Genomic DNA, 57,671 nt, shown 5'->3' with positions numbered 1-57,671 from the left:
GAATGCGCGACGTAATCCCCCCCACCGATCAACCCCGGCAGCCGCGGATGCCGCGCCACCCCGGTGTCGACCACCGCCACCAATTGCCCGCCACCTCGCGAGAACTGCCAGGCCCGGTCGAGATTCAGCGCCCGCTGCGCCGTCGGAACCGCGGGCCCGTCCCCGCCGGGCACGGTGCTCACACAGGGTGCGTTGGCAGGCTGCTCGGTATCCTCCGGCGGCCCGACCGGCGGCCCCGGCGGCAACAGCCCCGGAACAACCGGTGGCGGACGGTCCGCCAGCGCCCCACCGCCACCCACCGAAACACCGCCGATCAGCACCAGCGCCGCGAGGATCACCCGCAACCCCGTGCGCCCGCGAGAAAATGTCGTGCGTCCATGCGCACGATCGATGTGCGCGTTCGGAAAGGCTGTGCGGCCGGGCGGAACATCCCTGCATCCGCGCTGCAAGGCCGCGCTCCCGTGCTCCCGGCCCATGTTCCTACGCCGAAAACCCCTGCGCCGGTACCGTTCCCGATCGGCGTACCCGCCATGAGCCGAACCGTTCACAGCGAACGGACCAGCGAGTACAACTCGACCACCCAGAACACCAGCGGCAGCACCGCCGCCACGAACGCGTACTCGAGCAGCTCCACCGCTCGCCGCAACGGCGGCGTCGCGGTCTGATGCGGCACCGCGGTCCCCAGGATCAACGCCCCGATCAGCATCGCCATCGCCGCGCCGAACACCGCCAGCGGCTGGCGCAGCGTGAACGCCGCCACCCCCGCCATGATCAGCAGTACCGCCGAGCCGCCGGTCAGCAGCACCACCGCCTGCTCGGCCCCGGCATAGGTGCGGCTGCGGAACAACAGCACCGCCGCGCACACCAGCGCCAGCGCGATGCCCGGCCAGTACGGGCTCGATGCCTGCGGATCGGCGGCCGCGAGCGCGCCGGTCACCGTCACCAGCGTGGTCGCGGCCACCAGCCCCGCCAGATACATCCGGGCCCGTTCGGATTTCCCGCGCAGCACATCCATGGTCGGCAGCGCGCGATGGTCGTCCGGATCGTCCTCGGTCGGGTCGATCGGGGTGCCGGGGGAGGGCACCGGCGGCAGCGGCAGCTTCGCCAGCAGCATCGACACCCGCGGCGCCAGCGACAGCGCGCCGAGCGCGAGCGCCGCCGCCCCCGCGCCGATCGCGCGGCCGGGCTGGGTGGTCAGCAGCCCGACCAGCGCGGCCGGGACGGTGAACACCGCCAGCGTGGTGGTGCCGATGAACAGCGCCGACCCGGCCCCGCCGACCCGCCAGGCCAGCACCGCGACCGCACCGGTCAGCACCGCGCCGAGCAGGATGTTGGCCCAGCTGTAGTGCCCGTGTTGCAGCGGCACGATGAGCATGCCCGCACTGAACGCGCTCGGCAGCGCACAGCCGCCGAGCACGGTCGCCGTGCCCGGATCGGCGTACATGCGCGCGAAGATGATCCCGGCGACGACCAGCAGCAGTGCCACCAGCGCGGCCACCGAACCGGTGATCCAGCCCGGCATCGCCGTCGGCGCGGCCAGCAGGCCCGCGGAACCGACCAGCATCGCCAGCACCGCCACGATCGCACCGGTGATCTGCGCGACCCGCGGCGACCAGGCGCGGAAGTGATCGGCGTCGGCGATGGCGACGTTGTACATGATGTCGTCGAACAGCGGTGGCGGCGCGACATGGTCGGCGCTCTGCAACATCAGCAGTTCACCGTCGCGCACCCCGTGCTCGCCGAGGCTCAGCGAACTGGAGAACGGCGGCCGACCGATCTGCGCGAGCACCCATTCCGCGGGCTCGAACTGCTCTCCGGTGTGGTCGAAGTCGTTGCTGCGGCTGTGTTGCGCGACCATGTCCACGACACTGGGGATGACCAGGGCCACCGGCACATCGACCGGAATCGCCATGTCCACCTGGGTGTGTTTGGCCAGGATCGTCACCCGGGCCAGATCCGGTGCGCGGACGATGCCGCGGGTGGAATCCCCTTCCACATGGTCCAGTCGTGCTTGGGTCACGCCTTCCCCCAACCTTCTCGTCTACCTCGGGTTTCCGCCGACGTCATGTGCTGTGGCCGACCGGGGTTCACGTGCTGGATGCTGTCCGAACTGTACGTCATCGTGGCAGCTGCCACTACACTGAGCTCGCGGCACAGCGGTGGAAAAGGGGTAGTGGTGAAAAGGGGAAGTAGTTAACCCGGGGCAGCGGTGAACGTACAAGGGGCAGTAGTGAACCAGGGGAAGAAATGACAGGGGGACGTCTCGTCCGATGAGCACAGTTCGGTTCCAGCGCCGGCAGCGACGGGAGGTTCCGCGCATTCCGGGCGGCGAGGTGACTCTGCAACCGCCTCCGGAGATTCCGCGCGCGATTCCCAGCAGCCTGCTGTCGAAGCTGATGCCGTTCGTGATGGTCGTCGGCATGATCGGCATGATGGCGATCATGTTCACCCGCGGGGGCGGCATCGCCTCCAACCCGATGAGCATGATGTTCCCGATGATGATGGTCTTCTCGATGGTCGGCATGTTCGCCGGGCAGGGCGGCCGGGGACAGAAGGCCGCGGAGGCCAACGAGGACCGCAAGGACTATCTGCGCTACCTCGATCAGGTCCGCAAGGATGTGGAGGACACCGCCACACAGCAGCGCGCCGCGGTCGAGTGGAGTCATCCCGAGCCCGGTCTGGTCTGGATGCTGGCCGGTACCAGCCGGATGTGGGAGCGGCGGCCGGGCGACAAGGACTTCTGTCATGCGCGGATCGGCCTGGGCGGCCAGCGACTGGCCACCCGGCTGGTCTCGCCGGAGACCGGGCCGGTGGAGGAGCTGGAGCCGATCGCGGCGGTCTCGTTGCGCCGCTTCGTCCGCACCCATTCCACGGTGCCGGATCTGCCCACCGCCATCGCGGTGAAGGGTTTCGCCGCCATCCAGCTCAACGGCGACCGCGCCGAGGCCCGCGACATGACCCGGGCGATGTTGTTGCAGCTGTGCATGTTCCAGGCCCCGGACCAGGTGCTGGTGGCGGTGGTTTGCGGCGCCGACACCGCGCGCGAATGGGAATGGACCAAATGGCTGCCGCACACCCAGCATCCGGAGACCCAGGACGGGATCGGCACCGAGCGCATGGTGTACGGATCGGTCCGGGAGATGAGCGCCGGGCTGTCGCCGTTGCTGCACAACCGGGCCCGGTACTCGCGTAATCAGCCCGCCAACCAGAACCTGGTGCACGTGGTGATCGTGGTCGACGGCGGACTGCTGGAGGCGGAGGAGGATCCGCTGCGCGAGTCCGGGTTCGAGGGCGTCACCATCGTCGACCTCTGTCATTACGCGCCGCGCCTGGCGGTGTCGCGCGGCATCCAGATGGTCATCGAGAACGGTGACTGCGTCGGCCGCGGCGCCACCGGCAACATGGAACGCTTCGCGATCATCGACCGGATCAGCGTGCGGCAGGCCGAGCAGACGGCGCGGCGGCTGGCCCCCTACCGGGCCCCGTTGATACGCGGCGGCGGTGAGGCGGCGATCGAGGAGAGCGGCGGGGAGGTGATCTCCTCCTGGGCGCAGCTGATGGGCCTCGGCGACATCGGTGTGTTCAACCCGGAATCCGCCTGGCGGCCGCGCTACGGCCGCGACCGGCTGCGGGTGCCGTTCGGGGTGGGCGCCGACGGGCTGCCGGTGTTCATCGACATCAAGGAGGCCGCCGAGAACGGCATGGGCCCGCACGGCCTGTGCATCGGCGCCACCGGCTCGGGCAAGTCGGAATTCCTGCGCACGCTGGTGCTGTCGCTGCTGGCCACGCATTCGCCGGATCAGCTGAATCTGGTGCTGGTCGACTTCAAGGGTGGCGCCACCTTCCTCGGGCTGGAGGGGGTGCCGCACGTCGCGGCCATCATCACCAACCTGGAGGAGGAGGCCGATCTCGTCGAGCGCATGCGCGACGCGCTGGCCGGCGAGATGAACCGCCGCCAGGAATTGCTGCGCGCCTCCGGCAATTTCGCGAACGTCAGCGAATACGAGAAGGCCCGCGCCGCGGGCGCCGAACTCGATCCGCTGCCCGCGCTGTTCGTGGTGCTCGACGAATTCTCCGAACTGCTGTCCCAGCACCCGGATTTCGCGGAGTTGTTCCTGCAGATCGGCCGGTTGGGCCGGTCGCTGCACGTGCATCTGCTGCTGGCCTCGCAGCGGCTGGAGGAAGGCAGGCTCAAGGGCCTGGAATCACACCTGTCCTATCGGATCGGCCTGAAGACGTTCTCCGCCAACGAATCCCGGCAGGTGCTCGGCGTGCCCGACGCCTACAACCTGCCTGCCAATCCCGGCGGCGGGTATCTGAAGGCGGATTCCGGGGAGATCCAGCGGTTCCAGGCGGCGTACGTCTCCGGCCCGTACCTGGGCGCCGGTGCGCAGCGCGAGGTGACGACCGCGGATGTCATCGGCGGCGAGATCGATGTCACCGCACGGCCGTTCACGGCCGGGGTGGTGGCCTTCCGGGACAGCGACCGGCTGCCGGTGCCCTCGACGCCGGCGATCGTCGAGGACGCGCAGGAGGAGAGCGAGAAGATCGCCAACCTGCCGATGATGGTGTCGCGCATCCGCGGCCACGGCCGGCCCGCGCACGCCATCTGGCTGCCGCCGCTGGGCGCCGCGCCGACGCTGGACGCGCTGGTGCCGCGCGGCCTGCTGACCGGCGATTACAATCCGCCCACGACGCTGCGGGCCGTCATCGGCATCGTCGACCGGCCCTACGATCAGCGCCGCGACCCGTTGCTGGTGGATCTGTCCACCAACGCGGGCAACGTCGCGGTGGTCGGCGGTCCGCAGTCGGGCAAGTCGACGGTGCTGCGCACCCTGATCCTGTCGATGGCGCTGACGCACACCTCGGAACAAGTGCAGTTCTACTGCCTCGATTTCGGTGGCGGCACGCTCACCGCGCTGGAGGGCCTGCCGCACGTCGGCTCGGTGGCGAGCCGGCAGGACGTCGACAAGGTGCGCCGGACCGTGGCGGAGATGACGACCATCGTCCGGCAGCGCGAAATGCGGTTCCGGGCACTGGGTATCGACCTGTCGGAGTTCCGGCGGCTGCGGGCCACCGACCCGGCGAGCAGTCCGGCGGCCGCGGGCGTGCACGAGGATCCGTTCGGTGACGTCTTCCTGGTGATCGACGGATTCGGTTCGATCCGTGAGGATTTCGAGGGCCTCGAGAGTTCGATCATGAATCTGGCGATGCAGGGCCTGTCCTACGGCGTGCACGTCGTGATCGCGCTCAACCGCTGGGCCCAGGCGCGCCCGGCGCTGAAGGATCAGATCATGACCCGGGTCGAATTGCGGCTCGGCGATCCGATGGATTCGGATCTGGGCCGCAAGATCGCCTCGCTGGTCCCGATCGGCCGGCCGGGGCGCGGCATCACCCGCGACGGCCTGCACATGTTGACCGCGCTGCCGCGCATCGACGGCAGTTCCGATCCGGCGAGCCTCGGCACCGCGGTGGTGGCGGCGGTGCGGACGGTGTCGGCCGCGAACCGCGCCCGGCCGGCGCCGGCGGTGCGGATGCTGCCGGAACTCATGGCGCGCACCGCGTTGCTGGACCTGGTGAAGTCCGGTCCGGTCGACAGCCGGCCCCGGAACTCGCTGGTTCCCATCGGTATCAACGAGTCCGAACTCGCGCCGGTATTCCTGGACTTCGTGGAGAGCCCGCATTTCCTGGTGTTCGGCGACACCCGGTGCGGCAAGTCCACGTTGCTGCGCACCATCGTCTCCGGTATCTGCGCGGTGAACACCCCGGATCAGGCGCGGATCATCCTGTCCGACTATCGGCGCAGTCTGATCGATCTCGCGGGAATACCGAACGAGGCCGCCTACGCCTCGTCGGCGCAGATGCTGACCACCAACGTCACCGATCTGGTCGGTGTGCTGCAACGCCGGATGCCGGATGCGAACGTCACCCCGCAACAGTTGCGGGACCGGTCCTGGTGGACCGGTCCGGAGGTGTTCGTGGTGGTCGACGATTACGACCTGGTGGCCACCTCCACCGGTAATCCGTTGTCGGTCCTGGTCGAATTCCTGCCGCTGGCCCGGGATCTCGGCCTGCATCTGATCGTCGCGCGGCGTTCGGGCGGGGCGGCCCGCGCGATGTACGACCCGGTGATATCTCGATTGAAGGACTTGGCCAGCGCCGGTCTCGTGATGAGCGGCAGCCGAGAGGAGGGAAATCTGATCGGAGGTGTCAGGCCCAGTGCCATGCCCGACGGCCGCGGCACTTTGGTGACTCGAAATGGAATTGATCTCATTCAGACGGCGTGGACACCGGCATGATGTGCGTATCCTGTGATACGAACGGCGCCGGAACCGTCCGGGCGCTTCGTGCGTCGAAGCATCTATACGACAGATTCGGGTGACATGGACGATCTGTTCCGAAAGGATCGGATGTAGCCCGTTCATTACCGTTAGGAGTAGCAAATGGCCGGTATGAAGCAGACGGAACAGGTTGTCGGTCTGTCGACCTATATGGCCGACAAGCGTGCGGAGATCGACGGCCTGCTGGCGGCGCTCGAGGTCCAGAAGGAAAATCTGGTCGCGAATTGGCGGTCCCCCGAGGCCCGGATGATCTTCGACCGGGTCATCCAGGACTACCGAGACGAGGCGTCGGCCATGGTGAACGCGTTGCAGCAGCACGCGGACAACGTGAAGGACGCCTCCGTCAAGGTGACGAACGCGGACAGTTTGCTGTCGGATTCGCTGAACAGCGCCGCGGCCTCCCTCAAGGGCCTCTGAATCTCACCGACAGACTTTTTTCCATTCTCCGAAAGGTGCTGAAAATGGCTGGGGAAACAACCGGCGAGATCTTCCACAATTTCTCCGCGGTGGACTCGCATTCGATCGATATCCAGGTCACGGCCGGGAAGATCCTGTCCGCGATCGAGGAATTGAAGGACAAGGTCGCCTCGGTCGCCGGAACTGATTGGGACGGCGCCGCGAACGATTCGTTCAACGCGATGCACGCGAAGTGGCAGGACCGCTCGAACCAACTGCAGGAAACGCTGCGCAAACTCGGTGCCACCGTGCAGGAGGGCAATGCGCACATGCAGTCGACGGACAACGGGAACGCTCAGATCTTCATGGGTGCCTGACACGTCGGCGAAGGGGCCGCGCGCATCGGATTCACCGGTGCCGCGGCCCCTTCGTCGTATCCGGCAGGCTATTTCACCGATTTGGCGATGGTGGGGACCATCTTGTCCACGAGGGTGTCGGTCGACTGGTCGGTCCAGACCTGGAAGGCCTGGATGGTGGCGGGATCGTCGACGACCACGATCGTCGCGGAGCTGGTGAGCAGGCTGGAGGGCACGCCCCGCAAACCGCCGTTGCCGGCCTGACTGTCGGTGCGCAGGATCATGATCACATCGCTGTGGCTCACATCGACCAGGCCCGAATACGACAGCTGCCGTGGCGATTTCTCGTCACCGACCGCCTTGTAGGTGTCGTTGTAGCGGAAGCCGAGGCTTTGGAGGAACTTCGACTGGTCGCTGGGCGTGAGATCGACCGACAGCAGGGAATCGCCCAGATTGAACGCCGTGACGGTCTTCCCGTCGAATTGCGGATATTTGCTGCGGACCTGGCTCAGCTGATCACCGCCGTTGCCGCCCGAGGAGTCTCCGCCGCCCTGGACGGCGAAGAAGATGCCCGCGGCCGCGACGATCGCGACCACCGCGGCGGCGGCGATCATCCACGGCCGCCGGGACCGGGTGGTTCGCTCGGGCGAGGCCCCGGGGACGGTGCCGGCCACCCGGGCCGCGGTCTCGTCGGAACGCTGCCGGAAACCGTTGATGCTGACCCGCGGATCGGTGGCGTAACCCTGCGACTGCGGCTGATAGCCGCGCGGCATCCCGTACATCGCCGCTTCGGCGTCCTGGACGAATTCCCGGCAGCTGCCGTAGCGGTCGGCCGGATGCTTCGCCATCACTCGCGCGATGACGTGATCCAGCGCGGGCGGCAGATCGCCACGGATCGCACTGACCCGCGGCGGCGGGTCGTTGAGGTGGCCCATCATGACCAGGGCCGGTGCGGTGGCCGGATACGGATTCTGGCCGGTGAGCAGCCGATAGAAGGAACAACCGAGGCTGTAGATGTCGGAGCGGTGATCGAGGACGTCGCCGGTGAGCTGCTCCGGCGACGCGTAGGCGACGGTGGCCATGAACTGCCCGGTGGAGGTCAGATCCTGACCGTCCTCGGCGGATTTCGCGACGCCGAAATCGGTGAGGAAGACCCGTTCCTCCTCCTCGCCGGCACTGTGCGACAGCAGGAAATTCGCCGGTTTCACATCCCGGTGCAGCAGGCCGCGGCGGTGCGCGTAGTCGAGTCCCTTCCCGACCTCCGACACGATGCGCAGGGCCCGCTGCGCGGTCATGACCGCGGGGCCTTTCCGGGCCTCCTCGGCGGCGTCGATGCCCTCCACGAATTGCATCGCAATCCAGAGCTGGCCGTTCTCCTCGCCGCGGTTGTACACGGCGACAATGTTCGGATGATCCAGTCCCGCAGCGAGATTCGCCTCCCGTTCGAAACGGGCCCGGAACTCGGGGTCGTGCGAGAGTTCGGCGCTCAGAACTTTCAGGGCGTCGCGGCGCGGTAGCGTGGGATTACGGGCCAGATACACCGTGCCCATTCCGCCGCTGCCCAGGATTCCGAGCACCTGATAGCCACCCACGATCGCGCCGGGCTGCAACGGCATTCGATCCTCCTCGTATTCACGCTCGACGCATGGAATCTAGCAAGCTGACCGGTTCGGCACGAGTGTGGCGTTCATTTGCCGCCGTGCCCGTAGGCGAGCAACTTGTACTGTGCCGCGGTGCGTTGGTAGAGCTCCTGGATGTTGAGGGAGTCGACCGCGGCGACGTAGCGATCGTAGATCGCGAAACAGGTGGGCGGGGCGTTCCAATCGGTGTCCTTGCTGTCCGGCTGCTTGAAACAGTGCACGCCGGGCATGTTCGGCGGGCCGTCCATGGGAACCCAGACATCGTCGTGCTCCTTCGCCAGGGCGGCGGCCAGCCGGGTTGCCGCGGCGGCGTCGCGGGTCCGGTAGATCTGTGTCGCCGCGGCGGACATCTCGTCGACGCCGGCATCGTCGAAGGCGGCCTTCACCAGATCCGGGCGATTGGCGGAATGCAGTGCCGCCTGCCGCGGGTACACCCCCTCCGGGTCCATTCCCCCCGGCGGTGCGTCCTTGTCGAACGGCAATGTGCGGCTGAGCATTCCGTCGACATCGAGGGGTAGTGCGGCGAACTTGTCCGCCGGCGTCTCGGAATAGCCCGCTATCGCCGAATTCCATTTGTCCAGAGCATTTTTCGCGATATCGGCCAGCGGCGCCACATCGAAGGGGATGCTGACCGGATCGACCAATTGCAGGATCAACAGCAGATCGTTGCGCAGGCACCACACCGTGAGGATGTTGTAGCCGACGCTGTTCTGGGTGACGATCGCGGTGGCGGCCGGGTAGCCGGTGAGGGTGACCGGTCGGCTCGGCACCTGACTCGACATGTTCTTGACGGCCGCGGCCGCGTGGTCGGCGTCGGTGAAGCGCAGTGTGTCCATGTTCAGCACCCGGCCCATGCTCGAATCCAGGCGGCGCTGCCCGGTGGTGGTCCAGCCCACCACCAATCCCGGTGCGACGGCGTTGAAATTGTCGTCGACTCCGATGCCGAAGTACACGGGATGGTTCTTCGCGGCGAGATTCCGGGCATAGGAGGGGTGCGGCTCGTAGATGAATCTGCTGTCCACGTCCATGGCCAGCGGCACGACGCCGCCGATCCGGATCGCCTCGCGGACATAGCCCGAATCGTCGGTCCGGGTCTTCTCGATGTCGACCGGCGTGCCCGGATAGTTCCCGGAATCGATCTTCGAGACATCGATGATCGGCGGCCCGGCGGCTGTGTTCTCGTGGCCGCCGCATGCGGCGCCGGTGATCAGGACGGCTACGGCGGTGGCGCAGGCGAGGACGGTACGGGTGCGGTGTCCGGCAGGTTGCATGGGTTTCACTCGCTCCTCGCGAGGATCGCGTACTGGGCGGCGGCGCGTTCGTACAGCCCGGTGGGACTGGGCCGGGCCATCGGGAACCGATCGAACACGGCGGCGACGTATCGGTCGTACACGACCACACAGAAGGCGTCGTACATCCGGTTCGAATCCCTCGCATCCAGTCGCACACAGGTGGCGTCCGGCAGGCCGGGCGGCGGATCCAGCAGGTCGTCGTTCTTACCGGTTTCGGTCAGCGTCTGCTGCAAGCGGAACGAGGCGGCCAGATCACGGGTCCGGTAGAGCACTCCGGCGCGCCGCGCGACGGCGTCGACACCGTCGTCGCGGAAGGCGTTGCGGACATCGATCGGATTGCGCTCGTAGTGCAATTCGGCGGCCGGATCGTAGATGCCGAAATCGAAAGTGTCCGTGAACGGATCGCTGTAGTCCTTCGCGCGCGGCGCGGCCCGGCGCATCAGGCCGCTCGGGTCGGCATCCAGGTCCAGCAGATCGTCCAGCGGGGTCGGCTGCAACTTCTCCATCTTGGCGAACTGGAGGTCGATGGTCCTGCCGGTCAGTACGGCCAGGGCATGCTGATCCGGAGTGGGAATCCGGGTACTCGCGATGAACACGTACGGTCCGTGTGCGATGAATGCCGTCGCGGCGGCGTCCTCGGGTGAACTCGCATGCGCGTCCGGATGATTGTCGATGGTGAGCGGGTGCCGGCCCGGATTGGAATCGTTCTCGATCCGGCCGAACTGATCGGCGGCCTGGCGGGCCGCGTCCTCGGTGGGGAAACGCAGCAGCCCGGAGATCACCTTCTTCCGGCTCCGGAGATTGCCGTTGGTCCGGGACACGTAGGCCCCGGCCAGCACCTGGTAGGTCTCACCGATCGGGGCGAAGACCTTGGGGATGCCGTCGTCGGCGGTCATGTCGGTGCTGGAGGAGATGAGTTTCACCGTCGAGGGCGCCGTGTCGTCCGGGTCGACGTCGAACGGGTGGACCAGATAGCCGAGCATGCGCCGCGATTCGATCATCCGGAAATCGCCCGAATCGTCGTTGTATCTCGGCTTGTAGGCGGTCGGCTGGGTGGCGAACGATCCGGTGCGCAGCTTGGTGATGTCGACGGTGGTCAGACCGGGCCGGGCATGTCCGGTCACGCCGGGCGAACAGCCCTGCACGGTCACGGTGGTGATCAGGACGATCAGTGCCAATGCCGAGATCGCCCCGAGGAATCGCTTGGTACGGGGTTCGAGAGTATCCATCATCCGGCCTCTTTCACGCGGCCGTCAGGAGAATGTACTGAGCGGCGGTCTTCTGATAGAGGTCCTGCACATTCTTCGCCGCGGTCTGCACCAGGTAGCGGTCCACCTGCATCACACAGAGATTCATGATCGTGGCACCCTGCTCGGTGAGGTCGGAGTAGCACTCGATCCTGGCGTTCAGGCCTTTGGGGGGATCGTCCATCCGCTGGGTCGATGTGAGATGGGTGGAGGGCTGATCGTCCTGCCACAACGCCAGCGCGCCCTTTGCGGTGCGGCTGCGGAATACGCCGCCGTCGCCGAAGGCGATGAGGTCCAGATCCCCGGTCTTCAGGAAATCCAGGTCACCGGACTGCATTCCACTGGTCGCGCCGCGACCGGTGTACACACCGTCGGGGTCGGCGCGCAGGGGAAAGTCGGGATTCGTCGGCAGGGTCCGGCCCAGCAACCCATCCGGATCCATGTCGATGTTCATGATCTGGTCGGACGGAGTGGGTGTGAACTTGTCGAGCAGCGGGAGTTCGGTGTCGATCATATGCTCGGTCTGGGACACCAGAGCGGGCAGATCCGGCGCGGTGGTGTCGTCGACGAGCTTGATGAAGACCACATACCGGTCGTGCACCGTCCAGGAACCGATCGAGGAGATGGCCGGACGCCAATGTGCCTTGCCGTCCGGGTGATTCGGCAGTCCGACCGCGACGTTGTCGACGTTGTACGTGAAATCGTCGTGTTCCAGGGTCGGCCCGACATCGGCGGCGATCGCCGCGCTGGGGAATTCCAGCACCGCCATATGCAACTGCTTGGTCTGACCGTTGGGGTCGGACTTCGTCGCCATGGCGGTCTGCCAGCCCGCGACCAGATCCTTGGCGACGTCGTCGAAGGTGTCGTTGATGACGAGTTTGCCCATGCCCTTCTGGTTGAGCACGAGGTGCTGCGACAGCCCGATATCGTCGTCGGTGTAGGCCGGATCGGCCTCCGAGGGCAGCGCCACGAAATCGGCCAGCCGCTGTGCCTCGCGAGTTCGGGCCTGCTTCAAGGTTTTCGCATGCGGGACGACCCGCGGCTTGATCGGATAGTTCCCCACGTCCAAGGCGGAGGCATCGGATGCCTGCCGCACGGGGTGCCCGGAGACATCGGCGCCGCAGGCGGTCGCGGCCGACAGGATCGCTCCCGCGGCGAGCAGTGCACCGGCCGCCCTGGCGATCCGGGACTCGGCAATGAGTGTCATGTCCTCCCCCTCCGCTAGGTCTCGCGGCATCCTACGACAGTCGCGACCGATGAAACCGACCTAGCGGTTGATTCGGATGGCCCGGATCGCGAGCCGAGTCGCTCATCCCGGAAGTTTTGCTCTGTCGGCCTCATCCGGCGCGCGGCGCACGCCGGTGACCCTTGTGTAGTCACCACATCCCTCCCCGTGTCCCGGCCGTGGGAGCCGATCCACCGGGCCCGAGCGTATCGAACCGGCCGCCGCGGCGCTCGTGGATATGGCCGGTGGTGGGGTGTGGACGACGGTGGACGAATTCGGCGGCGGCGACCGCCCGGTCCGGGCTGCTACTGTCGGAATTCCCCCCTCGACGAGGATGACCTGGTGAATTTCGTCCCCCGCGTGCTGCTGTTCGTCTTGATTCCGGCGGTATTGTTCGCCGTCCCCTGGTGGGTGCTGGTCGGCTCGGCCGCCGCCGGCCCGCTGTTCTGGATCGGTTCGGCGCTGTTCCTGCTCGCCTGTGCCGCGCTGCCGGCGGGCATGCTGCTCGGGCACGGGCCGGCGGAGTCGGACGCCGCCTCGCTCGTCGGCGACACGTTGCTCGGTGTCGGGTGGGTGCTGTTCACCTGGTCGGTGCTCGGCGTGGTGCTGCGCGCCGTGCTGGCGGTGGCCGGGGTGCACGGCGCCGCGGGGCCCGTCGCCTGGGGTGTGCTCGCCGTGTCCGTGGCACTGGTGGGGTACGGGATCTTCGAGGCGCGGCGGGTGCCGCGGGTGCGGACGGTCGAGGTGCCGATCGCCGGGCTCGGGCGCGGGCTGGACGGGCTGCGGGTGGCGCTGCTCACCGACACCCACTACGCGGCGACGAACCGGCTGCGCTGGTCGGAGCGCGTGGTCGAGGTGGTGAATGCGCAGCACCCCGACATCGCTTGTCACACCGGCGATCTCGCGGACGGTTCGGTGGCGAAGCGCAGCCGTCAGGTGGATCCGCTGGGCAAGGTGTCCGCCGAATTCGGCCGGTTCTACATCACCGGCAACCACGAGTATTTCGGGGATGCGCTCGGCTGGATCGAACACATGAGGTCACTGGGCTGGCAGCCGCTGCACAACCAGCACGAGGTGGTCGAGCGCGGCGGCGACCGGCTGGTGCTGGCGGGCATCGACGATCCGACCGGTACCGGACTGCCCGGCCACGGGCCGAATCTCGCTGCGGCGCTGGCCGATGCGCCGGCGGCGCCGGTGCTGCTGCTGGCCCATCAGCCCAAGCAGATCACCGCCGCCGTGGAAGCCGGTGTGGCATTGCAGATTTCGGGGCACACGCACGGCGGCCAGATCTGGCCGTTCCACTATCTGGTGCGCCTGGATCAGCCGGTCGTCGCGGGGCTGAGCCGGCACGGCGACACCCAGCTGTACACCAGTCGCGGCACCGGCTTCTGGGGACCGCAGTTGCGGGTGTTCGCGCCCAGTGAGATCACCGTCCTCGTGCTGCGCAGCGCGGAGCGCTGATTCCGCCCAGCGCGGACCGCTGATTCCCCGCGGTGGGAACCGCTACGGCCCGACGCGGACGCTGCGGACGAAACTCTCGCAGGCTTCCTCCGGTGGTGCCGATCCGGATTCGTACTGGCAGCCGACGCTGACCTGGACGCCGGAGTCGATGAGTACCTGCCAGCGCACGGTGGTGCCGTCGCCGGGGAACTCCTCGTAGGACAGGCCGCGATGGTCGCCGAAGGCGGTGTCGCGGTGCAGTTCCCCGACGGTTCCGGGTGGCCGCCGGGCGATCTGCCCGGCCAGGGTGTCGGCGACGTCGCCGGGGCTCGCGCCGACGGCCAGCGGTCGCTGGATCAGTGTGATGCGTTGTCGCACAGCGTTGTCCGGGACCAGATCGACGCGTGACCCGGTCTGCGCGTCCGCCTGGTGCCAGCCGGTCGGGACCTCGGCCCATACCCGGTCCGACAGCCACCGGCCCGGGGCGGCGGTGTTCGTGGCGGCCGGTTCCGGGGTAGCGGATGACGAGGCGGCCGCGGGCGCCGGTGCGGTGGCGGGTTGCGAGGCGGCGGCCGCGGGTACCGGTCGGGCGGCGGATCGATGGTGCGCGATCGCCGTCGCGGCGGCGGCGATCACGACGAGCGCGACGGCGGCCGCGGTTACCCGCCACCACCTGCGGCGGGTGGGCGGGCCGTGCAGCGCGGCGGCGTGGTCCCGCAGTGATCCGTTCCGCCACGGTGTCCGGCCGAGGCGGACCGGGCCGCGACCCTCGCCGCGGCCGCGCGGTGAGGAAAAGGCCCCTCCCGCACGATGTTCCGGGTGATCGCCGGGAAGCAACAGGTCCGCGCCGGATATCGTCCGGACGTCCACCGGGCAGCCGGGCACACCGGCGAGCGCCGTGCGGACAGCCGCTCGGATGCTCGCGGCCGTCGTGCCCACCAGCAGTACGTGATCCGCTCGGTCGAGTTCCGGAAGCCGGGCCAGCATCGCGGCGATCGGGGCGGCGTCGCGCGCCGCGGGCAGGTCGTCGGTCCCGAAGGCGGGTTCGTGCTCACAGGCTTCGATCCAGGTCCGGGTGCCGGACCGGCCGGCCAGGGTGGCGGTGGTGGTCAGCGGATCCAGCTCCAGCACCACCACACGCTGTGCCGGACCGGTGCTCGCACCGAGCGAGACCGCCCGCAGCGCAAGCGGTTCCACGACGACATCGGCGGTGAGGCGGCGGGCCGCGGCCTCGACGGCCCGGTGCCGGCGGGTGCCCCAGTGCGTCGGTGTCACCACTGACAGCCGCCGGCACGGCGGCGGCAGGCGCAGGTTCGCCGGCAGCGCCGCCAGCACCTCCGAGACGGCCTCCGTCCAGCTGGGGATCGGTGAATTATCCTGTGCGCGAATGGGATCGAAGGCAATCCGGGCGGCTTCGGCCATCCGGACCACCGACACCGCCGGGGAGGGCGGCCGCAAGGGCGCCCCCACCACGAAATTCGTGCCGTCACTCGCGGGCATGATCGACGGTGGCCCGTCCCAGTCCGTGATCCGCGCGTGCGCGGATCGGCCCTCCCCGTGCGGTCGGCCGATCATGGTGTGCCGCTGCGACTTCGGTAGGTCGCGCAGGGTTTCGGCCGGGCTCGGCGGGTCGTCCGGCGACGCCGAGAAACCCCGGGCCCACAGCCGGGAATCGGTGAGGACGACATCGACGATCGACACGCTCGGCCCCCTGTCCGATCGATGCAACGGTCCAGGCAGCATAACCGGTCACCGGACGGGTCCGGCCGGGTTCACATGCTGTTGGCCAGCAGGGCGTACTGGGCGGCCGTCTTCTGCCGGATATCGGTGTCGTCGTCGCTGGACACCTCGGCGACATAGCGCCGATAGGCCAGGTAGCAGACATATTTCGGGCCCGGTCCGGTGGTGACGCCACGGCTGCCGCGTTGCAGGCAGCTGACACCGGGGACGGGGCTGCCCAGCGGTCCGGCGGTGACGTATCCGGCGGTGCGGGCGCCGACCAGGCCCCCGACCAGCCGGGTCGCGGCCGCCGGGTCGCGGGCACGGATCACCCGGCCGTCGTCGACCAGCGCGACTGCGTCGACACCGGCGTCGCCGACCGCGGTCTGCACGGTGGGTTCGTCGTCGGCGCCGGACACCAGCGCCACGGGACCGTAGACGGCGAAATTGATCGGATCGGGTGTCCGATTGTCCCGGTTGGTGACCAGCACCCGGGCGAGCAGGCCGTCCGGGTCGACCTGGAGCGTGCTCACCTGGGGTGTCGGCGTCGGCTGGAAGGTGTCCAGCACCGGGATCTCGGCATCGAAGGTCTGCTGCACCAGATTCAGCAGGACCGCCGGATCGGCCACCGGGGCCTGGATGTACGGCGCGAGCACGAACTCGTCGTGCGCCAGGAAGGCGCCGACGGTGGGGACGCCCGGCCGGTAGTGGATGTCGGCGTTCGGATAGCGGGAGAGGTTCAGCGGCTGGTTCTGATCAGGGGCCACCAGGAAGTCGGCGGTCTCCAGCGCCGAGGCGGCCCGCTTCGCCGTGTTCGCGTCGGGGAACCGCAGCACCAGATTGCGCACGACGGTGGCGGCGGGGCCGGGGTCGGTGCCGCCGGGCGGGACGCCGCGATCGGCGCCGACGGTGGCGAATCCGCCGATCAGGTTGTACTGGTCGAGGACCGGTTTGTCCGCGTCGGCGAGGTAGTTGCCGGAGTCGTCCTCGGTGTCGGCGCCGGATTCCAGTCCGACGTCCAGCTTCGGATCGATGCGGACGCTCGGCACTACCGCGACCGACATGCGCATCGCCTCGAGCAGGCCGCCGTTGCTGCCGGCGTTCTGGTCGTAGTGGTGGCGGTCGACCGGATAGGTGCCGACATCCAGTGTGCGGACATCCATCTCGGCGGGCAGCGGGTGACCCGGATGGGTGCACGCGGTCAGTGCGGCGGCGCAGGCGCAGGCGATGACGAGGCGAAGAAGCGGCGAACAAACCATCTCGGACCCCGGATATCTCGGCGGCGGAACAGGACGGGTCAGAAGTTGTTGGCCAGCAGGGCATAGGCCGCTGCCACCCGATAACGCACGTCGGCCGCGTCGTCGGTGCTGATCACCTGCACGAAGCGATGGTAGGGAACGTAACAGCGGTAACGGTTCTCGTGTGTGGCGTCGCCACGGGCGTTGAGCTGCAAGCACTTCACGCCGGGGACGGTGTTCGGCGCCTCGGCGGCATCGTATTCCGGGCCCGCGGAGGCCGCGAGGCCGTCGACCAGCCGTCCGGCCGCGGCCGCGTCGCGCACCCGCAGCACCGAACTGCCGTCGGCGACGGCGAGCCCGTCGAGGCCGGTGTCGTCGACGAGTTGCTGCCGGGTGGTCTCGTCGCCGGAGATGTCGATCATGGCCGGGGCGCCGTAGTAGGCGAACCGATCCGGGTCCGGAGTGCGGTCGGAGCGGTCCTTCACCACCGTCCGGGCCAGCAGGCCCTCGGGATCCACCGGCAGCGCGCCGAGGCGATCCGGCGGGGTGGCCTCGAACCGGTCCAGCACGGGAACCTGCGCGTCCAGCGTCTTGCGCACCCAGCCGAGCAGGTCGGCCTCGTCGGCGGCGGGCCGCTGGATGAACAGCGAGATCACGAATTCCTTCTGCGCCATGAAGGTTCCGATGCTGGCGATGCCCGGTCGGTAGTGGATATAGGCGCTCGGGTACTGCGGCAGCGTGAGTTTGCGGTTGAGGTCCGGTGCGACGCCGAAATCGGAATCCTCGAGCTGGGTCGCGGCCTGCTTGGCGGCGGTGGCGTCCGGGAAGCGCAGCACCAGCGTGGTGACGGCGGTCGCGCCCGGCCCCGGGCCGTCGGCGCCCGGCGGGTCGGCCCGGTCGGCGCCGGCGGTGACATAGCCGGTCACCAGCTTGTTGCGGTCCAGTGCCGGACGGGAGACCCCGGCCAGCAGGTGCGCGGTGGCATCGCGGCTGTCCACGATGACCCGGCCGCCCTGGCCGACGTTCAGCGAGGCGTCGACGCGGATGGTCGGCACCACCGCGGCCGACATCCGCATGCCTTCCAGCAGTGCGCCTTTGGCGCCGCCGGCCTGGTCGTAGTGATGCCGGTCGACCGGGTACGGGCCGACGTCGAGGGTGCGGACGTCGATCTCGCTCGCGGTCGGAGTGCCCGTCACGCCGCAGCCGGACAAGAGTGCGACCACGGCGACACCGGCGAGGACGAGTGGTGTGCGAATGTTGCGGTGCAAGGCGACCGCCCCCGTTCCTGCTGCTTTCCTGCCTTAGAAATTTACCCGAGCGTGGGGGCCGAGGGCGACCACTCGAATTCCGGGGCCCCTGCCGGGATGCCCTAACCTGGTTCCTATGGTGAGGACGGCACGTGCCGGCAACGGGAGCTGATTCGATTGCTGGATCAGCAGGTCGAGATTGTCCCGGGCAGGCACGTCGTGGTGCGTGTCGCGGGGGCGATCGTGCTCGTCGCGCGGCCCGAAGCGGGCGCGGTGACAGCGGATTCGACCGAGATGCGGGTGGCCGAGGCCCTGGCCCAGCTGGTATCGGAGGCGGCCGAGCACGATCCGGCCGGGCCGGGCCGGTCGGTGGCCCGCGCGGCCACCCAGTGGCTGATGCGCGATGCGGAACAGCTGACCGGCGGGCAGCCGATCCAGCTGGGCATCCTGTCCCGGGCCGACGGTGACGGGCTGGCCATCTTCCTGCACGGCGCGGTGACCGCACTGCTGGCCGGCGAGCGGGGCACCGAGTATCTGCGCGGGGTGGACGCGGCCTTCACCGTCGATCGGGTGGTGGCGGCGCCGCAGCAGGCGGCGGTGCTGTTCGCCGACGATTCGCCGGGCCGGTTGCCCGACCTGCCGGTGCGGGGCATCGGCTCCCTGGTGGAGGGGGTGGCCCCGGCCGCGGCGGCGATCGTGTGGTTCGAACGGGAGCGCTCCCGCGCTCGGGACCGGGCCCGGCCGGAAACCGGTGTGCAGCCCGAGATCGCGGTCCAGCCCGATCTCGTCGCCCGGCCGGAGACCGGCGCCCGGCACCAGGTGGTGCAGCTCGCTCCGATCATCCTGCCCACGGCGACGAATCGTCCGAGCCTGACCGGCCAGCTCCCCCCGGTCGATCAGTACCCGCTGCCGGTCCAGCGGGCACCGGCCGACCAGCCGCCGGGGCAGCGTCAGCCGCTGGATCAGCTCCCACCGGCCGATCACCGATCGGTGGCGGACCCGCTGCCGCCGACCGGCCAGCGATCGCAGGCGGACCAGCTCCCGCCGGCCGATCAGTGGTCGCAGGCGGAGCAGGCGTCGGCCGACCAGTGGCAGCGGGCCGATCAGCCAGGGGCCGATCAGTGGCCACCGGCGGATCAGTTGCCGCCGACCGGCCAGCGGCCGTTGGTGGACCAGTTGCCGCCGACCGGCCAGCGGCCGTTGGTGGACCAGTTGCCGCCGACCGGCCAGCGGCCGTTGGTGGATCAGCTGCCGCCGACCGGGCAGCGGCCGCCGCAGGATCAGTTGCCGCCGACGGGCCAGCGGCCCCTGGTGGATTCCGGGCACCGGCCGGACCGGCAACCGTCGTTCGATCAGCTGCCACCGACCGATCAGCTGCCGCCGGTGGACCAGCCCGAGGGGGCGGCCTACGCCGGCGGCCCGGCCTTCGACCCGTTCCTGGAGCAGACCGAATTGTCGGCCCCGCGTCCGGTGGCGTCGCGTGCGGGCACCAACCCGTCGCCGCCGCCGGATCCGGATCTGGAACGCCGCATCGAGGAGACCACCAAGGCCACCAAACTGACCGCCAACGTGCTCGGATTCACCTGTGCGCGAGCGCATCCCACCGACCCGCGGGCGGCGTTCTGCACCGTCTGCGGTATGCCGGTGGACCAGACGCAGCAGCTGATCGAGGTGCTGCGGCCCCCGCTGGGCGTGCTGGTGCTCGACGACGGCACGGTCTTCCCGGTGGTCGCGGACGCGGTGCTCGGCCGCGACCCGGAGAACTCCGAGCCCGCGCGACAAGGGTTGCTGCCCTGGCGGATCGAGGACGCCTCCGGTGGCATGTCCCGCGCGCACGCCGAGATCCGGCTCACCAATTGGGATGTCATGATCGTCGACCGCGGCTCCACCAACGGCACCCGCGCCCGGCTGCCCGGCTATCGGGATTGGATTCGGCTGCAACCGAATCAGCCGCTGACGCTGGTGTTCGGTGCGGAGGTCATGCTCGGCAACCGGATGCTGCGCCTGGAGCCGGCCGCGCCGCCGCCGTTCGGCTGACGAAACGAGTTCACGCGTAGCGGGATTCGCAGGTCTGCCGACTGCCCAGCACCCCCGCGCGGAAGGCGTCGACCCGGGAGAATCCGCTCGGCACCGTGCGCCCGTCCACATCGCTGGCCGCCAGGCCGTCGCTGAGCAGGCCGGACACCGCCTTGTCCAGATCGCCGACCGACAGCGAGATCTCCCCGCTGCCGGCGGCCGATCGCGCCGGGTCGGCGAGCTTCGCGGTGATCACCCCGGACAGGCAGGCCGCCCGCAACGCGGGCTTGGGCCCGGCCAGCGCCTGATGGGCGCTCTCCTGCACCGCCAGCGCGTACCGCGACACCAGCACGATGTACGCGTTGTAGTCGCCGCCGATGCGCGTCGGGAACTCGTCCGAGCCGGCGTCACCGGGCGCGCCGCGGCGGGCCAGCGCGGGCAGATCGATGCCGATGGTGTTGGTGGCCGGGCAGTAGGTCACCGGCCGGGTGTCGGCGCCGTCGAGACAGTGCAGGGTGGCGCCGTGATAGTCGTAGGTCGGTTCCTTCGGGATCGGCAGCACCGCGGCCATCGCCTTGGTCAGCTCCACCAGATTGCTCTTGGAGACCTCGGTTTCGCCGTTGTCGTCGTCACCGAAGCTCTGCGGCAGATTCTTCCGGCGCCGGTTGATGTCGCGCATGTCGATCGCCTTGCACGCGGCGGGTCCGTCGGTGAAGCCCATCTGCACCGCGGTCACCCGCTCGAACGCCGAGCCGTGCACCGCCTCCGCGTCGCCGGGATCGGCGTCGCGGATCGCGACCGTGGCGGCCAGCACCTTGTTGAGCCCGTCGGAGGTGTTGATCGTGAAGTGCGGCGCCCCGCCCGCGGCCACGTGCCGGATGAACACCCCGGCGAAGCAGTCGGCCTGCTGCTCCTTGACCAGCACCGGATCGCCGCCGGCGACCAGATGCGCCATGTTCTGCACGGCGTGGCCGTATTCGTGGGCGAGCACCATCACCACGGCCATCGGGCCGAAATCGTCGTACATCATCGGCAGCAGTTCGCCGCGGTCCCAGCCGATGGTGTTGTCCAGGCGGCAGTACGCGGCGTTGATCAGTTGATCGGTGCTCTCCTGGCAGAACGGGCCGTCACCGGGTTGTGGCGTCCGGGCGTCCCAGGACCGGAAGGTGGTGACCGGCGTGAAGGCGCCGGTGCTGAAATCGCGGTGGAATTCGCCCTGCCAGAAGCTCTGGATGTCGTCCAGGGCATCGAGGGCGAGCCGGTCCATGTCGCCGTGGTCGGCGCCGACGGCGGTGAGGGTGGTGTCCGGGACGCCGGGCCGCGGGCCGCTGGGCCCGTTGGTGGTCGGCAGTCCGGCCACCTGGAACGGGTCGTCGTAGATCGATACCGCGTGACCGCCCACCGTCGCCGCGCAGCCGGACAGCGCCACGGCTGTCGTGAGCAGCCCGGCGAGCGCCGACATCACCTGGCGTTTCGCCACCTTCATGCACCCCCGGGGCCGAGCTTTCCGCAATTACCGCCCCGGGTAGGTGGAATCGGCGGAAACTTCAGGGCTCCACCTGTTCCGGGCCAGCGATTAGGGTAAGACACTATGTCATCACCGGGGGCGCCGAAGATCACTGTGCGCTATGAGGGAACCGACCGCACGTTCGACGGCGGTCAGCAGATCACGTTGGGCCGCGCACCGGAAGTGACGCTGTTCGTCGACAGTCCGCTGGTGTCCCGGGTGCACGCCACGCTCGTCTGGCAGGGCAGTGCCTGGGTACTCACGGACAACGGCAGTACCAACGGGGTATTCGTGGACGCGCAGCGGCTGACCCGGCCGGTGGCCGTCGATCGGCCGATGCTGGTGCGGCTGGGCGACGCGATCAACGGGCCGCTGCTGCACCTGGTTCCGCAGGCGCCCGCCCGGCCGCAGCCCCGGCCGGACCGGTCCGGACCGCCGTCGCAGCCGCAGCCGCACTACGCGCCGCCGCCGAATCGCGGCCCCGCGACCCCGGCGCGGCCGATGCCGCCGCAGTCCCGGCCGCAGTCGCGCCCGGACCACGAGCCGCGCTCCGATCGCACGCCGCGGCCGGACGACGGCCGGTACCCGAATCAGCCGCAGCGGCAGCCGGTTCCGACGGGGGCGCCGAGCGCCGACCTGGCCCCGCCGACCAATATGGCCCCCAACGTCAACATGGCTGTGAATGTCAATATGACGACGAAGGCCGACACCTCGGCACTACCGCCCGTGCGCGCCCGCGCCTCGACCGCACCCTTCGCGCGGGCCGACCGGATTCCCTCCGGCGGCTTGACCATCGGCCGGACCAGCGACAACCAGATCGTGGTCAACGATTCGCTGGCCTCGCGCCGGCACGCCCGCCTGATCCGCGGTGACCAGGGCATGGTGCTGGAGGATCTCGGCTCGGCCAACGGCACTTTCGTCAACGGCCGCCGGGAATCGCGTGCGGCGCTGCGGGAACGCGACATCGTCACGATCGGCAACATCGACTTCGTCGTCACCGACGGCGCGCTGAAGGTCCGCCAGAAGCCGGTCGCCGAACAGGGCCTGACCGTGCACGGCGTCGGATTCGTGGTGGAGGGCAACAAACATCTGCTCGTCGACGTCAACATGGGGGCCGGGCGCGGCACCCTCACCGCGCTGATCGGGCCCTCCGGCGCGGGCAAGTCCACGCTGTCGAAGCTGATCGCCGGATCCGTGCACCCGTCGGCCGGCGTGGTCACCTTCGAGGGCCGCGACCTGCACGCCGAATACGGCGCCATGCGCAGCCGGATCGGCATGGTGCCGCAGGACGACGTGCTGCACCGGCAACTCACCGTGCGGCAGGCGCTGGGCTTCGCCGCCGAGCTGCGACTACCTCCGGACACCAGCAAACAGGACCGCCGCCAGGTCATCGACGGGGTGCTGGAGGAACTGTCGCTGACCGAGCACGCCGACACCCGGGTGGACCGGCTGTCCGGCGGGCAGCGCAAGCGGGCGTCGGTGGCACTGGAACTGCTCACCGGTCCGTCGCTGCTGATCCTCGACGAACCCACCTCGGGCCTGGATCCGGCGCTGGACCGGCAGGTGATGATCATGCTGCGGGAGCTGGCCGACGCCGGGCGCACGGTGATCGTCGTCACCCACTCGGTGGCCTGCCTGGACATGTGCGATCAGGTGCTGCTGCTGGCCCCCGGCGGCAAGACGGCGTTCTGCGGACATCCCGGCGCGGTCGGCGACTTCCTCGGCACCAGCGACTGGGCGGAGATCTTCGCCCGGGTGGCCATGGACCCGGACCGGGCCTTCGCGAACTATCGCTCCCGGCAGGCCGCGGTGCCGCCGCCACCGGCCGCCGCACCTCGCGGCGAGACCGGCCGGCCGCCGAAATCCAGTGGCTGGAAACAGTTCTCGACGCTGTCCCGAAGACAGACCCGGCTGATCCTGGCCGACCGCGGCTATCTGGGGTTCCTGGTGGTACTGCCGTTCGTCCTCGGTGTGCTCTCGCTGGTGGTGCCGGGCAAGAACGGTTTCGCACCGGGTCCGCTGGCGCCGCTGCCGGACGGCAGCATGGTCCGCAGCGGCGGCGGCGAGACCCAGCAGTTGCTGGTGGTGCTGATCCTCGGCGCCTGTTTCATGGGGTCGACGCTGACCGTGCGCGATCTGGTCGGGGAGCGGCCGATCTTCTACCGGGAACGAGCGGTGGGCCTGCTGCCCTCGGCGTACCTGATGGCTAAGGTGGTGGTGTTCGGGCTGGCGGCGCTGTTGCAGGCGGCGGTGCTGGTGGCCATCGTGCTGTTCGGCAAGCAGCCGCCGGGCAAGGGCGCGCTGATCCCTTCGGGCAGTGCCGAGCTCTACATCGATCTGGCGTTCACGGCCGTGACCTGCGTGGTGATCGGCCTGCTGCTGTCGACGCTGGCGAAATCGAACGAGCAGGTGATGCCGCTGCTGGTCGTCGTGATCATGTGCCAGCTGGTGATGGCCGGCGGCATGATCCCGGTGACCAACCGGGTGGTGCTGGAGCAGCTGTCCTATCTGTTCCCGTCCCGCTGGGGATTCGCGGCGGGAGCGTCGACGGTGGACCTGCGGGGGCTGTTCGGCGGGGCCCAGCCCGACGCGCTGTGGCAGCACCAACCGGCGTTCTGGCTGCTCGATATCGGCCTGCTGCTGGTCATCACCGCGGTGCTGTCGCTGCTGACCTGGTCGCGTCTGCGACTGAAGAAGTCGGCGTCATGACGGTGGCGGTCGCATTGGGGACGGCCCCGAGCGCATCGGCGCGGCAGCAGGCACACTTATGGCTGTGACGGCTCGAGTTGGGGCGGTACATCTCGGTTGGGATGTGGTGTCCGTGGCCGCAGGCGGCGGTGGCATACCGATACGCCCGGTCCAGGTGGAAGGAACTTTTACGCCGCCGGCGTACCTGCTGGCGGATTCGACGGGGCGCCTGCACACGGCGAGCACCGAGATCCAGCGCCCCGATCTGGGCATCGCCGTCTCCGATGTCCGGGACATCCTCGGCCACTTGCAGATCCGGATCGCGGGGGCGACCTGGCCCGCGGAACTGGTGTTCCGCGCCCGCCTCTACAACCCGCTGGCGGCCGTGGGCAAACATCTGCGCGGTAAGCCGGACGTGGTGGCGCTGCCCTTCCCCGACGACTGGCCCGACGGCAAGGTGGAGGAGTACTGCCGCCTGGTCGAGCTGCTCGACGTGGTGACCGAGCCGTTGCCGGAGTCGGTGGCGCTGTCCGGGTACATGCGGGCGCTGGGGCTGGTGCAGGCGCCGCAGCCGGGGCGGTCCGGGGTGGGTGCGACCGGCGTCTACTCCGACGGCCGGAACTGCCTGGTGGTCGCGGTGCACGGCGACGACGAGCAGCCCACCGAATCGGCCGGGGTGCTGGTTCCGCCGGAGGCGACGCGGGAGGCGCACGCCGCCGACAACGTGGTGATCGAGGTCATGGCCGCGGCGCGCGCGATCGGCGCGGACACCTCCACGGTGCTGCTGTCCGGTAACGCGTGCTTCAACGACGCGCTGCGGCTGGCGTTCCAGAATCATCTCGGCCATCGGCTGCAACTGGCCGACCATCCCATGCACGCGCTGGTGCTGGGGGCGGCGCATCTGCTGGTCAGCGACAGTGAGCGGGCCGGTGAGTTCCCGCCGGCCGGTCCGTCCGGTGGCCCGGCGGGCACGCCCGGCTCGGGCGGATCCGGGCAGTCGTCGAATCAGCCTGCGCCACCGGCGGATCCGGGCCGTGGCCCGGGTGCGGCGGGGCAGCCGGCCGCACCCGGCGGCTACGGCCCGGCCGGGCCGACCGCCTCGGAGGCGGGGCGGCCGACGACGTCGGTCACGAGTCCGGGTGCGATGACCGCGATGCACGGCATGCCGATATCGGCGCACGGTCCGCACACCGGAACGGGGCACGGCTCGCGCGCCCAGCTGGTTCCGGCAGCGGCGGCGCGCGCGGTGCTGGGCGGGGTCGCCCATCCCGGGACGGTGGCCGATCCGACGGTGCTGATCGATCGCGGGGCGGGCCGGGCCGATCCGGCCGAGACGACCCGCCGGATCGGGCCGGGCCCCCGGCACGGCACCACCGGCGAGTCCCGCCCGATCGGGGTCATCCGGACCGGCGGTGGCGGGCGGCACGCGCTGCGCGATCCCGAGGACGAGCCGGAGACCGGCGAACAGGAGCCGATCGCGCCGGTCCGGGAACAGCCGAGCAGCCGGTTCACCCGGCCGCCGGCCGTCGTGCCCGAGGAGCCGGTGCCCGAGGCGGACCGGCCCGATCCGGAAGCCGGCCCGACGGCCCCGCCGCAGCCGGGGCCGGAGCAGCCCTGACCGGGCGATTGCCGATCGGAGCAGGGCGGCTGGTATCGTCACCTGCTGGTGTGCGGTACGTCGCGGTGTAGAACCGTGCTCGTCCCACGAGTCCCCGGGTCTCAACCGGCCGCCGGGGCCGCTCGACCGCCCTCCGGCCGGCAGTTATCCGACAGACAAGGGAAGTACTGTGCCTACGTACAGCCCCAAGGCAGGTGACGTCACCCGCACGTGGTACGTCATCGACGCCACCGATGTGGTGCTCGGCCGCCTTGCGGTGCAGGCTGCGAACATCCTGCGCGGCAAGAACAAGCCGACCTATGCCCCCAACGTCGACGGTGGCGATTTCGTCATCATCATCAACGCCGACAAGGTTGCCGTCTCCGGCAACAAGCGGCAGGACAAGCTCCTCTACACCCACTCGCAGTACCCGGGCGGTCTGAAGTCCCGTTCTGTCGGGCAGCTGCTGGAGACCCGACCGGAGCGTCTGGTGGAGCGTGCCGTCAAGGGCATGATCCCGAAGAACAAGCTGGGTAACCAGATCATCCGCAAGCTGAAGGTGTACGGCGGCCCGAACCACCCGCACACCGCGCAGCAGCCCGTTCCGTTCGAGATCAAGCAGGTGGCCCAGTGACCACTCCCGAGGAATTCAACGAGACCTTCGAGGGCGACGCCACCGCCGAGGTCGTCGACGAGGGCTACGCCTACGAGGCCGACACCGAGGCCGAGGGTGACGGCGAGGCCACCGCCTTCACTCCGGGCCCGATCGTGATCGACCGTCCGGTGCAGACCGTCGGCCGCCGCAAGGAGGCCGTCGTCCGCGTCCGCCTGGTTCCGGGCTCCGGCCAGTTCCAGCTGAACGGCCGCACCCTGGAGAACTACTTCCCGAACAAGGTGCACCAGCAGCTGGTCAAGTCCCCGCTGGTCACCGTCGAGCGGGTCGAGACCTTCGACGTGTTCGCCCGCCTGGTCGGCGGCGGCCCGTCCGGTCAGGCCGGCGCGCTGCGCCTGGCCATCGCTCGTGCGCTGATCGAGGTCACCCCCGAGGATCGCCCCGCCCTGAAGCGGGCCGGCTTCCTCACCCGTGACCCCCGCGCGACCGAGCGCAAGAAGTACGGCCTCAAGAAGGCCCGCAAGGCTCCGCAGTACTCGAAGCGCTGACCTTGCCGCGTGCGGCTGTCTCCATCCGGCGTCCATGTGGCATCGGGTGGAGTACGGTCGTCACGGCACCTGTACGAGAGCAGGCCCCAGCACCGATGGTTTTCGGTATCGCTGGGCGCCTGCTCTCGTGCTGTCACGACCTATAAGGCGAGGTAATGGGACGTTTGTTCGGGACCGACGGGGTCCGAGGACTGGCCAACGAGGGCCTGGGCCCGGAGCTGGCGCTGCACGTGGCGGCTGCGGCCGCGGAGGTGCTCGCGCGTGGTCGCCGGCGTGCCGTCGCGGTGGTCGGTCGTGACCCGCGCGCCAGCGGCGAGATGCTGGAGGCCGCGGTGACCGCCGGCCTGACCGCCGCGGGTGTGGACGTGCTGTCCGTCGGTGTGCTGCCGACGCCCGCCGTCGCCTATCTGACCGCCGTCTACGACGCCTGCCTCGGCGTCATGATCTCGGCGTCGCACAATCCGATGCCGGACAACGGGATCAAGATCTTCGCCGCGGGCGGGCACAAGCTGGACGACGCGGTGGAGGACCGCATCGAGGAGCTGGTGCGCCGCCGCGAGTTCACCCGGCCCACCGGCGCCGGGATCGGCCGGGTGCTGAGCCAGTCCGGCGCCGACGGCCGCGTCGACGACCACTACAGCCTGGCCGGGACGCACGAGCGGTATGTGGAGCACCTGATCGAGGCCACCGGCCGTGATCTGAGCGGGCTCACCGTGGTGGTGGACTGCGCGCACGGCGCCGCCTCCGACGTGGGCCCCGCCGCCTACCGCGAGGCGGGGGCACGGGTGGTCGCCATCCATGCCGAGCCGAACGGGCTCAACATCAACGATCGCTGCGGGTCGACGCACCTGGACCCGGTCCGGCGCGCGGTCCGCGAGCACGGCGCCGATCTGGGGCTGGCGCACGACGGCGACGCCGATCGTTGCCTGGCGGTGGACGCCACCGGGGCGGTGGTCGACGGTGACGCCATCATGGCGATCCTGGCGCTGGCCATGCACGAGGCCGGCGGACTGGCCCACGACACCCTGGTCGCGACCGTGATGAGCAATCTGGGCCTGCACATCGCGATGCGCGGCGCGGGAATCACGGTGCGCACCACCGCGGTCGGTGACCGCTATGTGCTGGAGGAGTTGCGCCGCGGTGGCTACACCCTCGGTGGTGAACAGTCCGGGCACGTGGTGTTCCCGGGCTTCGGCACCACCGGCGACGGTCTGCTCACCGGCCTGAAGCTGATGGCCCGGATGGCGCAGACCGGACACTCGCTCGCGGAGCTGGCGGGTGTCGTGCAGACCGTGCCGCAGGTGCTGGTGAACGTGCCGGTCACCGACAAGACCGTCGCCGGCGCGCCGGATCTACTGGAGGCGGTGGCCGAGGCCGAGCGCACGCTCGGCGACACCGGCCGAGTCCTGTTGCGCCCCAGCGGAACCGAGGAGCTCATCCGGGTCATGGTGGAGGCCACCGATCACGATCGGGCGCGGGCGCTGGCCGACGATCTGGCGAAGCGGGTCGCCGCGCTCTGAGCCGGGACGGACCCGTGCGGTAATTGTGAACGCCCCTTTTTCAACTGGCCGGCCGGGGTGTACCGGCTGGATCGGGGGCGGGTTCGCTGTTCGCGACGTATGGTGGACTCGAATTATCAAGCGACAGCGCCGGCCCCGGACGCGGAGCCGGATCTCGCAAACACGGTTTCCGTGAGGGGGAACTACAGTGGATTCGCTGAAGCTCGATCCGGCCGCGCTGGCCGCCTACACATCCATTGCGGATTCCGTTTCGCAACAGCTCGCCTCGGCCGCGGCGGTGGCCGCCGGGGCGGTGGACCCGCACCGGCTCGCCGCCGAATTGGGCGTCGTGGGTGGTGAATTCGCCACCCGGTTCGCCGCTGCGGTGGCCGAGCACGCCCAGGCGTTGTCGACGGCCGGGCAGCTGGTCGCCACCTACGGTCAGGTGCTGCGCGGGTACGACAGCGCTGTCGGGCAGCGCGACGAACAGACCGCGGCCGCGGCCGCCCGGGCAGGGGAGGTGCTCGCGTGACCAGCACGGTTTCCACGAGTCGAGCGGGCTACACCGATCTCGACTTCGATCCGCCGATCGTGGCGCGGCTGGTGCAACCGCTGCTGGCCTTGCGCGCCTCGCTCGGCAGCGGCGCCGGGGTGCCCGATCAGGCCACCGTCACGGCCCTGTCGCGGGCGACCACGCAGGCCGCCGATACGGAGGCCCCGCACCGCGACGGCATCCACGCGCTGGAGTCGTCGTGGCAGTCCAATGCTTCCGACGCAGCGGTTCCCGCGCTGCGGACCACTCAGACCCAGATCGGCGACATCACCGACCGCGGCCCGGCCTACCTGGCCGTGCTGACCGCCGCGCACACCACCAGTGCCCGCGCCGCGAGCCAGGTCGACCGGATCATCGCCGACTTCCGGCGCGACGCCAGGACCATCCTGGACAGCGCCCAGTCGGCCCCCGACACCGACGCGGTCATCACCCGCGCCACCCAGGCGCTGCGCGATGCCATCACCGCGGTCCAGTCCGCCCAGACCGAGATGGACGGGCACACCCGCGCCCTCGACGCCATGGGCCCGCTGACGGTGACGGACCCGATCACCACCGCGAGCTATTCGGATCCCGGGTACCAGTACGGCGGCCCGGACCCGAGCTCTCAGTACGGCGGCTCGAATCCCGGGTACCAGTACGGTGGTTCGAATCCGGGCTATCAGTACGGCGGGCCGGATTCCTCCCAGTACGGGCAGAATTCGGTGCTACCGGCGCAGTACTGGTCCGGTGGGCAGCCGATGGACCCGGCGCAGGCCGCCCAGATGCAGTTGCAGGGACAGCTGATCGCGGCGGGTGTGCAGGTGGGCACGGCGGCCATCAGCGCCGGCGTCGATATCGGCACCCATCTGATCGACAAGATCGCCGAGGTCGGTTCGCACGCCATGGACGTGGTCGCGGACGGGGCCGAGAAGGCGATTCCCGAACTGCTGCATCCCGGTAGCACCACCAACGGGACCGGCGCCGCCGGCACCGGCGGCGGGGCCAACGGCTCCAAGCCGATCATCGACTTCGGTGGCGGCAGTCCCTCGCCGGCGCCGGTCACGCCCCCCGCCACGCAGGGCCCGCAGGACACCGGTGGCGCCGCCCCCGACGATCCGCCGATGTCGAACGGTTCCGGATCGGATTCGACCGCGGCGCAACCGGATCCGAAACCGTCGAGCCCCGGCCCGGCCCGCATGGCCGCGCCCGACCCGGGCCCGTCCTCCTCCTCCGGCGCCACCGGCGGTGTCGCGATGCCGCCGCCCGGGGGCAGCGGCGACCAGGACCACAAATCGCGTGACGGCCAGCTCGGCGTGACGACCCCGGCCGAGGCGGTGATGGTTCCGGCCGCCGTCATCGGCGATTTCGGTGACGACGCGATCTGATGACACCTCCCGACGACGAGCCCGAGGGCGACGAATCCGCCGAGGAGGCGGCCAACCCGTTCGACCTCGGCCTGCCGATGGTGCGGATGCCGTCGCGACGCCCCCGGCGTCGCCGCGGCACCCGTAAGCTCGCACGCCGCAACCGAACTCCCGGCGTGGACACCGTCGACCCGGACCGGGTGACGCCCGCCGACATCCTCCGCACCCACGACGTGGACCACCGTCCCGGTTCGGTATCGATCCGGCGGCACGACGGCGGCTGGGACGATATCGAACCCTCGGCGTACGGTCCACACGAGACAACCGCGGTCCATCCTCCGGTCGCGCCCGAGAACGGTGGTGTCGCGTTGCCGGACGAGTCTCGCGGGTTCGGGCCGGGGTACTCGGCCGGCCATCCAGCGGCGATCGCCTACCGGCAACCGGCGGAGGAGCCCGCGCCCGGCTACGGTGATGCGGAACCTGTTGCCGGCGAATCGGTTACCGGGTCGGGGTACGGCGGCCACCTGGCCGCGTCGGGATATGCCGATGGCGGCGTGGAGCCGGGACATCCGGAATCGGGGGGGCCTGCGGATGACTACTACGCGGCCGGTCCGACGCCTCGGGGCTACTCCGCCCGGCACTCGGAGGACGAATATCCCTCGGCGGCGGCCGCATCCGGTTATCCGGTGACGGAGTCCGCGTCCTATCCGGTGACGGAGTCGTCGGATGAGCGTGTGGCGCAGGGATATTCGCAGCCGGAGTCCGGTGATGCGGCGGGATGGCCGGAGTCGCAACGGGGTTCGTCCGACGAGCGGTCCGGCGGCTGGGAGCAGTGGCTGGATTCGAGTTCGCCGCGGGCCGAACCGCAGCAGCTCACCTCACATGTGCAGATCCGTGGTTACGAAGGGGACGACGACTACGAGGAGGAGCGCGTCACGGCGCCTTCTCTGGTCGATCGGTCCGGCGGGAATCCCGGTCTGCGCCTGCGGCATCCGCGGCGCGCGGGTGGCGGTAGCGAACGCGGCAGCGGCAACCGGCCGATGGCGCTGCTGATCATGCTGGGCCTCGGGATCGTGGTGGTGGCGGTGCTGCTGGTGGCGCTGCACAGTGCCCAGCGCCGCACCCCGAGCCAGGCGGCCTCGCCGGCATCGACGCGAGTGCCGGTCGCCGCGGGCTCCGCGGTGCCCAGCACCGCCGCCGCGCCGGCGGGGGCGATCGCGGCCGAGGGGTGTGAGCAGAAGCGCGGCAGCGATGTGATGTCGGGCACCGACCCCGGCGGCACCGGCAGCGGTCCGGACGCCATCTTCGCCTTCGAGCGGGCGTACTACGTGCAGCGATCCGGTTTCGCGGCGCGGGCCGTGGTGGCCGACGACGCGACCGTGCCGCCCGCCGATCAGATCCAGCGCGGGATCGATCAGGTGCCGTCCGGCACCCGCTACTGCGTGCAGATCACCCGCGCGGGCATTGCTTCCGACACCGACGGGCAATGGGAGGTGCGGCTCACCCAGCAGAAGCCGGGCGAGTCGCCGCGCACCTTCACCCAGATCGTCGGCACCCGTACCGCCGGCGCCCGCACCCTGATCACCACCATCGCCGGGGCCTGACGCGCTTCGGGCCGACCCGTCGGCCGATTGCGGTCCGGGTACAGGTTGCGGGTCGACTCGGCCGAGCGTTTCGGGTCGGGTGTGGTCGCCGTTCGGGCCGGTCCCGGTGGGCGGTTCCCCTCGGGGTGCGGGCCGCGGATCAGTTCGATTCGCTCAGTCGTCCCCGGTCCAGGTGCCAGCGGCGGGTGGCGCGGACGTTGTCGAGCATGCGGCGGTCGTGGGTGACCAGCAGCAGGGTGCCGTCGAAGGATTCGACCGCCTCCTCCAGCTGCTCGATCGCGGGCAGGTCCAGGTGGTTGGTCGGCTCGTCGAGCACCAGCAGGTTCACGCCGCGGGCCTGGAGCAGCGCCAGTGCCGCGCGGGTGCGCTCACCGGGGGAGAGAGTGTCGTTGGGCCGCAGCACATGTGGGCCACGCAGGCCGAATTTGGCCAGCAGGGTGCGCATGTCGGCGTCGTTCCAGTCCGGGATCTGCGCGCCGAAGGTGTCCACCAGGGTGGCGTCGCCGCGGAACAGCCCGCGCGCCTGATCGACCTCGCCGATCGCCACGCCGGAGCCGAGCGCGGCGGTTCCGGTGTCCGGCCGGATCTTTCCGAGCAGCAGGGCCAGCAACGTGGACTTCCCGGAGCCGTTCGCGCCGGTGAGCACGATCCGGTCACCCCAATCGACCTGTGCGGTCACGGGTCCCAGCGTGAAGTCGCCGCGAGTGACGGTCGCCTGCGACACCGTCGCGACCACCGCGCCGCTGCGCGGGGCGGCCGCGATCGACATCCGCAGCTCCCATTCCTTGCGCGGTTCCTCCACCGCGTCGAGGCGTTCGATGCGGCGCTGCGTCTGCCGCACCTTCGACGCCTGCTTCTCGGTGGACTCCTGGCGCATCTTGCGACCGGCCTTGTCCGAGTCACGGGTCTTGCGGCGGGCATTGCGCACACCGTGCTCGAGCCAGTTGCGCTGCATGTTCTGCCGGGCCTCCAGCCCCGCCTTGGTGTCGGCGTACTCCTCGAACGCCTCCCGCGCGTGCCGCCGGTCGATCTCGCGCTCGGCCAGATACGCCTCGTACCCGCCGTCGTAGACACCGACCTGGTGCTGCGCGAGATCCAGCTCCACGACGCGATTCACGGTGCGCGCCAAGAACTCTCGGTCGTGGCTGATCACCATCAGCGGCACCCGCACCGCGGTGACGAACCGCTCCAGCCGGGCCAGCCCGTCCAGGTCGAGATCGTTGGTGGGTTCGTCGAGCAGCAGCACGTCGAAGCGGGACAACAACACCGACGCCAGCCCGGCGCGCGCGGCCTGCCCGCCGGACAGTCCCGTCATCGGGGTGTCGAGCCCGGTGGGCAGCCGGTCGGTCAGGCCCAGATCGGCGGCCACCTCCTCGGCCCGCTGCTCCAGATCGGCGCCGCCGAGGGCGAGCCAGCGCTCCAGCGCGGGGGAGTAGTCGTCGTCGCCTCCGTCGCCGAGCCGCTCGGCCGCGGCGTCCATCGTCCGCTGCGCGGCGGCGACCCCGGTGCGGCGGGCCAGGAATTGCAGCACGGTCTCCCGGGCGATCCGCTCGGGCTCCTGCGCGAGGTATCCGACCGTCGCGTCCGGCGGGCTGAGGATGATCTGCCCGGTCTGCGGCGTGCGCTCGGCCAGCATGCGCAGCAGCGTGGATTTGCCCGCGCCGTTCACGCCGACCAGGCCGATCACATCGCCGGGGGCCAGCACCAGATCGAGGTCGCTGAACAGGATGCGCTCACCGTGGCCGGCGGACAAACCCTGTGCGTGCAGTGTCGTGCTCACCAGAAGAGTCTGGCGGGTGTCCATCGGTCGGCTGCGAGCGGGCCGCGAGGATGTCACGATGGGACCGGCATCTCGCCGTACCCACCGTGAGAGGGGGCTCGTGATCACTTCGGACGATCTGCCCGGTCTGGACCTGCCGAGCGTGGACACCCACTCCGACCTCAGCGGGTTGGGTGGAGTCGAACTGCACCCGGATCACACCGGTCCGGCCGATACGGAATCCGTGCACGGCGACCACGGCATCGATGTCTGGACCGACCTCGACCACGACGGCCTGGCCGACCACGTCACCATCATGGACACCGACGGCGATTACGCGGCGTGGGAGTTCCACCACCATCCCGACGGAACCAGCGAGTGGGTGCGCACCGACCGCGGCCATCTGGGCGACACCGGGCACGCCAACCGGAGCAGGTGAGATCCGGCTCGGTCGGTATCCGGCTCATCGGCCGAGTCCGGTGCGGCGCCGATGTCCGGCATCGTTCCGCTCACGAGGCGATGCGCGCCGAGGTGGAACCGGCGGCCCGGCCGATGCGTCGAACTGATATCGGGACAGCTGTAGGGGTCGAACGAATCCGAGTCGAAGGGGTTGGGGATGAGCAGCGTTGACGAGCTTCGTGTCGATCCGCCGGGCCTGCGGCAACTGGCGGAGCGGGCCCAGCAGTCGGCCGATGCGCTGGGCCGGTATTCGGAACAGCTGGGCGACATCGGTTTCGGTGCCGCCATCGCCGGTCGCGACTATGCGGAGCACGGGCAGGCGGTGCGGGCCGGGGTGGCCCGCGTCGCCGGCCGGCTGCGACAGTGGAGTGACGACACCGCCGCCACCGCGGCGGCGATGCGTTCGGCCGCTGCCTCGTATACGGCCGCCGAACAACACAATTCGCAGCACGCCGCCGATACCGGCAACCGATGACAGCCGTCGAGAGGTGAGAGGGCGATGCCGAACCCCCAGCCGGACCCCGGCCCCCAGGGCAGCGTCGACGACATCCTGGACTACGGAGCGTACGGACTGCGCTGTGTGCTCGAGTTCTATCCGGAGTACCACCGGGCCTTCGGCTCCGGCCCGGAGAACGCCTCCACCGCCGCCGATTTCCAGCGCCTGTACGACCAGGAACGCGGCATGGACCTGGCCGGACTCGGCGGCGTCCAGCAGCAGTTCACCACCGCGCTGTCCGGCGCCGGCGAGCAATGGCAGGCGCAGCGCGATCTGCTGACCGGACTGCCGGGAGTGTGGCAGGGCGGCACGGCGGCGGAGACGGCCGCGACCGTGTGGTCCGATCGGCTGCGCGATGCCGAGGAGGAGCGACAGTACGCGCAGCAGGCCGCCGCGGCGCTCGGCGCGGCGGTCCCGGCCCTGCGCGCGGCCGTGTACCGAAAGGCCTGCGCCACTCTCGAACTGCTCGAACACGGTGAGGTGACCGTCGGAGGCAAGTCCCCGGAGGACGTCCGGCGACTGACGGACGCGTACCTGGCTCACCCGCTCGCCGATCGGGCAGGCGCCGCGGACTGGCTGGAGAGCACATTCAAGCCGGACATCGAGAGCAAGGTACGGATCTTCACCGAACTCTGCCGCCTGACCCGCGACGCCGTCGAACAGCCCTTCCTGCTCGTCGCACAGGCGCTGAACGCCGCACCCGACTCACCGCCGACCGTGAGCGCCACCCGGGCCACCGATCCCGAACACTCCTCGGCGAATCGAGACGGCCTCGGCCACCCGGAACCCACCGCCCCGGACATTCCGGACATCGCCGCCGGTCTTGCCACGCTGAGCCAGGTGGCGGACGACGCCGGATCACTGCTCGCCACCCTCGACCGAACCCTGCCGGACCGGTCCGGCCTGCTCGGGCAAGCAACCGACCAAGCCACGGCGGCCCTGCACGGCCTGCTCGGGCAGACGACCGATCAAGCCACCGCCTTGCCCGGTCTGCTCGGGGCGACGGCCGATCAAGCCATGACAGCGCTGCACGGCCTACTGGGACAGGCAACCGATCAAGCCACAGCCGCCTTGAACGGCCTCCTCACCCCGACTCCGCTACCCACCGGCACCGATCCGGCTGCCGCTGATTTCGACATAGCCGGCCGCCACCTGGAAGTTCGTCTCGACGACGGCGCACTGACAGTGGACCTGACCGACCGCGACGACCACAAGACCTATTCCGCGACGCTGGACGACCACGGCAACCCGGTGATCACCACCGAGGACCACGCCCCCGCCGCCGCGCCACCCACCCCCGACCCGAACGACCCCGCCGCTCCGGAAGCCCGAAAACTCGCTCCCCGCAACGACTCTCCACGACCGGCGGAATCCGACGCCGGTCAACCTGCTCCACAGCCACAGCCACAGCCACAGCCACAGCCACAGCCACAGCCACAGCCACAGCCACAGCCACCGGTTCCACCCCGGCCCGACCCCGGTCAGCCGACCAGCGCCCAGCCCTTCGACACCGGCGCCGATCTGGCCGAGGCCGGTCCGCTCTGATCGCTCGCCGGAGAATCACCCTTATGGACTACGCGGCCGAAATCGAGCGTCACGCGGCCGAACACGCTCACCGCATGGACCGCTTGGTGGACGAACTGCACGAGATCCGGCAGCGCACGGCCGCCAGCGCCCGTGCCGCCGACCGCCGAGGCGCTGCTGCCCATCGACCGCCCCGAAACGCGCAGCCGAGCGGCCCCTGCCCGCCCGGCGGGCCATCGGCTCAGGCCGACACCATTTCGATGACTCCGCAAGCAGCGCAGTCGAACTCGCTCGACCCGGTACCGACGATCCCGCCCGCCGCACCGGAGAACATGCCGGCACGGCAGCACCACGCCGAATCGGCCGGCCCTCTCGCGACCGAGGAGACTGCGCGGGTCGAGGCGTCCCGGGTGGCGGACGAGGCCCGCCGCCGGGCCGAACTCCGTGCCGCGGTCGTCCGGTCCGCCGCCGCTCGCCGAGCCGGTGAAACGGTCGAGCCCACCGATCCGGAGGAGCCGTACTACCGGCCGCGCTGGTCGTGATCCACACCGATTGCGCAGTTCACAGCGCCACGCGGGCCGGAGAAGTCGTCGGGCTCGGCGTAGCCGGGTGATTCGGTGAACCGCCGGGTGGGACCGGTGTTCCGGCCTGGCTTGCGGTACACCCACGGTCACACGTGGTGTCGTACGTCGCGCCGGTGCACTCCTCGGATGCGGCGAAGTCACCGCCCGACCCGCACCTACTTGCGCAGCAGTTGCACCAGTTGCACGACCTGCCGGCCCGACAGCCGCGAGTTCTCGTCCTCGAGTTCTTCGAGCTCGTCCGCCACCGGGTTCGGATCCACGGCCGTGGTGTGCGGCAGCCGCGCCTCCGGATCGGCGAAGGCCTCGAACTTCTTGTCGCCGAGCAGTTCGTAGCTCAGATAGCCGACCAGCAGGGCGCGGGTGAGGCGTTCGGTGCGCGGCTCGTGTTTGCCGGCGCCGAGCGCCGCGAGGAGGCGGCGGCCCGCCACCATGCCGTTGTGCGAGGCGCCGTCGACCGTCCGGAGCACCAGCGGCCCGCCCCAGGCGCGGGCCAGCGGCAGCGCGTTGCTGCCGACCGATTCGATATCGGTGTCACCGGCCACGATCAGCGCCGGGATGTCGATCTTGGGCGCCAGCGACTCCCCGGCGGGCGCGGTGTGCGCCGGATACAGGGCGGCGACCGCGCCGACCGGCCGTTGCGCGGCGGCGATCACGGCCGCTCCGGCGCCCATGCCGTGCCCGGCGAGCGCCACCCGCTCCGGGTGCACGGTGACGTTGCCCTCGCCCAGCCGGACCCCGGTGAGGATGTCGAGGGTGGTGAGCAGGTCCAGGGCGAGGTTCAGGTGCGAGGGCACGGGCCCGCGCTCCGAATCCGGCGCGGCGGCCACGAAGCCCCACGACGCCAGATGCTGGAGCAGCCGCACGTAATTGCCCGCGCCGCTGAGCCAGCCGTGCCCGAAGGCGACGGCCGGGAGGTTGGTGCCCCGCTCGGGGGTGAACACCACGCCGGGCTGGCCCGCGACGGCCAGATTGCCGCCCAGCACCCGATGCGGGCCGGGGCTCGTGAGGAGGTTCAGGAGCGATTTCGCAGACGCCGACACAATGCAGAACCTTACCGGCCGGTCACAGCGAAGCCAGGCCGTCGGACCCGGCAATCGAACGCGGCTCCCAGTAGGGTGGTGGACCATGTGCGGAATCGTGGGATACGTCGGATATCGGGACGCGCTCGGCGTCGTCGTTGACGCGCTGCGCCGCATGGAATACCGCGGCTACGACTCCGCCGGCGTCGCGATCCTGGACGGCGCGGGCACCATCAGCGTCGAGCGCCGGGCCGGTCGGCTGGCCAATCTGGAGGCCGAACTGGCCGAGCCGGGCGCGGTTTTCGCCGGCACCACCGGGATGGGTCACACCCGCTGGGCCACCCACGGCGCTCCCACCGATCGCAACGCCCACCCGCATCGCGACGCCACCGGCAAGGTGGCCGTGGTGCACAACGGCATCATCGAGAACTTCGTGCCGCTGCGCCGCGAGCTCGAGGACGCGGGCGTGGAACTGCTCAGCGATACCGACACCGAGGTCGCGGTGCACCTGGTGTCGCGCGCCTACGCGGACGGCCCCACCGCCGGTGATTTCGTCGGCAGCGCGCTGGCCGTGCTGCGCCGCCTGGAGGGTGCGTTCACACTGGTCTTCACCCACGCCGATCATCCCGGCGTGATCGTCGCGGCCCGCCGCTCCACCCCGCTGGTGGTGGGTGTCGGCAAGGGTGAGATGTTCATCGCCTCGGATGTCACGGCATTCATCGAGCACACCCGCGACGCGGTGGAGCTCGGCCAGGACCAGGCCGTGGTGATCACCGCCGACAGCTACACCGTCACCGATTTCCACGGCAACACCGGCGTGCCGATCCGCCCGTTCCTGATCGACTGGGATCTCGCCGCCGCCGAGAAGGGCGGCCACGACTACTTCATGCTCAAGGAGATCGAGGAGCAGCCCGCCGGTGTCGCCGACACCCTGATCGGGCATTTCGCCAACGGCCGCATCGTGCTGGACGAGCAGCGGCTCGCCGATCAGGAGCTGCGCGAATTCGACAAGGTGTTCGTCGTCGCCTGCGGCAGTTCGTATCACGCGGGCCTGCTGGCCAAGTACGCGATCGAGCACTGGACCCGGCTGCCGGTCGAGGTGGAGCTGGCCAGCGAATTCCGCTACCGCGACCCGGTGCTGGACCGGTCCACGCTGGTGGTGGCGATCTCGCAGTCGGGGGAGACCGCCGACACGCTGGAGGCGGTGCGGCACGCCAAGGAGCAGAAGGCCCGGGTGCTGGCGATCTGCAACACCAACGGCGCGCAGATCCCGCGCGAATCCGATGCGGTGCTGTACACCCGGACCGGTCCCGAGATCGGCGTGGCCTCCACCAAGGCGTTCCTGGCCCAGATCACCGCCAACTATCTGGTCGGCCTGGCGCTGGCCCAGGCCCGCGGCGTCAAATATCCCGACGAGGTGGCCCGCGAGTTCGGTGAGCTGGAGGCGATGCCGAAGCTGGTGGAACGGGTGCTGGAGTCCGCGCCGCAGATCCGGGCCATCGCACGGCAGTTCGCGCACGAGCCGACGGTGCTGTTCCTCGGCCGCCACGTCGGTTATCCGGTGGCGCTGGAGGGTGCGCTGAAGCTCAAGGAGCTGGCGTACATGCACGCCGAGGGCTTCGCCGCCGGTGAGCTGAAGCACGGCCCGATCGCGCTGATCGAGGACGGGCTGCCGGTCATCATCGTGATGCCGTCGCCGAAGGGCCGCGCGGTGTTGCATTCGAAGCTGCTGTCGAACATCCGCGAGATCCAGGCCCGCGGCGCGCGCACGATCGTGATCGCGGAGGAGGGCGACGATACGGTCCGGCCCTTCGCCGATCATCTGATCGAGATCCCGGCCGCGCCGACCCTCTACCAGCCGCTGCTGTCCACGGTGCCGTTGCAGATCTTCGCCGCCGAGGTCGCCCAGGCGCGCGGCTACGACATCGACAAGCCGCGCAACCTGGCGAAGTCCGTCACCGTCGAATAGGGGCCGGGTGCCGGACGACTGCGGCCCGGACCAGGTCCTCGACGACCGCCTCCGGGGCGATGAGCTGGATGCTGCGGTTGGTGACCAGGGTCGCGATGCCGTGCACAGTCGTCCACAGGCTCAGCGTGCGGTCTGGCCCCGCGCCCGCGAACCACGACGACGTGCGCGACCGATGCGCTGATGCGCGAGCCGACGGCCCGATCCGGCCGTCGTTACGTCGACCACCACGCCACCGCCTTCCGCACGGCGGTGTGAGATGTCTCGCAGTGGGCGGCCGATGGTCACGATGCGCGAATCGGGCACTGCCCGGTAGGTTGGGGACAGCACACGCCATCGGGCGGGGGCCGGTGAACGGTGCCCTGGTTGGCGTGTTATTGTTCCCAGGTTGTCTCGGCGAGGGTGAGGCACACACTCAGTGTCCTCACCGTGATCGACGTGGCTCGGCTATCCAGTCGTCCCATCGGTCTTTTCGTCGGACGAGCAGACCCTTTCGCCAGGGCAGACCCTGGCCAGCAGCAGACCGCCCGGATAGCCCGTAGGAGTAGATCCAGTCATGTCCGACGCCAGCCTTCTCGAAGCCACCGTCCGCACCGAGTTCGGTAAGGGCGCGGCCCGCCGCACCCGTCGCGACGGCAATGTGCCCGCCGTCCTGTACGGCCACGGCGAGGCCCCGAAGCATCTGTCGCTGAACGCGCAGGCGTTCGCCGCGATCCTGCGCGAGCACGGCACCAACGCCGTGCTGAACCTCGACATCGAGGGCAGCAAGCAGCTCGCGCTGACCAAGTCCGTGGTCGTGCACCCGATCCGGCGCTACATCGAGCACGCCGACCTGCTGATCGTGCGCCGGGGCGAGAAGGTCGTCACCGACGTGCACGTCACCCTGGTCGGCGAGGCCGCCTCGGGCACCCTGATCACGCAGGAGGCCACCACCCTCAGCGTCGAGGCCGACGCGCTGAACATTCCGACGACGCTGGAAGTGTCGATCGAGGGCATCGAGGCCGGCACCCAGATCACCGCCGGCCGGATCGCGCTGCCGAAGGGTGTCACCCTCGCGGGTGACCCGGAGGCCCTGATCGTCAACATCATCGCCTCGCCGACCGCCGAGGCGATGGAGGCCGAGGGTGGCGAGGCCACCGGCGGCGCTGCCGAGGGCGAAGCCGCCGAGTAACACCGGCGCTCAACGGTTTTCGATGACGGATTCCACCGCGTCCGGGCCGTCGCTCGTGGTCGGCCTGGGCAACCCCGGGTCCGAGTACGAGCGCACCCGGCACAATGTCGGTTTCATGGTCGCCGATGTGCTCGCCGAGCGCGTCGGCGGCCGTTTCACCGTGCACAAGAAGTCGGGCGCCGATCTGGTCGAGGCCCGGCTCGACGGCCGCAAAGTACTACTGGCCAAGCCGCGCTCGTTCATGAACGTGTCGGGGCGGCCGGTGGCGGCGCTGGCCAAATTCTTCTCCGTGCCGCCGACCGACGTGATCGTCGTGCACGACGAGCTGGACCTCCCGTTCGGCGCCATCCGGCTCAAGCGCGGTGGCGGCGAGGGCGGGCACAACGGCCTGCGCTCGGTCTCCAGCGCACTGACCACCAAGGACTATCTGCGGGTGCGCTTCGGCATCGGCCGCCCGCCCGGCCGCCAGGACCCGGCCGACTTCGTCCTCAAGCCGTTCGCCACGCCCGAGCGCAAGGATCTCCCGGTCTTCGTCGAACAGGCCGCCGATGCCGTCGAAACGCTGCTGCGCCTCGGTCTGGAACCCGCGCAGAACCAACTGCACTGAGCGCGGTCAGCCCGGGAACGTGAAGCGGGTCTGGGTGTAGGGATTCTTCCCGAACGCCAGCACCTTCGCCGGATCGATGGCGAACACCAGTCCGGTGCGGCCGTCGGCATCGCGGAAGCTGTTCTCCCCCACCGCGAAATCCCAGTCCAGTTCCGATTTCCACAGACCCGCCAGCCGCGCGAGCACCTCCCGATCGGTGACCCGGCCGGCGGTACCTTCCACCACCACATCCAATCCGGCGCGCAACGTATTGGTACCGGTGGTCAGCACACAGCGCGGGTCGGCGGCCAGGTTGCGGGCCTTCTGTTCCTGATCCCCGGTGCAGATGTGCAGCCGCTCCCGATCCCAGATCGCCGGAATCGGCGTCACATGCGGGCGGCCGTCGGCGCGCACGGTGGACAGCCAGAACATCTCCGAGGTGACGAGCACCTCGCGCACCGCCGACCAGGGCGGCGGCGCGGAACCGGGTTCGCTGAAGCGAGCGTCGAAGCTCGCCACCGGTTCCGCCGCGAGCACAGGGTCACCTGCGGACATGAATGCCGCCTTCCGATTCGGGACTGGTCGTCACAGAGAGGACGACGCCGCGGGTCCCGATTCATCGGTGCGGATTCGGATGCGCCGATCAGCGGCTCGCCGGTGCACCGATCAGCGGCTCGCCGCAGCACCGATCAGCGGCTCGCCGCTATGACCGCGAGCTCGTCCGCGAAGCGGTCCAGCTCGTCGAAGGTCACGAAGCAGTGCGGGGAGGCGCGCAGGACGGAGTCCAGGTGGCGTGCCGTCATGTCCAGCAGGGTGGAGCTGCGATGGCTGACGGTGACGGTGACGTCGCGCGCCAGCAGCCGATCGCGCACCTCCACCGGCGCGATGCCGTCGACGGTGAACGAGACTATGCCGGAACACTTCTCGCCCAGATCGCGGACGGTCACACCGGGGATGCCGGGCAGCGCCGCGCGCAGGTGCGCCGAGCGGTCGGCGATCGCGGCGTAGACCAGGTCGGGGCCGAGGTCGAGCAGGTAGCGGACGGCGGCGCCGAATCCGAGCCGGGCCGCCACATCGTGCTCCCAGAACTCGAACCGGCTCGCGTCCGGGGCGAGTAGGTATTTGTCCGGTTCCACCCAGGTCGCGCTGCGCAGATCCAGGCGACCGGGTTCCATCGTCGCCGCCGATTCCGGTCGCACATAGAGGAATCCGGTGCCGCGCGGCCCGCGCAGCCATTTCCGGCCGGTGGCGGAGAGAGCGTCGACACTCAGCGCGGCCACATCGATCGGCAGCTGGCCGGTGGACTGGCAGGCGTCCAGCAGCACCAGGGCGCCGACCCGGTGCGCCAGCGCGGTCACCTCCGCGACCGGGTTGATCAGGCCGCCGTTGGTCGGCGCGTGCACCAGCGACACCAGCTTCACGCGCTCGTCCAGCATCCCGGCGAACGCGTCGAGATCGAGCCGGCCGTCCGCGGCGGCGGGCACCGCCTCGACCACCGCACCGGTGGCCCGCGCGCGTTGCAGCGCGGCGATGGCATTGCTGGCATAGTCGGCCTGCGACAACAGGATTCGATCGCCGGGCGCCAGCGGCACCGAATAGAAGAAGTCGGACCAGGCTCGGGATGCGCTGTCGCTCAACGCGATACTGCTCGGCTCGGCGTTGATCAGAGTCGCGACAGCGGTTTTCACCGCGGCCAGATCGTCGAGCCGCTCGTTCGCCGCGCGGTAGCCACCGATCTCGGCCTCCCGCCGCAGATGGGCGATCGCGGTGTCGAGCACGATCCGCGGGGGCAGTGACGATCCCGCGCTGTCGAGGAACACCGGCGCGGGCCGGGACGGATCTGCGTAGGCGGGGATGTCGGCGCGCAGCCGCTGCTGATCGAGCACCTCATCGACAATAGAAGACCGCGGACCGTCGCCGGGCGCGCTCAGTCGGCCGTGCTCTCGATGACCGCGCGGATCAGGCGGGCCGAGCGGGCGGCGATCTCCTCGGGCGGACAGGGCCGATCCTGCTCCAGCCACCACACCACCGATTGCACGAACATCCCGGCCAGGACCGTCGGCACCAGATCGTCGGCGGTGTGGCCGGGGAAGTGCCCGGTCGTCGTCATGGCGGCCAGCGACGTCCGCATCCGGTCCGCGAACCACGGACTGCCCTTGCGGCCCAGCAACGCTCGGTACAACCGGTGGTAGGCGTCGATGTGCCGGAAGAAGCCGGCCCACCGTTCGCCCGGGGTGCGCTCGTCGGCGTCGTCGGCGGTCATCTCGGCCATCGCTTCGTCGAAGATCTGCTCGACCAGCGCGTACTTGTCGCGATAGTTGCGATAGAAGGCGGCCCGGCTGACCATCGCGCGGGTGGTGAGGTCGCCGACGGTGACGCGTTCGAAGCCGCGCTCCTCGATCAGCTCCACCAGGGCCTCGCGCAGCAGGGCGCGCGTGCGGCGGACGCGGACGTTCGGCGTGGCCGCCTGCGGCGGACGAGACAATGTCCGCCTCCTCGTCTCGTTCGGGACAGTCCGGCCGATTCGGCCCTGGTGTCCCGGTCGGCCGCGATCGAGACTGGACATGTCGTTCTCAGTGAGACAGGTTGTCTCATTCCATTCATTGTGTCAGATCGATCGTGTCGTCATCGTCGAGTGAGGAGTGCGCGGATGCGTGCTGTGTGTGTGCAGGATTTCGGGGCGCCCGAGGTGCTGGTCGTGGCCGAGGTGCCCGATCCGGAACCGGGTCCGGGGCAGGTGCTGGTGGAGGTGCAATCGGCCGGGGTGGGTTTCGGCGACGTCATCGTTCGTTCGGGCCGGTATCCGCTGCCGTTGCCGTGGATTCCCGGTATCGAGGTGGCCGGGCGGGTGGTGGCGATCGGCGCGGACGCCGACCCGGCGCTGCTCGGGCGCACGGTCGTCGCGACCACCGCCGGGCAGTCCGGCGGCTACGCCGAACGGGCCGTGGTGACCGCCGCCTACACCTTCCCGGTACCGGACGGACTGGATCTCGCGGTGGCGCTCACGGTGTTCCAGGCCGGGGCGGTGGCCCGCGGCCTGACGACGGCGATGCGGCTCGATCGCGCCGACACCGTGCTGATCACGGCGGCGGCCGGGCGAATCGGATCGCTGCTGGTGCAACTGGCCAAGGCGGCGGGTGCGACCGTCCTGGGCGCGGCGAGCGGGCCGAAACTCGCGGCGGTGACCGCGTTCGGCGCCGACGCGGTGGTCGACTACGGCGCCCCGGACTGGGCCGAGCGGGTTCGCGAGCTCACCGGTGGTCGCGGCGTCGACCTGCTGCTGGACTCGGTCGGCGGCGGGGTCGCGGAGACGGCGTTCACCCTGGTCGCCGATACCGGCCGGATCGGGTTGTACGGATTCGCGTCCGGGCGGTGGCCGGTGGTGGATCTGGACAGCCTGCGTCTGGGGCAGCGCGGCCTCACCCTCACGGGCCCGCTGGGCCTGGTGTTCCGCAAGTCCGGCGCCGAACAGCGCGACGACGCCGAGCAGGCGCTGGCGGCCGCCGCACAGGGCCGATTGCGGCCGCGGATCCACGCGACACTGCCGCTGGAGCGAGCGGCCGCCGCTCACCGCGACCTGGAGGATCGCCGGACCGTGGGCGCGATCGTGCTCTGTCCGTGACCGATCCGCGGCCGATCGGTCATTGCGACGAAAGATCAAGGTAACGAATCGGTCAGATTTTTTGTCGGTGGTGGAGGTTAGCCTGGTTTGAGTCGTTCGGCGGACCCGCAGGGCGGAAGAACCTCACCCCGCGGTCGGTTACAAGCGACACAGCTCGATATGCAGCGCAGCAACACAGGTACGGGCTGTCGCCGCCGGGAGTGGCGGCCACAGAGCGGAGGTTGGCGATGGCAGTCACAGCGGTACGGCCGGTGGCCGGGACGGGTACGGATATCTCCTCACGCGCCGCGGCCGAGGCGTATGTGGGCGGAGTGTGTTTCAAACAAGGGCCACCGGCGCTGGTCGGCGCCGAACTCGAATGGGTCACCGCACTCGGTGATCCATCGGCGCCCAGGCCCCAGCCCGATCTGATGGCCACCGCTCTGGGCCCGTACGCCCCCAGCTCCATCGCTCCGCAATCGCCCGCCCTCCCACTGCCCGGGGGCAGCCGGGTCACTCTCGAGCCCGGCGGGCAGGTGGAACTCTCCAGCGCTCCGTTCGCCGATCCGGCCGAGCTCTGTGAGAGGCTCCGATCCGATACCCGGCTGCTGCAAGAACTTCTCGAACCCCACTCCGTGCGCATGTATGCCGTCGCCGCCGACGCGGTGCGCGAACCGCAGCGGGTGCTGCGATTACCGCGCTACGCCGCGATGGAGCGAACCTTCGCCGGTCTGGGCCCGTTCGGCGCGCTGATGATGTGCAATACGGCGGCCGCGCAGGTCAGCGTCGACGCCGGCGCCGACCAGGCCGAGGTGACCGCCCGCTGGAACGCTCTGTACGCGATCGGGCCCGCGCTGCTGGCGGCCTTCGCCTGTTCCCCCACCCTGAGCGGCGCGCCCGAGGGCTCCTGGGCCTCGCAACGGATGCGGGCCTGGTTGCGGCTCGACAACGCGCGGGTGCGGCCACCGGTGCCGCACTGGTCCGAACCCGCCGTGGAATATGCCCGCTGGGCGCTCGACGTGCCGCTGCTCTGTGTGCGGCGGGCCGGTGACGCCGAATGTGACTGGGCCGCACCGCCGGGCGCCACCTTCGCCGATTGGCTGTGCGGCGCGCTGGACGACGAGATCGGCCGCCGGCCCGATCGCGAAGATCTCGACTACCACCTCACCACACTGTTTCCGCTGGTCCGCGCGTCCGGGCATCTCGAGGTGCGCTACCTCGACGCCCAGCCCGGCGACGGCTGGACGGTCCCGGTGCACGCCGTCACCGCGCTGCTGGCCACCCCCGCGACCGTGGCCGAGGCCACCCGCCTGGCCGCGGCCACTGCGGATCGCTGGTTGGAGGCGGCCCGGGTGGGCCTGGCCGATCCGGAGATCCGCACAGCCGCGGTCGAACTGCTGACCCTGGCCGCCGAGACGGCCACCACGGCCGAGGCCCGCACCGAACTGCATGCGGCCGCCCGCCGCTGCGCCCACCGCCGCAACCCGACCGGCGACCGGGTGCCGTCCGGAGCCTGGGCATGAGTGATCGAGTCCCGGAGGTCGCCACCGAGCGCCACTCCGGTGGTCTTGTCGTGCCCGGTCGGCGCGACCTGAGCGGGTACGGCGACAGCGGTGCGGGGCACGAGGTGGCGCAGCGGTATCAGGGAGACGGAGTTCGTTCATGACAGTTCGATTCACGGGAAGCGACCGGGCCGAGACCGAGCGGCTGCGCGACGAGATCGCCGAGGTACTGGCCCGGGCGCGGGCGCGTACCGCCGGGTTGACCGACAGCGTCGACGAGGCCGATCTCGTCGCACAGCATTCGCAGCTGATGAGCCCGCTGGTGTGGGACCTGGCCCACATCGGCAATCAGGAGGAGCTGTGGCTGGTGCGTGATGTCGGGTCCCGGCAGCCGGTGCGCAGCGATATCGACAATCTGTACGACGCCTTCCAGCACCCGCGGGCCGACCGGCCGGCGCTGCCGCTGCTGAATCCCGCCGAGGCCCGCGGCTATGTCGCGACCGTGCGCGACAAGGTGTGGGACGTGCTCGCGGACAGCCCGTTACGCGGCTCCCGGCTGGTCACCGATGGTTTCGCCTTCGGCATGATCGCCCAGCACGAGCAACAGCACGACGAGACCATGCTCGCCACGCATCAACTGCGATCGGGTGCGGCCGTATTGTCCGCGGCGCCCCCGCCGACGGCGCGGGTGGCCGTCTCCGGTGAGGTCGTGGTGCCGGCGGGCGAATTCGTCATGGGCACTTCGACCGATCCGTGGGCGCTGGACAACGAGCGCCCGGCGCATCCGGTGCCGGTGCCCGGCTTCGCCATCGACGTCGCACCCGTCACCAACGCGCAGTACCAGCACTTCATCGCCGACGGCGGCTACCGGCGCCCGGAACTGTGGTCGCCGCGCGGCTGGGCGCACCGCACCGAGGCCGGGCTCGAGGCCCCGCAGTTCTGGCAGCTCGGCGGCGACGACCAGTGGTGGCGGCGGGTTTTCGGCACCATGACACCGGTGCGCCCGCAGCAGCCGGTCGTCCACGTGTGCTGGTTCGAGGCCGAGGCGTACGCGAACTGGGCGGGCAAGCGCCTGCCGACCGAGGCCGAGTGGGAGAAGGCCGCCCGCTTCGACCCCGCCACCGGCGCCTCACGCCGCTATCCGTGGGGTGAGGAGGCCCCCGACGAGACCCGCGCGAATCTGGGCCAGCGCCACCTGGAACCGGCCGATGTCGGCGCCTATCCGGCGGGCGCGTCCGCACTGGGGGTGCATCAGCTCATCGGCGACGTCTGGGAGTGGACGTCCTCCGAGTTCCACGGCTATCCGGACTTCGCGGCGTTCCCGTATCGCGAATACTCCGAGGTCTTCTTCGGCGGCGACTACAAGATCCTGCGCGGCGGCTCCTTCGGTGCCGACCCGGTCGCGGTCCGCAGCACCTTCCGCAACTGGGACCACCCCATCCGCCGCCAGATCTTCGCGGGCTTCCGCCTCGCCCGCGACCTGCGAGCGGACGAGCGCTGATGTGCCGCCATCTCGGCTACCTCGGCCCCCCGGCCGCGGTCGGCGAGATCCTCACCCGCGGCCCCCACTCCCTGCGCACCCAATCCTGGGCCCCCCGCGACATGCGCGGCGGCGGCACCATCAACGCCGACGGCTTCGGCGTCGCCTGGTGGATGCCGACCACAGCCGTTCCGGCGGCGGTTCCGGTTCCGGCGGCGGTTCCGGTTCCGGCGATGTCGGCCGCCCGCTACCGGAATGCCGCGCCGATCTGGACCGATCCGGCCGTGGACGAGGTGCTGCCGCAACTGCATTCGACGGCGGTACTGGCCGCGGTGCGATCGGCGACGGTCGGCATGCCGGTCGAGCGTGCCGCATGCGCCCCCTTCACCTCGGGCCGCTGGGCCTTCAGCCACAACGGCCGAATACCGGACTGGCAGCAGGTGCTCACCGCGGTGGCCGCCGAATTCGGTTCGCCGCCACTACTGGACGCCGAGGCGCACACGGATTCCGCCGCGCTGTGGGTGATTCTGCGTGGCGTGCTCGACAGCGGCGGCCCGCCCGACGCCGCTGCTGCCGCTGCCGCCCACGCCGATACCGCCCGCGCTGATGCATCCGGGGCCGGTGATCCGGCGGAGGCGCTGCGGCGGGTGACGCTGGCCGTGCTGGCGCGAGCGCCGGAGGCCCGGCTGAACCTGCTGCTCGGCGAGGGCGAGACGCTGTGGGCCACCACCCGGCATCACTCGTTGTCGGTGCTGGTCACCGACGAGCTCGCGGTGGTGGCCTCCGAACCCTACGACGACGATCCGCGCTGGCAGGCGGTGCCGGAACGGCAATTGGTCACGCTGCGGCCCGGCCTGCTGTCCATCGTCCCGCTCGATCCGGATCCGACCCGATGACCGTGCCGGTCGCACACCGCGGCACCGGCATTCACGACGACAACCGAAAGGCGGGTCTGCTCATGACCGCACCCACGCTGGACATCCATCTGACCGACGACGACCTCACCGCCGCACTGCGATCGGATGCCCGGCGCGGGCTCACCTCGGACCCGAAGTGGCTGCCGCCCAAATGGTTCTACGACGCCCGTGGCAGCGAACTGTTCGAGGCGATCACGGCGCTGCCGGAGTACTACCCGACCCGCACCGAGCGGGCCCTGCTGGAGCGGGTGGTCGGTGACATCGCCCGGATCTCCCGCGCCGAAGTGCTGGTCGAACTCGGCGCCGGCTCCGCCGCCAAGACCCGCCTGCTGCTCCAGGCGCTCGGCGCCGAAGGCCCCCTGAAAACCTATGTTCCACAGGACGTCTCGGAGGCGGCGCTGCGTGGCGCCGCCGACGAGATCAGCGCCGAGTTCCCCGGCTTGTCGGTGCACGGCGTGGTCAGCGATTTTACCGACACCCTGCGCAATCTGCCCCGCGGCGGCCGCCGGATGATCGCCTTCCTCGGCGGCACCATCGGCAACCTGGTCCCCGCCGAACGCGCCGCCTTCCTGGCCGGTGTCCACGACGTCCTCGAGCCCGGAGAGCAACTGCTGCTCGGCGCCGGCCTGGTGATCGATCCGGCCATCCTGGTGCCCGCCTACGACGACGCCGCAGGCGTCACCGCAGAATTCAACCGCAACGTCCTGTACGTGCTCAACGCCCGCCTGCGCGCCGATTTCGATCCGGAGGCCTTCGCCCACGTCGCCGTCTGGGACGCGGCCAACGAATGGATCGAAATGCGCCTGGAAGCCACCCGCGACATGACCGTCACCGTCACCGACCTGGAACTGGTCCTGGACTTCGCCCGCGGTGAACAACTCCGCACCGAGATCTCGGCCAAGTTCCGGATCGACGGCCTGACCGGAGAGCTCGCGGCGGCAGGATTCGCCACCGAGCAGGTGTGGACCGACCCGGACAACCGCTTCGCCTTGTTCCTCGCCGAGCGACGTTGAGCCGCCCCGGGAATCGCCGCAGCCGCACTGAACCGGTCCGGGTGCCGCTGCCCCGGACCCCGCGCTGACGCAGCGAATGGTCGCCGGGGCTGTGCCCGGCGACCGGGCCCGGCATGCCCCTGCCGGTTCGGATTGCACGGTGTCCGAGCGGGGCACGACGCGGCCGGACGGTGGGCGGGTCCGGGAAGGTCACAGTACGCGGGCCGGTGAGCCGCGCACCCCGATCGTCCCGCTTGCGCAGCCGCTACCGCGCACATCAGGCCGGCGAGGTGGCTGCTCGGCCGAAGTGCCGGGCGAAGAACCGGACCGCGCTGTCGGCCTCGAACCGGGGCAGATCCTTGTGCTTGCCCGAGTTCACGTGCAAGGACTTCTCCTTCGAGGCGAAGGCGTCGAACAGCGCGAGACCCTCCTCGCGTGAGATGTGCTCGTCGTCCCACTGGAGGTCGAACTCGATCGGAACGGTGATCTGCTTCGCCTTGTCGGCCAGGACATCGGGCCAGTGCTGACCGAAGACCGCCGCCGTGATCCGGGGTTCGGTCGCCAGGAACTCCCGGAGATCGGCGGCGGCGGGCCGGTCGGCTTCTGGGGGATCAACATAGGCACCGCGATCGGCATACCGTTCGTGGGAATCGAAAAGAGTGCACGGTTGGTGCCTTTCGGGAGTGCCTTGTTGCCGAAGCGCTCCCGGCGACACCTACATTGATCGCCCGACCGTGAAGAAAGGAGGGAGCACCCACAGGGATACAGCGTTCATGGGTCTCACCTCCTCGGCAGAAGTCGCGGTCGACGAAAAGCTATCAGCCCGACCATGATCGCGGCCAGCCCATTTCGACGCCACCTGATCACAACCCCGGACAGCCCCCGATTCGGGTGCAGCCGAGCCCGATTCGGGCGGAACCAGCCGGACTCTGGAGTGACCGCACGCGGCCCAACCTGTCAGTCGTGCATACCCGCCACCGCGGTCAGCCATTCGACCAGCGGGCGCATAGCCTGCCAGGATTTGCGGACCTCGGTGCCGGCCCGAGCGGATTCCAGCCAATCCGGCGCGCCGAACTCCTTACCGACCGTGATTGCCTTGCGGCGCAACAGATCGATGCGGGGATGGTCGGCGTCGTACCCCTTCGGCCGGGTCTTCAGCTGCTCGCCCCCGACGGAATACCCCGCCTTCACCGCCTTCGCGAGGATCTTCTCCAACTCGGGCCCGCGCACATCGTCATCGATGGTGGTACGCAACCGAGCCAGCTGAGCGGGCGTGGTGGCATAGATCCCTCCGGCGACGAACAGCCCGGGCGCGCCGATCTGCACATACCAGCCCACACTGGGCCCGGTCGCGACGAAGGCCCCCTGATGATTCTTGTAGGGCACCTTGTCCTTGGCGAACCGGACGTCACGATAGGGACGGAAGACCTTGGCGGTCCCGAAGTCGGCCTCCAGATCGGCGACCAGCGCCGCCATCGGCGCGCGCACCGCCGTGTCGTAGACATCCTTGTGGGCGCTCCAGAACGACTTGGAATTGTCGGCCTCCAGGTCCTCGTAGAAGTCGAGGCCCGCGAGCGGGAATCCGGTGAATCGGCTCACGAGATCAACCTACTCACCGACACCGACAGTCAATCCCCGGGCTCGTCCACGACCTCCATGGCGGCAAGCTCGGCCGGCCGATCATCCTCGGCACGTTCCTCCGCACGGTGCCGACGAGCGGTCCACTCCTCGGACAGCTCACGATCGATGCCCAACCGGCCCTCGTCGTCGTTCTCGTGATACCGAATGACCAGGTCTTCCGGCGGATCGGTGATGTACCGCTCGTAGGCGCGCACCTCGTCCGCCTGATCGTCGTCGCCCAGATCGTCGTCGAGATCGAGCTCGTCGTCGTCCTCGTCGTTCATGTCGAGAACCTCGTCGATCAACCCGTCGTCGTCGCGTTGGTCAGTCACGGCCACCCACCACCTCTCGGCGCACCCAGCTCACCTGCAGCAACCCGTTGCGATCCATGTCCACGCTACCCCTGCCCTGCCGTACACCAAATACCTGCGCGAACGTCAAGAATTACATCACCACGTTAGCGGCCGGCCCATTCTGTACCACCCCGTTCGCGGCCGGCTCGTTGTTCCGCGGCCGATCGCAATGCGACGAAGGAGCAAGCGATCGGCCGCGGAACAACGAGCCTTGGGGGCCGCGAACCGCCGAAGCGAAGCGGAGGCCAAAAATACAGCTCAAGCGTTACCGTTGAACAGGCCGGTGACCGAACCGTTCTCGAATACCTCACGGATGGTGCGGGCCAGCAGCGGGGCGATGGACAGCACCGTCAGCGTCGGGAACTTCTTGTCCTCGGTGATCGGCAACGTATTGGTGACGATCACCTCCTTGGCGCCGCAGGCCGACAGCCGCTCGGCGGCCGGCGCCGACAGCACGCCGTGGGTGGCGGCGATGACGACATCGCCCGCGCCCGCCTCGCGCAGCACGCGGACGGCCTCGGCGATGGTGCCGCCGGTGTCGATCATGTCGTCGATCAGGATGCAGGTGCGGCCGTCGACGTCACCGACCGGCCGATGCGACTTCACCTGGTTCGGCACCAGCGGGTCGCGGGTCTTGTGGATGAACGCCACCGGGGCGCCGCCGAGCGAGTCGGCCCACTTCTCGGCCACCTTCACCCGGCCCGCGTCCGGCGACACGACGGTGATGTTGTCGAGGGTGTAGTGGTTGCGCACGTACTCCGAGAGCTGGATCAGCGCGTGCATGTGGTCGACCGGGCCGTCGAAGAAGCCCTGGATCTGGTCGGTGTGCAGGTCGACGGTGATGATCCGGTCGGCGCCGGCGGTCTTGAGCAGATCGGCGACCAGGCGGGCGGAGATCGGCTCCCGGCCGCGGTGCTTCTTGTCCTGACGCGCGTAGGGGTAGAACGGCAGCACCGCGGTGATGCGCTTGGCCGAGCCGCGCTTGAGCGCGTCGATCATGATCAGATGTTCCATCAGCCACTGGTTCAGCGGCGCGGGGAAGCTCTGCAACACGAACGCGTCACTGCCGCGGACCGATTCCTCGAAGCGGACGAAGATCTCACCGTTGGCGAAATCGCGGGCAGTTTGCGGAGTGATGTGAACGTCGAGTTCTTTCGCGACCTGTTCTGACAACTCCGGGTGAGCGCGCCCGGAGAACAGCATCAGGTTCTTCTGGTTGTCGGTCGAGAACGCGGTCACTCTGTGTTGCCATCCTTTTGCTCGGTTGCCTGACTCGCCCTGTCGTTCGCCGCGAGCGCCTTTGCTGCGGCTATGGCTGCCGCGGTCCCGGGTCGGCTCCGCTGCACCCAGCCCTCGAGGTTGCGCTGTGCTCCGCCCGACACGGCGAGCGCCCCCGGCGGAACATCTCTGCGCAGCACAGTACCCGCCGCCGTATAGGCCCCGTCACCCACGGTCACCGGAGCTATGAACATGGTGTCGCTGCCGGTCCGGACGTGTGATCCCACGGTCGTGTGATGTTTGCGTACCCCGTCGTAGTTGACGAAAACGCTGGACGCGCCGATGTTGCTGTGCTCGCCGACGGTGGCATCGCCGACGTAGGTCAGGTGCGGCACCTTGGAGTGGGCTCCGATGGTGGCGTTCTTCGCCTCGACGAATGCCCCGAGCTTGCCTGCCTGCCCGAGCACCGTGCCGGGTCGTAGGTAGGTGAACGGCCCGACGGTGGCGCCGGGCCCGATGGCCGCGCCCGTGCCGTGGGTGCGCACCACGCTGGCGCCGTCGCCGACGATCACGTCGGTGAGGGTCGAATCCGGCCCGATCTCCGCGTCCTCGCCGATCACGGTGTTGCCCAGCAGCTGGACACCCGGGCGCAGCACCGCGTCGCGGCCGATGCGGACCTCCGAGTCCACCCAGGTGGTGGCCGGATCGATGACGGTGACCCCGGCGCGCATGTGCCGCTCCAGGATGTAGCGGTTGAGCGTGCGGGCGGCCTCGGCCAGCTGCACCCGGTCGTTGACGCCGGTCACCTTCGCCGCGTCCAGCAGCCGGGCGCCGTGCACCGGATGCGCGGCCTCGCGGGCGAGCTCGAGCACATCGGTCAGGTACAGCTCGTGCTGCGCGTTGGCGGTGGTCAGGCGGCCGATCATGGTGCGCAGCACCGTCACGTCGAAGACGTACACACCGGAGTTGACCTCACCGATGGCGGCCTGCTCGGGGGTGGCGTCGGCGTGCTCGACAATGCCCTGCACATGCCCCTCGGCGTCGCGGACGATGCGGCCGTAGCCGTTCGGATCGTCCGGCACGAAGGTGAGCACGGTGACCGCCGACCGCTCCTGATAGCTGCGGTGCTCGGTGAGCAGCGCGGACAGCGTGTCGCCGTCGAGCAGCGGCACGTCCGCGGAGGTCACGATCAGATCGCCGGTGAAGCCCGCCGGTAAGGCGGTGAGCGCGCACTGCACCGCGTGACCGGTGCCGAGCTGCTGCTCCTGGATCGCCTGGGTGATCTCGCGGCCGAGATCGGCGGCGGCGGCGCGGACGGCCGCGCCGACCTGATCCCGGTCGTGTCCGACCACGGTGATCAGGTGGACCGGGTCGATCTCGCTCGCCGCATGCAGCGCGTGCGCGAGCATGCTGCGGCCGGCCATGGAATGCAACACCTTGGGAGTTTTGGACCGCATTCGTGTGCCGGCACCGGCGGCGAGAACGACGACGGCGGTCTGCTGTGGCATGGATCTCCCTCGGCTGCCTGTCATCGTTGCGGGTGGGCTGTCGTGTCGGGTGTTGCTCCGCCGCCAGGACTCGAACCTGGACTAACTGAACCAAAATCAGTGGTGCTGCCATTACACTACGGCGGATTGCCGCACCGGCGGACCGATCGATCTGCCGGTGCGTCACGGCATGCGGGAATGATCCTCGCACGAAGTTGTCCGTACGTCGAACCGCTGTCGACGTGTCGGTGGCCGGTCGGCCGTGGGATGCCGCCGACGAGGCCTGTTGCGCCCACCGCGATCGGCGTGCGGTGGTTCGCGGCCCGGTTGACGAGACCCTCGGGAACACTTGCCCGGGGTGCCGGGTGATCCGCCGGAGATGTCTGGAAGAGTTGTCGATGCAGTCGAATGGATTCGCAGGAGGCGCAAGCGGTGACTTCGGGCGAGGTGAGCCGGACCCCGCGTCCGCGCATGACCGGGACACAGCGACGGCAGCAGTTGATCGAGATCGGCCGCTCGCTGTTCGCCGAGCGCGGCTACGACGCCACCTCCATCGAGGAGATAGCCCAGCGGGCCCAGGTATCCAAACCCGTTGTGTACGAACACTTCGGTGGCAAGGAAGGCCTGTACGCGGTGGTCGTCGACCGGGAGATGTCGACGCTGCTGAACATGATCACCTCCTCGCTGACCCGCAACAGATCCCGGGTGCGGCTGGAGCAGGTGGCACTGGCGTTGCTGACCTATATCGAGGAACGCTCCGACGGCTTCCGTATTCTCATGCGCGATCAACCGACTTCGGCGGCCGACGGCACGTATTCGAGCCTGCTGAACGAGGCGGTCAACCAGGTGGCGCACATCCTGGCAGGCGATTTCGGCCGCCGGGATTTCGACACCAGCCTGGCCACCCTGTACGCACAGGCACTGGTCGGGATGGTGGCGACCGCGGCCGCCTGGTGGCTGGACGAGCGGCAGCCGCCCAAGGAGGTGGTGGCCGCACACCTGGTGAATCTCTGCTGGAACGGGCTCACCGGCCTGGAGGCCGATCCCCAGCTCGCCTCCGAATGGCCCAGTGGCACAACGCACTGAGCCCGCTGCGACGCGTATTCCGCGGTAGGGCGCCGCAGCGTCGCTACGGGTGCCAGGGGGGTGGAACTGGACAGTTAACCCACAAATAGCGATTGGGGCTGGTCTGAATGCTCGATTCCGTTGGTGCAGGCCGGGCGGGTGGTACGGTTCACCCATCCTTCGAGTGCTGTTAGAGCTGTGATGTCGGTCTACTTCGGGATGTCGGTCTACTTCAGGATGGCTGGTTGTGAGGACAGGCGGATCTGATGGCTAGGCAAGCGCGTGCGGAGATCACTCGCGATTCCGTTCTGGCGGGTGCGGCCGATGTCTTTCTGCGGCTCGGGTATGCGAACGCGAGCCTCAGCGAGATCATCTCGCAGTCGAATGTGACCAAGGGCGCCTTGTACTTTCACTTCGGCTCCAAGGAGGAGCTGGCGCGTGCGGTGGTCGACCAGGGCAACGAGCGGCTGATCAGCGCGTGCCAGGGCTTCTTCGATCCGCGGGTGCCGGCGCTCGAGGCGTGCATCGGAATCACCTATGTCGTAGCCGATCTCACCATGAACGACCCGATGGTCGGCGCGATGCTGAAGCTGACCCACCAGATCGGTGACTACCGTGGCGCACAGGGCGAGAACATCGCGAAGACCTGGGGCGAGACCCATCGCGTGCTGGCGGAGCGGGTCATCCAGCAGGGCGATCTGAAACCGGACCTCGATCCGGAGACCATCGGCCTGATCCTCCAGGAGATGACCGCGGGCGTGCACATCACCGCTGTCGGTACCGAGTCGATCGACCAGATGGCGGTGCGCATGGAACGCGTCTGGTACTTCCTGCTCCCGTCGATCGTCCCCGACGAGAAGGTCGCCTACTTCCGCGAGTTCGCCGCCCGGAGACTCCGCCGCTACGTGCCGTGATTGTGGGTGTATTTTCGGCCTCCGCTCCGCTGCGGCGTGTTCGCGGCCGAGCCTTGGGGGCCGCGAACCGCCGGAGCGGAGCGGAGGCCGTGAAACACCTCTACTAGACTCGATGGGCCGTCCGATCCGCTCATCGTGCGCCCAGGAGTCTGCTGATGCCCACCCCTCGTCCACCTCTGGCGGGACTGGCTGTGGTGGCCGGTTCCGATGCCGCGTTGCAGCAGGTCAGGGACCTGGTGGGGCGGTCGCACGTGCAGTTGGTGGCGCCTTCGGCCATTCGGCCGTTCGTGGCGTCGACCATCGCAGGGAGCGACGGTGGGCAACAGCGGCCGGTGGTGGTGGTCACCGCTACCGGGCGGGAGGCCGATGATCTGACCGTCGAGTTGTCGGAGATCCTCGGGGGCGGGGTGGCGGTGTTCCCGTCCTGGGAGACGCTGCCGCACGAGCGGCTGTCGCCGGGCGCCGATACCGTCGGTCGGCGGTTGCAGGTGCTGCGGCGGCTGGCGCATCCGGAGGATCCGGTGTTCCCCGTGCCGCTGCGGGTGGTGGTGACCACGGTGCGGTCGCTGATGCAGCCGATGGCGGCGGGGCTCGGCGATATCGAGCCGATCGTGCTGCGGCGCGGCGTCGAATTCCCCTTCGACGAATTGATCGAGCGGCTGGTCGAATTCGCGTACCAGCGGGTCGACATGGTGGGCAAGCGCGGTGAATTCGCGGTCCGCGGCGGCATTCTCGACCTCTTCCCGCCCACCGCGGATCATCCGGTGCGAGTGGAATTCCTGGGTGACGAGGTCGGCGAACTGCGGGCGTTCTCGGTGGCCGATCAGCGGTCGCTGATCGAGGTGCCGG

49 protein-coding genes and 1 tRNA gene (2 of these 50 cut by a window edge) are annotated in these 57,671 nt (G+C 69.7%); 29 read left to right on the top strand and 21 right to left on the bottom strand.

Features of this window, described 5'->3' with window-relative positions:
* Together mycP and eccD are read right to left on the bottom strand one after the other, a co-directional pair.
* Nucleotides 1-317: the start of a type VII secretion-associated serine protease mycosin gene (gene mycP, locus LBW94_RS28150; RefSeq protein ID WP_225060314.1), read on the bottom strand. Its footprint begins 1,042 nt before the window's first position; the window shows 317 of its 1,359 coding nt (coding positions 1-317); the start codon lies at nucleotides 315-317; its stop codon lies beyond the left edge, outside the window.
* A gap of 227 nt (nucleotides 318-544) precedes the next feature.
* Nucleotides 545-2,020 (bottom strand): type VII secretion integral membrane protein EccD, encoded by a 1,476-nt coding sequence (gene eccD, locus LBW94_RS28145; RefSeq protein WP_225060299.1) that lies wholly within the window; start codon nucleotides 2,018-2,020, stop codon nucleotides 545-547.
* 250 nt (nucleotides 2,021-2,270) lie between these two features.
* On the opposite strand from eccD, the gene eccCa reads away from it, so the two are divergent.
* The 3 genes from eccCa to LBW94_RS28130 all read left to right on the top strand — a co-directional run bounded on the left by eccCa (nucleotide 2,271) and on the right by LBW94_RS28130 (nucleotide 7,114).
* The gene (gene eccCa / locus LBW94_RS28140; protein WP_225060298.1) at nucleotides 2,271-6,299 is read left to right on the top strand and encodes a type VII secretion protein EccCa; all 4,029 of its coding nucleotides are present in this window, start codon (nucleotides 2,271-2,273) and stop codon (nucleotides 6,297-6,299) included.
* Between the two features lie 144 nt (nucleotides 6,300-6,443).
* On the top strand, nucleotides 6,444-6,758 hold the full coding sequence (locus tag LBW94_RS28135; protein WP_225060297.1) for a WXG100 family type VII secretion target: 315 nt from the start codon (nucleotides 6,444-6,446) through the stop codon (nucleotides 6,756-6,758).
* A 44-nt stretch (nucleotides 6,759-6,802) separates the two neighbouring features.
* The gene (locus LBW94_RS28130) at nucleotides 6,803-7,114 is read left to right on the top strand and encodes a WXG100 family type VII secretion target (RefSeq protein ID WP_225060296.1); all 312 of its coding nucleotides are present in this window, start codon (nucleotides 6,803-6,805) and stop codon (nucleotides 7,112-7,114) included.
* Between the two features lie 68 nt (nucleotides 7,115-7,182).
* Here the strand turns inward: LBW94_RS28130 and LBW94_RS28125 are convergent, their stop codons facing one another.
* From LBW94_RS28125 to LBW94_RS28110, 4 genes are all read right to left on the bottom strand, one after another.
* A complete protein-coding gene (locus tag LBW94_RS28125) occupies nucleotides 7,183-8,709 on the bottom strand; it encodes a serine/threonine-protein kinase (RefSeq protein WP_225060295.1) in 1,527 nt (508 codons plus the stop codon).
* A 71-nt stretch (nucleotides 8,710-8,780) separates the two neighbouring features.
* Nucleotides 8,781-10,004: a hypothetical protein gene (locus LBW94_RS28120; protein ID WP_225060294.1), complete on the bottom strand. Its 1,224-nt coding sequence runs from the start codon at nucleotides 10,002-10,004 to the stop codon at nucleotides 8,781-8,783.
* Nucleotides 10,005-10,009: 5 nt separating this feature from the next.
* Entirely contained in the window at nucleotides 10,010-11,257 is a 1,248-nt protein-coding gene (locus LBW94_RS28115) for a hypothetical protein (RefSeq protein WP_225060293.1), read from the bottom strand.
* A 10-nt stretch (nucleotides 11,258-11,267) separates the two neighbouring features.
* On the bottom strand, nucleotides 11,268-12,479 hold the full coding sequence (locus LBW94_RS28110) for a hypothetical protein (protein ID WP_225060292.1): 1,212 nt from the start codon (nucleotides 12,477-12,479) through the stop codon (nucleotides 11,268-11,270).
* Between the two features lie 360 nt (nucleotides 12,480-12,839).
* Here LBW94_RS28110 and LBW94_RS28105 point away from each other — a divergent pair, with 360 nt between their 5' ends.
* Entirely contained in the window at nucleotides 12,840-13,958 is a 1,119-nt protein-coding gene (locus LBW94_RS28105) for a metallophosphoesterase (protein WP_225060291.1), read from the top strand.
* A 42-nt stretch (nucleotides 13,959-14,000) separates the two neighbouring features.
* Here the strand turns inward: LBW94_RS28105 and LBW94_RS28100 are convergent, their stop codons facing one another.
* From LBW94_RS28100 to LBW94_RS28090, 3 genes are all read right to left on the bottom strand, one after another.
* Nucleotides 14,001-15,638, bottom strand: a complete 1,638-nt coding sequence (locus tag LBW94_RS28100; protein WP_266272276.1) for a type VII secretion-associated protein — start codon at nucleotides 15,636-15,638, stop codon at nucleotides 14,001-14,003.
* A 71-nt stretch (nucleotides 15,639-15,709) separates the two neighbouring features.
* The gene (locus LBW94_RS28095; protein WP_225060289.1) at nucleotides 15,710-16,915 is read right to left on the bottom strand and encodes a hypothetical protein; all 1,206 of its coding nucleotides are present in this window, start codon (nucleotides 16,913-16,915) and stop codon (nucleotides 15,710-15,712) included.
* Between the two features lie 38 nt (nucleotides 16,916-16,953).
* A complete protein-coding gene (locus LBW94_RS28090; RefSeq protein ID WP_225060288.1) occupies nucleotides 16,954-18,090 on the bottom strand; it encodes a hypothetical protein in 1,137 nt (378 codons plus the stop codon).
* Between the two features lie 228 nt (nucleotides 18,091-18,318).
* On the opposite strand from LBW94_RS28090, the gene LBW94_RS28085 reads away from it, so the two are divergent.
* Nucleotides 18,319-20,178, top strand: a complete 1,860-nt coding sequence (locus LBW94_RS28085; RefSeq protein WP_225060287.1) for an FHA domain-containing protein — start codon at nucleotides 18,319-18,321, stop codon at nucleotides 20,176-20,178.
* Nucleotides 20,179-20,188: 10 nt separating this feature from the next.
* On the opposite strand, the gene LBW94_RS28080 is transcribed toward LBW94_RS28085, so the two are convergent.
* Entirely contained in the window at nucleotides 20,189-21,643 is a 1,455-nt protein-coding gene (locus LBW94_RS28080) for a metallopeptidase (protein WP_225060286.1), read from the bottom strand.
* 105 nt (nucleotides 21,644-21,748) lie between these two features.
* Between LBW94_RS28080 and LBW94_RS28075 the strand changes: the two genes are divergently transcribed.
* The 8 genes from LBW94_RS28075 to LBW94_RS28040 all read left to right on the top strand — a co-directional run bounded on the left by LBW94_RS28075 (nucleotide 21,749) and on the right by LBW94_RS28040 (nucleotide 32,109).
* A complete protein-coding gene (locus LBW94_RS28075; RefSeq protein ID WP_225060285.1) occupies nucleotides 21,749-24,373 on the top strand; it encodes an FHA domain-containing protein in 2,625 nt (874 codons plus the stop codon).
* A 154-nt stretch (nucleotides 24,374-24,527) separates the two neighbouring features.
* Nucleotides 24,528-25,970 (top strand): hypothetical protein, encoded by a 1,443-nt coding sequence (locus LBW94_RS28070; RefSeq protein ID WP_225060284.1) that lies wholly within the window; start codon nucleotides 24,528-24,530, stop codon nucleotides 25,968-25,970.
* A gap of 169 nt (nucleotides 25,971-26,139) precedes the next feature.
* Entirely contained in the window at nucleotides 26,140-26,583 is a 444-nt protein-coding gene (gene rplM / locus LBW94_RS28065) for a 50S ribosomal protein L13 (RefSeq protein ID WP_225060283.1), read from the top strand.
* Nucleotides 26,580-27,110, top strand: a complete 531-nt coding sequence (rpsI, locus tag LBW94_RS28060; RefSeq protein ID WP_225060282.1) for a 30S ribosomal protein S9 — start codon at nucleotides 26,580-26,582, stop codon at nucleotides 27,108-27,110. The genes rplM and rpsI overlap by 4 nt, the downstream gene beginning before the upstream one ends.
* A gap of 155 nt (nucleotides 27,111-27,265) precedes the next feature.
* Nucleotides 27,266-28,630, top strand: a complete 1,365-nt coding sequence (gene glmM / locus LBW94_RS28055; protein ID WP_225060281.1) for a phosphoglucosamine mutase — start codon at nucleotides 27,266-27,268, stop codon at nucleotides 28,628-28,630.
* Nucleotides 28,631-28,817: 187 nt separating this feature from the next.
* A complete protein-coding gene (locus tag LBW94_RS28050) occupies nucleotides 28,818-29,141 on the top strand; it encodes a hypothetical protein (RefSeq protein ID WP_225060280.1) in 324 nt (107 codons plus the stop codon).
* Complete coding sequence (locus LBW94_RS28045; RefSeq protein WP_225060279.1) at nucleotides 29,138-30,526, top strand: hypothetical protein; 1,389 nt, start codon at nucleotides 29,138-29,140, stop codon at nucleotides 30,524-30,526. Before LBW94_RS28050 ends, LBW94_RS28045 begins: the two co-directional genes overlap by 4 nt.
* Nucleotides 30,526-32,109, top strand: a complete 1,584-nt coding sequence (locus LBW94_RS28040; RefSeq protein WP_225060278.1) for a hypothetical protein — start codon at nucleotides 30,526-30,528, stop codon at nucleotides 32,107-32,109. The genes LBW94_RS28045 and LBW94_RS28040 overlap by 1 nt, the downstream gene beginning before the upstream one ends.
* A gap of 139 nt (nucleotides 32,110-32,248) precedes the next feature.
* On the opposite strand, the gene LBW94_RS28035 is transcribed toward LBW94_RS28040, so the two are convergent.
* The gene (locus LBW94_RS28035; RefSeq protein WP_225060277.1) at nucleotides 32,249-33,889 is read right to left on the bottom strand and encodes an ABC-F family ATP-binding cassette domain-containing protein; all 1,641 of its coding nucleotides are present in this window, start codon (nucleotides 33,887-33,889) and stop codon (nucleotides 32,249-32,251) included.
* Nucleotides 33,890-33,989: 100 nt separating this feature from the next.
* On the opposite strand from LBW94_RS28035, the gene LBW94_RS28030 reads away from it, so the two are divergent.
* From LBW94_RS28030 to LBW94_RS28015, 4 genes are all read left to right on the top strand, one after another.
* Nucleotides 33,990-34,307: a DUF6802 family protein gene (locus tag LBW94_RS28030; RefSeq protein ID WP_225060276.1), complete on the top strand. Its 318-nt coding sequence runs from the start codon at nucleotides 33,990-33,992 to the stop codon at nucleotides 34,305-34,307.
* Between the two features lie 177 nt (nucleotides 34,308-34,484).
* Nucleotides 34,485-34,802, top strand: coding sequence for a type VII secretion target (locus LBW94_RS28025; protein WP_225060275.1), 318 nt, complete (start codon nucleotides 34,485-34,487; stop codon nucleotides 34,800-34,802).
* A gap of 24 nt (nucleotides 34,803-34,826) precedes the next feature.
* Complete coding sequence (locus LBW94_RS28020; protein WP_225060274.1) at nucleotides 34,827-36,368, top strand: hypothetical protein; 1,542 nt, start codon at nucleotides 34,827-34,829, stop codon at nucleotides 36,366-36,368.
* A 239-nt stretch (nucleotides 36,369-36,607) separates the two neighbouring features.
* Complete coding sequence (locus LBW94_RS28015) at nucleotides 36,608-36,889, top strand: hypothetical protein (protein ID WP_225060273.1); 282 nt, start codon at nucleotides 36,608-36,610, stop codon at nucleotides 36,887-36,889.
* 197 nt (nucleotides 36,890-37,086) lie between these two features.
* Here the strand turns inward: LBW94_RS28015 and LBW94_RS28010 are convergent, their stop codons facing one another.
* A complete protein-coding gene (locus tag LBW94_RS28010) occupies nucleotides 37,087-37,971 on the bottom strand; it encodes an alpha/beta hydrolase (protein ID WP_225060272.1) in 885 nt (294 codons plus the stop codon).
* An 85-nt stretch (nucleotides 37,972-38,056) separates the two neighbouring features.
* On the opposite strand from LBW94_RS28010, the gene glmS reads away from it, so the two are divergent.
* The 3 genes from glmS to pth all read left to right on the top strand — a co-directional run bounded on the left by glmS (nucleotide 38,057) and on the right by pth (nucleotide 41,694).
* On the top strand, nucleotides 38,057-39,919 hold the full coding sequence (glmS, locus tag LBW94_RS28005; RefSeq protein ID WP_225060271.1) for a glutamine--fructose-6-phosphate transaminase (isomerizing): 1,863 nt from the start codon (nucleotides 38,057-38,059) through the stop codon (nucleotides 39,917-39,919).
* A gap of 553 nt (nucleotides 39,920-40,472) precedes the next feature.
* Entirely contained in the window at nucleotides 40,473-41,087 is a 615-nt protein-coding gene (locus tag LBW94_RS28000; RefSeq protein WP_225060270.1) for a 50S ribosomal protein L25/general stress protein Ctc, read from the top strand.
* A 22-nt stretch (nucleotides 41,088-41,109) separates the two neighbouring features.
* Nucleotides 41,110-41,694 (top strand): aminoacyl-tRNA hydrolase, encoded by a 585-nt coding sequence (gene pth / locus LBW94_RS27995; RefSeq protein WP_225060269.1) that lies wholly within the window; start codon nucleotides 41,110-41,112, stop codon nucleotides 41,692-41,694.
* 6 nt (nucleotides 41,695-41,700) lie between these two features.
* On the opposite strand, the gene LBW94_RS27990 is transcribed toward pth, so the two are convergent.
* The 3 genes from LBW94_RS27990 to LBW94_RS27980 form a co-directional block, all read right to left on the bottom strand.
* Nucleotides 41,701-42,228 carry a pyridoxamine 5'-phosphate oxidase family protein gene (locus tag LBW94_RS27990; protein WP_225060268.1) on the bottom strand — a complete coding sequence of 176 codons (528 nt, stop codon included), beginning with the start codon at nucleotides 42,226-42,228 and terminating at the stop codon, nucleotides 41,701-41,703.
* 134 nt (nucleotides 42,229-42,362) lie between these two features.
* A complete protein-coding gene (locus LBW94_RS27985; protein WP_225060267.1) occupies nucleotides 42,363-43,559 on the bottom strand; it encodes an aminotransferase class V-fold PLP-dependent enzyme in 1,197 nt (398 codons plus the stop codon).
* Nucleotides 43,560-43,600: 41 nt separating this feature from the next.
* Nucleotides 43,601-44,158: a TetR/AcrR family transcriptional regulator gene (locus tag LBW94_RS27980; protein ID WP_225060266.1), complete on the bottom strand. Its 558-nt coding sequence runs from the start codon at nucleotides 44,156-44,158 to the stop codon at nucleotides 43,601-43,603.
* Nucleotides 44,159-44,323: 165 nt separating this feature from the next.
* Between LBW94_RS27980 and LBW94_RS27975 the strand changes: the two genes are divergently transcribed.
* From LBW94_RS27975 to egtD, 6 genes are all read left to right on the top strand, one after another.
* Entirely contained in the window at nucleotides 44,324-45,295 is a 972-nt protein-coding gene (locus LBW94_RS27975; protein WP_225060265.1) for a zinc-binding dehydrogenase, read from the top strand.
* Nucleotides 45,296-45,522: 227 nt separating this feature from the next.
* Entirely contained in the window at nucleotides 45,523-46,797 is a 1,275-nt protein-coding gene (gene egtA, locus LBW94_RS27970) for an ergothioneine biosynthesis glutamate--cysteine ligase EgtA (protein WP_225060264.1), read from the top strand.
* Nucleotides 46,794-46,940: a hypothetical protein gene (locus LBW94_RS27965; protein WP_225060263.1), complete on the top strand. Its 147-nt coding sequence runs from the start codon at nucleotides 46,794-46,796 to the stop codon at nucleotides 46,938-46,940. Before egtA ends, LBW94_RS27965 begins: the two co-directional genes overlap by 4 nt.
* Nucleotides 46,937-48,277, top strand: coding sequence for an ergothioneine biosynthesis protein EgtB (egtB, locus tag LBW94_RS27960; protein WP_225060262.1), 1,341 nt, complete (start codon nucleotides 46,937-46,939; stop codon nucleotides 48,275-48,277). The genes LBW94_RS27965 and egtB overlap by 4 nt, the downstream gene beginning before the upstream one ends.
* A complete protein-coding gene (egtC, locus tag LBW94_RS27955) occupies nucleotides 48,277-49,152 on the top strand; it encodes an ergothioneine biosynthesis protein EgtC (RefSeq protein ID WP_225060261.1) in 876 nt (291 codons plus the stop codon). Before egtB ends, egtC begins: the two co-directional genes overlap by 1 nt.
* Before the next feature lie 62 nt (nucleotides 49,153-49,214).
* Nucleotides 49,215-50,186, top strand: a complete 972-nt coding sequence (gene egtD, locus LBW94_RS27950) for an L-histidine N(alpha)-methyltransferase (RefSeq protein WP_225060312.1) — start codon at nucleotides 49,215-49,217, stop codon at nucleotides 50,184-50,186.
* A gap of 256 nt (nucleotides 50,187-50,442) precedes the next feature.
* Here the strand turns inward: egtD and LBW94_RS27945 are convergent, their stop codons facing one another.
* The 6 genes from LBW94_RS27945 to LBW94_RS27920 all read right to left on the bottom strand — a co-directional run bounded on the left by LBW94_RS27945 (nucleotide 50,443) and on the right by LBW94_RS27920 (nucleotide 54,990).
* Complete coding sequence (locus LBW94_RS27945) at nucleotides 50,443-50,880, bottom strand: hypothetical protein (protein WP_225060260.1); 438 nt, start codon at nucleotides 50,878-50,880, stop codon at nucleotides 50,443-50,445.
* Between the two features lie 242 nt (nucleotides 50,881-51,122).
* A complete protein-coding gene (locus LBW94_RS27940; protein ID WP_225060259.1) occupies nucleotides 51,123-51,764 on the bottom strand; it encodes a DUF2461 domain-containing protein in 642 nt (213 codons plus the stop codon).
* Between the two features lie 29 nt (nucleotides 51,765-51,793).
* Nucleotides 51,794-52,117 carry a hypothetical protein gene (locus tag LBW94_RS27935; protein WP_225060258.1) on the bottom strand — a complete coding sequence of 108 codons (324 nt, stop codon included), beginning with the start codon at nucleotides 52,115-52,117 and terminating at the stop codon, nucleotides 51,794-51,796.
* Between the two features lie 279 nt (nucleotides 52,118-52,396).
* Nucleotides 52,397-53,377, bottom strand: a complete 981-nt coding sequence (locus LBW94_RS27930) for a ribose-phosphate diphosphokinase (protein ID WP_225060257.1) — start codon at nucleotides 53,375-53,377, stop codon at nucleotides 52,397-52,399.
* Complete coding sequence (gene glmU / locus LBW94_RS27925; RefSeq protein WP_225060256.1) at nucleotides 53,374-54,864, bottom strand: bifunctional UDP-N-acetylglucosamine diphosphorylase/glucosamine-1-phosphate N-acetyltransferase GlmU; 1,491 nt, start codon at nucleotides 54,862-54,864, stop codon at nucleotides 53,374-53,376. Before glmU ends, LBW94_RS27930 begins: the two co-directional genes overlap by 4 nt.
* A 55-nt stretch (nucleotides 54,865-54,919) precedes the next feature.
* Nucleotides 54,920-54,990 (bottom strand) — tRNA-Gln (locus tag LBW94_RS27920).
* Between the two features lie 324 nt (nucleotides 54,991-55,314).
* On the opposite strand from LBW94_RS27920, the gene LBW94_RS27915 reads away from it, so the two are divergent.
* The 3 genes from LBW94_RS27915 to mfd form a co-directional block, all read left to right on the top strand.
* Entirely contained in the window at nucleotides 55,315-55,929 is a 615-nt protein-coding gene (locus LBW94_RS27915) for a TetR/AcrR family transcriptional regulator (RefSeq protein WP_225060255.1), read from the top strand.
* Nucleotides 55,930-56,174: 245 nt separating this feature from the next.
* Nucleotides 56,175-56,822, top strand: a complete 648-nt coding sequence (locus tag LBW94_RS27910; RefSeq protein WP_225060254.1) for a TetR/AcrR family transcriptional regulator — start codon at nucleotides 56,175-56,177, stop codon at nucleotides 56,820-56,822.
* Nucleotides 56,823-56,977: 155 nt separating this feature from the next.
* Nucleotides 56,978-57,671 carry the 5' portion of a transcription-repair coupling factor gene (mfd, locus tag LBW94_RS27905; protein WP_225060253.1) on the top strand. The gene runs 2,951 nt beyond the window's last position, so the window shows 694 of its 3,645 coding nt (coding positions 1-694); its start codon is at nucleotides 56,978-56,980; its stop codon lies beyond the right edge, outside the window.

The sequence above is a fragment of the Nocardia sp. alder85J genome (genome assembly GCF_020176955.2).
GTDB lineage: Bacteria > Actinomycetota > Actinomycetes > Mycobacteriales > Mycobacteriaceae > Nocardia.
The sequence above is the reverse complement of the archived record's forward strand: the minus strand, read 5'-3'. Positions and strand labels throughout refer to the sequence as shown.

Bases quoted from the DNA above. Each gene is read 5' to 3' on its own strand.
- eccCa (WP_225060298.1), top strand. From the start codon at position 2,271: ATGAGCACAGTTCGGTTCCAGCGCCGGCAGCGACGGGAGGTTCCGCGC.
- LBW94_RS28135 (WP_225060297.1), top strand. From the start codon at position 6,444: ATGGCCGGTATGAAGCAGACGGAACAGGTTGTCGGTCTGTCGACCTAT.
- LBW94_RS28130 (WP_225060296.1), top strand. From the start codon at position 6,803: ATGGCTGGGGAAACAACCGGCGAGATCTTCCACAATTTCTCCGCGGTG.
- LBW94_RS28125 (WP_225060295.1), bottom strand. From the start codon at position 8,709: ATGCCGTTGCAGCCCGGCGCGATCGTGGGTGGCTATCAGGTGCTCGGA.
- LBW94_RS28120 (WP_225060294.1), bottom strand. From the start codon at position 10,004: ATGCAACCTGCCGGACACCGCACCCGTACCGTCCTCGCCTGCGCCACC.
- LBW94_RS28115 (WP_225060293.1), bottom strand. From the start codon at position 11,257: ATGATGGATACTCTCGAACCCCGTACCAAGCGATTCCTCGGGGCGATC.
- LBW94_RS28110 (WP_225060292.1), bottom strand. From the start codon at position 12,479: ATGACACTCATTGCCGAGTCCCGGATCGCCAGGGCGGCCGGTGCACTG.
- LBW94_RS28095 (WP_225060289.1), bottom strand. From the start codon at position 16,915: ATGGTTTGTTCGCCGCTTCTTCGCCTCGTCATCGCCTGCGCCTGCGCC.
- LBW94_RS28080 (WP_225060286.1), bottom strand. From the start codon at position 21,643: ATGAAGGTGGCGAAACGCCAGGTGATGTCGGCGCTCGCCGGGCTGCTC.
- LBW94_RS28075 (WP_225060285.1), top strand. From the start codon at position 21,749: ATGTCATCACCGGGGGCGCCGAAGATCACTGTGCGCTATGAGGGAACC.
- glmM (WP_225060281.1), top strand. From the start codon at position 27,266: ATGGGACGTTTGTTCGGGACCGACGGGGTCCGAGGACTGGCCAACGAG.
- LBW94_RS28040 (WP_225060278.1), top strand. From the start codon at position 30,526: ATGACACCTCCCGACGACGAGCCCGAGGGCGACGAATCCGCCGAGGAG.
- LBW94_RS28025 (WP_225060275.1), top strand. From the start codon at position 34,485: ATGAGCAGCGTTGACGAGCTTCGTGTCGATCCGCCGGGCCTGCGGCAA.
- LBW94_RS28020 (WP_225060274.1), top strand. From the start codon at position 34,827: ATGCCGAACCCCCAGCCGGACCCCGGCCCCCAGGGCAGCGTCGACGAC.
- LBW94_RS28015 (WP_225060273.1), top strand. From the start codon at position 36,608: ATGACTCCGCAAGCAGCGCAGTCGAACTCGCTCGACCCGGTACCGACG.
- glmS (WP_225060271.1), top strand. From the start codon at position 38,057: ATGTGCGGAATCGTGGGATACGTCGGATATCGGGACGCGCTCGGCGTC.
- LBW94_RS28000 (WP_225060270.1), top strand. From the start codon at position 40,473: ATGTCCGACGCCAGCCTTCTCGAAGCCACCGTCCGCACCGAGTTCGGT.
- pth (WP_225060269.1), top strand. From the start codon at position 41,110: ATGACGGATTCCACCGCGTCCGGGCCGTCGCTCGTGGTCGGCCTGGGC.
- LBW94_RS27990 (WP_225060268.1), bottom strand. From the start codon at position 42,228: ATGTCCGCAGGTGACCCTGTGCTCGCGGCGGAACCGGTGGCGAGCTTC.
- LBW94_RS27975 (WP_225060265.1), top strand. From the start codon at position 44,324: ATGCGTGCTGTGTGTGTGCAGGATTTCGGGGCGCCCGAGGTGCTGGTC.
- egtA (WP_225060264.1), top strand. From the start codon at position 45,523: ATGGCAGTCACAGCGGTACGGCCGGTGGCCGGGACGGGTACGGATATC.
- LBW94_RS27965 (WP_225060263.1), top strand. From the start codon at position 46,794: ATGAGTGATCGAGTCCCGGAGGTCGCCACCGAGCGCCACTCCGGTGGT.
- egtB (WP_225060262.1), top strand. From the start codon at position 46,937: ATGACAGTTCGATTCACGGGAAGCGACCGGGCCGAGACCGAGCGGCTG.
- egtC (WP_225060261.1), top strand. From the start codon at position 48,277: ATGTGCCGCCATCTCGGCTACCTCGGCCCCCCGGCCGCGGTCGGCGAG.
- egtD (WP_225060312.1), top strand. From the start codon at position 49,215: ATGACCGCACCCACGCTGGACATCCATCTGACCGACGACGACCTCACC.
- glmU (WP_225060256.1), bottom strand. From the start codon at position 54,864: ATGCCACAGCAGACCGCCGTCGTCGTTCTCGCCGCCGGTGCCGGCACA.
- LBW94_RS27915 (WP_225060255.1), top strand. From the start codon at position 55,315: ATGACCGGGACACAGCGACGGCAGCAGTTGATCGAGATCGGCCGCTCG.
- LBW94_RS27910 (WP_225060254.1), top strand. From the start codon at position 56,175: ATGGCTAGGCAAGCGCGTGCGGAGATCACTCGCGATTCCGTTCTGGCG.